The sequence below is a fragment of the Pseudomonas sp. WS 5146 genome (assembly GCF_012985495.1).
GTDB classification, from domain to species: domain Bacteria; phylum Pseudomonadota; class Gammaproteobacteria; order Pseudomonadales; family Pseudomonadaceae; genus Aquipseudomonas; species Aquipseudomonas edaphica.
On sequence record NZ_JAAQWL010000013.1, the window covers coordinates 113,662 to 169,800 of the forward strand.

General features: G+C 61.6%; 52 protein-coding genes (2 of these 52 cut by a window edge). 30 read left to right on the forward strand and 22 right to left on the reverse strand.

The genetic code is table 11. The features are described from left to right. The 3 genes from HBO41_RS26450 to HBO41_RS26460 all read right to left on the reverse strand — a co-directional run. Positions 1–323: the start of a glucose/quinate/shikimate family membrane-bound PQQ-dependent dehydrogenase gene (locus tag HBO41_RS26450; RefSeq protein WP_169988325.1), read on the reverse strand. It extends 2,086 nt beyond the left edge of the window; the window shows 323 of its 2,409 coding nt (coding positions 1–323); its start codon is at positions 321–323; its stop codon lies beyond the left edge, outside the window. A gap of 321 nt (positions 324–644) precedes the next feature. Then, positions 645–1,535: a proline iminopeptidase-family hydrolase gene (locus HBO41_RS26455; RefSeq protein ID WP_169988327.1), complete on the reverse strand. Its 891-nt coding sequence runs from the start codon at positions 1,533–1,535 to the stop codon at positions 645–647. Positions 1,536–1,636: 101 nt separating this feature from the next. Beyond that, a complete protein-coding gene (locus HBO41_RS26460; RefSeq protein ID WP_017136525.1) occupies positions 1,637–2,512 on the reverse strand; it encodes a bestrophin family protein in 876 nt (291 codons plus the stop codon). A gap of 324 nt (positions 2,513–2,836) precedes the next feature. Between HBO41_RS26460 and HBO41_RS26465 the strand changes: the two genes are divergently transcribed. Together HBO41_RS26465 and HBO41_RS26470 are read left to right on the forward strand one after the other, a co-directional pair. Continuing rightward, positions 2,837–3,727: a hypothetical protein gene (locus HBO41_RS26465; RefSeq protein WP_017136524.1), complete on the forward strand. Its 891-nt coding sequence runs from the start codon at positions 2,837–2,839 to the stop codon at positions 3,725–3,727. After that, complete coding sequence (locus tag HBO41_RS26470; RefSeq protein ID WP_169988330.1) at positions 3,717–4,757, forward strand: GGDEF domain-containing protein; 1,041 nt, start codon at positions 3,717–3,719, stop codon at positions 4,755–4,757. Before HBO41_RS26465 ends, HBO41_RS26470 begins: the two co-directional genes overlap by 11 nt. Before the next feature lie 4 nt (positions 4,758–4,761). On the opposite strand, the gene HBO41_RS26475 is transcribed toward HBO41_RS26470, so the two are convergent. The 3 genes from HBO41_RS26475 to HBO41_RS26485 are packed head-to-tail and all read right to left on the reverse strand — an operon-like array spanning position 4,762 to position 7,989. Next, entirely contained in the window at positions 4,762–5,439 is a 678-nt protein-coding gene (locus HBO41_RS26475; RefSeq protein ID WP_017136522.1) for an SOS response-associated peptidase family protein, read from the reverse strand. A 42-nt stretch (positions 5,440–5,481) separates the two neighbouring features. Beyond that, positions 5,482–6,204, reverse strand: a complete 723-nt coding sequence (locus HBO41_RS26480) for a FadR/GntR family transcriptional regulator (protein WP_017136521.1) — start codon at positions 6,202–6,204, stop codon at positions 5,482–5,484. 48 nt (positions 6,205–6,252) lie between these two features. Continuing rightward, entirely contained in the window at positions 6,253–7,989 is a 1,737-nt protein-coding gene (locus tag HBO41_RS26485; protein ID WP_017136520.1) for an IlvD/Edd family dehydratase, read from the reverse strand. A gap of 192 nt (positions 7,990–8,181) precedes the next feature. Between HBO41_RS26485 and HBO41_RS26490 the strand changes: the two genes are divergently transcribed. The 5 genes from HBO41_RS26490 to HBO41_RS26510 are packed head-to-tail and all read left to right on the forward strand — an operon-like array spanning position 8,182 to position 14,020. Beyond that, complete coding sequence (locus HBO41_RS26490) at positions 8,182–9,504, forward strand: MFS transporter (RefSeq protein WP_169988332.1); 1,323 nt, start codon at positions 8,182–8,184, stop codon at positions 9,502–9,504. A 15-nt stretch (positions 9,505–9,519) separates the two neighbouring features. Next, complete coding sequence (araD1, locus tag HBO41_RS26495) at positions 9,520–10,509, forward strand: AraD1 family protein (protein ID WP_099547905.1); 990 nt, start codon at positions 9,520–9,522, stop codon at positions 10,507–10,509. A 10-nt stretch (positions 10,510–10,519) separates the two neighbouring features. Next, positions 10,520–12,100, forward strand: coding sequence for an aldehyde dehydrogenase (NADP(+)) (locus tag HBO41_RS26500; RefSeq protein WP_169988334.1), 1,581 nt, complete (start codon positions 10,520–10,522; stop codon positions 12,098–12,100). A gap of 14 nt (positions 12,101–12,114) precedes the next feature. Beyond that, a complete protein-coding gene (locus HBO41_RS26505) occupies positions 12,115–12,978 on the forward strand; it encodes an SMP-30/gluconolactonase/LRE family protein (RefSeq protein ID WP_099547903.1) in 864 nt (287 codons plus the stop codon). A gap of 37 nt (positions 12,979–13,015) precedes the next feature. After that, positions 13,016–14,020: a substrate-binding domain-containing protein gene (locus HBO41_RS26510; protein WP_017136516.1), complete on the forward strand. Its 1,005-nt coding sequence runs from the start codon at positions 13,016–13,018 to the stop codon at positions 14,018–14,020. Between the two features lie 1,021 nt (positions 14,021–15,041). Here the strand turns inward: HBO41_RS26510 and HBO41_RS26515 are convergent. Beyond that, on the reverse strand, positions 15,042–16,190 hold the full coding sequence (locus HBO41_RS26515) for an aldose epimerase family protein (RefSeq protein ID WP_017134566.1): 1,149 nt from the start codon (positions 16,188–16,190) through the stop codon (positions 15,042–15,044). 138 nt (positions 16,191–16,328) lie between these two features. Between HBO41_RS26515 and HBO41_RS26520 the strand changes: the two genes are divergently transcribed. Then, positions 16,329–17,096: an SDR family NAD(P)-dependent oxidoreductase gene (locus HBO41_RS26520; protein WP_017134567.1), complete on the forward strand. Its 768-nt coding sequence runs from the start codon at positions 16,329–16,331 to the stop codon at positions 17,094–17,096. Between the two features lie 5 nt (positions 17,097–17,101). Here the strand turns inward: HBO41_RS26520 and HBO41_RS26525 are convergent, their stop codons facing one another. From HBO41_RS26525 to HBO41_RS26535, 3 genes are read right to left on the reverse strand one after another with little or no spacing between them, the layout of a single operon-like run. After that, positions 17,102–17,704: a glutathione S-transferase family protein gene (locus HBO41_RS26525; protein ID WP_017134568.1), complete on the reverse strand. Its 603-nt coding sequence runs from the start codon at positions 17,702–17,704 to the stop codon at positions 17,102–17,104. Positions 17,705–17,733: 29 nt separating this feature from the next. Continuing rightward, positions 17,734–18,267, reverse strand: a complete 534-nt coding sequence (mug, locus tag HBO41_RS26530; protein WP_169988336.1) for a G/U mismatch-specific DNA glycosylase — start codon at positions 18,265–18,267, stop codon at positions 17,734–17,736. Then, positions 18,264–19,130, reverse strand: a complete 867-nt coding sequence (locus tag HBO41_RS26535; protein ID WP_099549155.1) for a LysR substrate-binding domain-containing protein — start codon at positions 19,128–19,130, stop codon at positions 18,264–18,266. Before HBO41_RS26535 ends, mug begins: the two co-directional genes overlap by 4 nt. Positions 19,131–19,264: 134 nt before the next feature. Between HBO41_RS26535 and HBO41_RS26540 the strand changes: the two genes are divergently transcribed. From HBO41_RS26540 to HBO41_RS26555, 4 genes are read left to right on the forward strand one after another with little or no spacing between them, the layout of a single operon-like run. Further along, entirely contained in the window at positions 19,265–20,317 is a 1,053-nt protein-coding gene (locus tag HBO41_RS26540) for an agmatine/peptidylarginine deiminase (RefSeq protein ID WP_017134571.1), read from the forward strand. Positions 20,318–20,321: 4 nt separating this feature from the next. Then, a complete protein-coding gene (gene aguB / locus HBO41_RS26545) occupies positions 20,322–21,203 on the forward strand; it encodes an N-carbamoylputrescine amidase (protein ID WP_017134572.1) in 882 nt (293 codons plus the stop codon). Next, positions 21,200–22,282, forward strand: coding sequence for an extracellular solute-binding protein (locus HBO41_RS26550; RefSeq protein WP_026013487.1), 1,083 nt, complete (start codon positions 21,200–21,202; stop codon positions 22,280–22,282). The genes aguB and HBO41_RS26550 overlap by 4 nt, the downstream gene beginning before the upstream one ends. Positions 22,283–22,290: 8 nt before the next feature. Next, entirely contained in the window at positions 22,291–23,391 is a 1,101-nt protein-coding gene (locus tag HBO41_RS26555) for an agmatine/peptidylarginine deiminase (RefSeq protein WP_169988338.1), read from the forward strand. On the opposite strand, the gene HBO41_RS26560 is transcribed toward HBO41_RS26555, so the two are convergent. Then, the gene (locus tag HBO41_RS26560; RefSeq protein WP_178111042.1) at positions 23,388–23,858 is read right to left on the reverse strand and encodes a MarR family winged helix-turn-helix transcriptional regulator; all 471 of its coding nucleotides are present in this window, start codon (positions 23,856–23,858) and stop codon (positions 23,388–23,390) included. The two genes, HBO41_RS26555 and HBO41_RS26560, sit on opposite strands and share 4 nt — an antisense overlap. Before the next feature lie 274 nt (positions 23,859–24,132). Here HBO41_RS26560 and HBO41_RS26565 point away from each other — a divergent pair, with 274 nt between their 5' ends. The 4 genes from HBO41_RS26565 to yghU are packed head-to-tail and all read left to right on the forward strand — an operon-like array spanning position 24,133 to position 30,760. Beyond that, positions 24,133–27,312, forward strand: a complete 3,180-nt coding sequence (locus tag HBO41_RS26565; protein WP_169988340.1) for an efflux RND transporter permease subunit — start codon at positions 24,133–24,135, stop codon at positions 27,310–27,312. A gap of 1 nt (position 27,313) precedes the next feature. After that, entirely contained in the window at positions 27,314–28,483 is a 1,170-nt protein-coding gene (locus HBO41_RS26570) for an efflux RND transporter periplasmic adaptor subunit (protein ID WP_169988342.1), read from the forward strand. After that, positions 28,476–29,921, forward strand: coding sequence for an efflux transporter outer membrane subunit (locus HBO41_RS26575; RefSeq protein WP_169988344.1), 1,446 nt, complete (start codon positions 28,476–28,478; stop codon positions 29,919–29,921). The genes HBO41_RS26570 and HBO41_RS26575 overlap by 8 nt, the downstream gene beginning before the upstream one ends. Before the next feature lie 2 nt (positions 29,922–29,923). Further along, positions 29,924–30,760, forward strand: a complete 837-nt coding sequence (gene yghU, locus HBO41_RS26580; RefSeq protein WP_169988346.1) for a glutathione-dependent disulfide-bond oxidoreductase — start codon at positions 29,924–29,926, stop codon at positions 30,758–30,760. A gap of 323 nt (positions 30,761–31,083) precedes the next feature. Here the strand turns inward: yghU and HBO41_RS26585 are convergent, their stop codons facing one another. Genes HBO41_RS26585 through HBO41_RS26595 form a run of 3 tightly spaced genes read right to left on the reverse strand, consistent with a single transcriptional unit; the run spans position 31,084 to position 33,825 of the window. Next, positions 31,084–32,010 carry a sugar ABC transporter substrate-binding protein gene (locus HBO41_RS26585; RefSeq protein ID WP_169988348.1) on the reverse strand — a complete coding sequence of 309 codons (927 nt, stop codon included), beginning with the start codon at positions 32,008–32,010 and terminating at the stop codon, positions 31,084–31,086. A 19-nt stretch (positions 32,011–32,029) separates the two neighbouring features. Continuing rightward, positions 32,030–32,809: a TIM barrel protein gene (locus tag HBO41_RS26590; protein WP_099549161.1), complete on the reverse strand. Its 780-nt coding sequence runs from the start codon at positions 32,807–32,809 to the stop codon at positions 32,030–32,032. Further along, entirely contained in the window at positions 32,806–33,825 is a 1,020-nt protein-coding gene (locus tag HBO41_RS26595; RefSeq protein ID WP_169988350.1) for a Gfo/Idh/MocA family oxidoreductase, read from the reverse strand. The genes HBO41_RS26590 and HBO41_RS26595 overlap by 4 nt, the downstream gene beginning before the upstream one ends. A 184-nt stretch (positions 33,826–34,009) precedes the next feature. Between HBO41_RS26595 and HBO41_RS26600 the strand changes: the two genes are divergently transcribed. After that, entirely contained in the window at positions 34,010–35,992 is a 1,983-nt protein-coding gene (locus HBO41_RS26600; protein ID WP_169988352.1) for a sigma-54-dependent Fis family transcriptional regulator, read from the forward strand. A gap of 131 nt (positions 35,993–36,123) precedes the next feature. Here HBO41_RS26600 and HBO41_RS26605 read toward each other — a convergent pair whose 3' ends face one another. Continuing rightward, entirely contained in the window at positions 36,124–37,173 is a 1,050-nt protein-coding gene (locus HBO41_RS26605) for a LacI family DNA-binding transcriptional regulator (protein WP_099549164.1), read from the reverse strand. 161 nt (positions 37,174–37,334) lie between these two features. On the opposite strand from HBO41_RS26605, the gene HBO41_RS26610 reads away from it, so the two are divergent. The 5 genes from HBO41_RS26610 to HBO41_RS26630 are packed head-to-tail and all read left to right on the forward strand — an operon-like array spanning position 37,335 to position 41,815. Next, complete coding sequence (locus HBO41_RS26610; protein ID WP_169988354.1) at positions 37,335–38,429, forward strand: fatty acid desaturase family protein; 1,095 nt, start codon at positions 37,335–37,337, stop codon at positions 38,427–38,429. Positions 38,430–38,459: 30 nt separating this feature from the next. Next, positions 38,460–38,780 (forward strand): MocE family 2Fe-2S type ferredoxin, encoded by a 321-nt coding sequence (locus HBO41_RS26615; RefSeq protein ID WP_017134582.1) that lies wholly within the window; start codon positions 38,460–38,462, stop codon positions 38,778–38,780. A 2-nt stretch (positions 38,781–38,782) separates the two neighbouring features. After that, the gene (locus tag HBO41_RS26620) at positions 38,783–39,982 is read left to right on the forward strand and encodes an NAD(P)/FAD-dependent oxidoreductase (RefSeq protein WP_169988356.1); all 1,200 of its coding nucleotides are present in this window, start codon (positions 38,783–38,785) and stop codon (positions 39,980–39,982) included. A gap of 1 nt (position 39,983) precedes the next feature. Next, positions 39,984–40,802, forward strand: a complete 819-nt coding sequence (locus tag HBO41_RS26625; protein WP_169988359.1) for a sugar phosphate isomerase/epimerase — start codon at positions 39,984–39,986, stop codon at positions 40,800–40,802. 50 nt (positions 40,803–40,852) lie between these two features. Further along, positions 40,853–41,815 (forward strand): Dyp-type peroxidase, encoded by a 963-nt coding sequence (locus HBO41_RS26630; RefSeq protein WP_169988361.1) that lies wholly within the window; start codon positions 40,853–40,855, stop codon positions 41,813–41,815. Here the strand turns inward: HBO41_RS26630 and HBO41_RS26635 are convergent. Further along, complete coding sequence (locus HBO41_RS26635) at positions 41,812–42,684, reverse strand: undecaprenyl-diphosphate phosphatase (RefSeq protein WP_099549168.1); 873 nt, start codon at positions 42,682–42,684, stop codon at positions 41,812–41,814. The genes HBO41_RS26630 and HBO41_RS26635 overlap by 4 nt on opposite strands. A gap of 179 nt (positions 42,685–42,863) precedes the next feature. Between HBO41_RS26635 and HBO41_RS26640 the strand changes: the two genes are divergently transcribed. Continuing rightward, on the forward strand, positions 42,864–43,370 hold the full coding sequence (locus HBO41_RS26640; RefSeq protein WP_099549190.1) for a GNAT family N-acetyltransferase: 507 nt from the start codon (positions 42,864–42,866) through the stop codon (positions 43,368–43,370). Here the strand turns inward: HBO41_RS26640 and HBO41_RS26645 are convergent. Further along, entirely contained in the window at positions 43,348–44,292 is a 945-nt protein-coding gene (locus tag HBO41_RS26645) for a GlxA family transcriptional regulator (RefSeq protein ID WP_017134588.1), read from the reverse strand. The two genes, HBO41_RS26640 and HBO41_RS26645, sit on opposite strands and share 23 nt — an antisense overlap. A 186-nt stretch (positions 44,293–44,478) precedes the next feature. On the opposite strand from HBO41_RS26645, the gene HBO41_RS26650 reads away from it, so the two are divergent. From HBO41_RS26650 to HBO41_RS26660, 3 genes are all read left to right on the forward strand, one after another. Further along, a complete protein-coding gene (locus tag HBO41_RS26650) occupies positions 44,479–45,087 on the forward strand; it encodes a TetR/AcrR family transcriptional regulator (protein ID WP_169988363.1) in 609 nt (202 codons plus the stop codon). Continuing rightward, positions 45,084–45,761: a type 1 glutamine amidotransferase domain-containing protein gene (locus HBO41_RS26655; protein WP_169988365.1), complete on the forward strand. Its 678-nt coding sequence runs from the start codon at positions 45,084–45,086 to the stop codon at positions 45,759–45,761. Before HBO41_RS26650 ends, HBO41_RS26655 begins: the two co-directional genes overlap by 4 nt. A gap of 79 nt (positions 45,762–45,840) precedes the next feature. Next, positions 45,841–46,965, forward strand: a complete 1,125-nt coding sequence (locus HBO41_RS26660; RefSeq protein WP_169988367.1) for an alkene reductase — start codon at positions 45,841–45,843, stop codon at positions 46,963–46,965. Between the two features lie 266 nt (positions 46,966–47,231). On the opposite strand, the gene HBO41_RS26665 is transcribed toward HBO41_RS26660, so the two are convergent. After that, positions 47,232–48,230, reverse strand: a complete 999-nt coding sequence (locus HBO41_RS26665) for an NAD(P)H-quinone oxidoreductase (protein WP_169988369.1) — start codon at positions 48,228–48,230, stop codon at positions 47,232–47,234. Positions 48,231–48,416: 186 nt separating this feature from the next. Here HBO41_RS26665 and HBO41_RS26670 point away from each other — a divergent pair, with 186 nt between their 5' ends. Beyond that, complete coding sequence (locus tag HBO41_RS26670; protein ID WP_026013490.1) at positions 48,417–48,797, forward strand: DoxX family protein; 381 nt, start codon at positions 48,417–48,419, stop codon at positions 48,795–48,797. A 55-nt stretch (positions 48,798–48,852) separates the two neighbouring features. Here HBO41_RS26670 and HBO41_RS26675 read toward each other — a convergent pair whose 3' ends face one another. The 4 genes from HBO41_RS26675 to HBO41_RS26690 all read right to left on the reverse strand — a co-directional run bounded on the left by HBO41_RS26675 (position 48,853) and on the right by HBO41_RS26690 (position 52,797). Further along, positions 48,853–49,671 carry an alpha/beta fold hydrolase gene (locus HBO41_RS26675; RefSeq protein ID WP_017134594.1) on the reverse strand — a complete coding sequence of 273 codons (819 nt, stop codon included), beginning with the start codon at positions 49,669–49,671 and terminating at the stop codon, positions 48,853–48,855. Between the two features lie 87 nt (positions 49,672–49,758). Continuing rightward, positions 49,759–51,150, reverse strand: a complete 1,392-nt coding sequence (locus HBO41_RS26680; protein WP_169988371.1) for an alginate export family protein — start codon at positions 51,148–51,150, stop codon at positions 49,759–49,761. Next, complete coding sequence (locus HBO41_RS26685) at positions 51,147–52,040, reverse strand: VOC family protein (protein ID WP_169988373.1); 894 nt, start codon at positions 52,038–52,040, stop codon at positions 51,147–51,149. Before HBO41_RS26685 ends, HBO41_RS26680 begins: the two co-directional genes overlap by 4 nt. A gap of 184 nt (positions 52,041–52,224) precedes the next feature. Further along, positions 52,225–52,797, reverse strand: a complete 573-nt coding sequence (locus HBO41_RS26690; RefSeq protein ID WP_138453870.1) for a LuxR C-terminal-related transcriptional regulator — start codon at positions 52,795–52,797, stop codon at positions 52,225–52,227. Between the two features lie 130 nt (positions 52,798–52,927). On the opposite strand from HBO41_RS26690, the gene HBO41_RS26695 reads away from it, so the two are divergent. The 3 genes in view from HBO41_RS26695 to HBO41_RS26705 are tightly spaced (at most 37 nt apart) and all read left to right on the forward strand, a layout consistent with a single transcriptional unit that may run on beyond the window. After that, entirely contained in the window at positions 52,928–54,106 is a 1,179-nt protein-coding gene (locus tag HBO41_RS26695) for an acetyl-CoA acetyltransferase (protein WP_169988375.1), read from the forward strand. Between the two features lie 3 nt (positions 54,107–54,109). Beyond that, a complete protein-coding gene (locus tag HBO41_RS26700; RefSeq protein WP_169988377.1) occupies positions 54,110–55,645 on the forward strand; it encodes a class I adenylate-forming enzyme family protein in 1,536 nt (511 codons plus the stop codon). Between the two features lie 37 nt (positions 55,646–55,682). Further along, positions 55,683–56,139 carry the start of an MFS transporter gene (locus HBO41_RS26705; protein WP_099549187.1) on the forward strand. Its footprint extends 866 nt past the window's final position, so 457 of the gene's 1,323 nt are visible here — the first part of the coding sequence; its start codon is at positions 55,683–55,685; its stop codon lies beyond the right edge, outside the window.

Below are 56,139 nucleotides of genomic sequence, written 5' to 3' on the forward strand. Positions count from 1 at the left end.
AGCGCCACCACCAGGCCGATCACGGCAAACATGAACAGCCGCGAGAACAGCGGCCAGTACACCAGGCCCACGTCCGCAATCGCCCACACGGCGGTGCCAACCAGGAACGCGGCGAACAGCCAGGCGCCCGCCGGCTTGCGCCGCGCGATCAACATGCCGGAAACGGCCATGGCCACGCCACCGACCAGGAAGTACCAGGAACCGCCCAGGCTGACCAGCTTGGCGCCGCCCACAGCCAGCGCTACGCCGAGCAGGGCGATAACCACGCCCAGGCCCAGCAGGAGAAATCTAGAGGCGCCAGCGGCGCGCGATGCTCTTTTCATGTCGACAGGACTCGAAGGTGAGAGGGCAAAGACGCGATTTTAGCAATATAAGTAACCAGTTAGTACATTGTGCTGCGTAATAGTCTTTTACAAATGTGGGTACAACAGCAAAACCCCGGTTCGCAGGGCGCCGATGCGAACACAGATGTCCCCAGCGACAAAAACCAACTGTGGGAGCTGGCTTGCCTGCGATGCAGACACCTCGGTACATCAGGTACACCCAGTTGATGTCATCGCAGGCAAGCCAGCTCCCACACCAGCCCCATTCCACATTGGCTTTAGTGTAGAGCGTCAGCCACAAAGCTCAATTTGGCTATTTGGCTATTGCTCCACGTGCGCCAGAAACGCCCCCACACACGCCATGCACGCCTCACGTTCTTCGACATGCGGCATATGGCTCGACTGCTCAAAAATCTGCCAGCGCACGTCGCGGATGCCATCGGCAAACGGCTGTACCGTGGCGGGTTTGGCTTCATCAAAGCGCCCGGAGATCAACAACGTCGGCACCTGGATGCGTGGCAGTCGCTCGATGATGCTCCAGTGGCGCAGGCTGCCGATCACGTGGAATTCAGTGGGGCCGTTCATGGTGTGATAAACGGTCGGGTCGTCTTCGATGGCGGCATTGGTGCGCAGCACTTCGGCGGGCTCCGGCTGGAGGCGGCAGACGTGGCGGGCGTAATACACATCCGAGGCTGCGCGGTACTCGGCGCTGTCAGTGGTGCCTGCCGCCTCATGGCGCAGCAGGGTGGCCTGCACTTCGGTGGGCAATGCCTGGCGCAGCTCATTCGCGGCGGCGCACCACAGGTCCATGGAGGCGGGCGAATTGGCGATGATCAATGCCTTTAAGCCGGCGGGTTGGCGTACCGCGTGTTCAGCCCCAAGCATGCCGCCCCAGGACTGGCCCAGCAGCGCGTAGTCGCTGATGTCCAAATGCTCGATCAGGTTGTCCAGTTCCGCCAGGAACAACGCCACGTTCCAGAAGTCAGCAGATGCGTCGCGCAGGTGAGTGGAGCGGCCATTGCCCAACTGGTCGTAGTGCACCACCGCGCGCCCTGTGTCGGCCAGGTCCTTGAAACTGTCGACGTAGTCATGGGTGCAGCCGGGGCCGCCGTGCGCGACGATCAAGGGCAAGCGCCCGGAACTCAAATCGCCAGTGACCCGGAACCATGTCCGGTAGCCACGGAAATCGGCATAACCTTCGCGAACCTGCATGCTGTGTGCCTCCTTGGATAGATGCGCTACAGGCTAGTCAAAACCGCGCGTCAGGGGCACTGGTAAAAATGATAGGTTCTTGAATTAAAAGCACCCTGGGCTTAAGCCAGCGCATCCCGCTGCATCGACTGCAGGTTCTTCTCGATGGTTTCGCAGATGGTTTCCATCTGGATCTGATGTTCGCTGGAATGAAACGGGCTTTGCAGGTCGGTGCCGATGCGTTCGATCGCCAGCAGCATAAACCCCACTACCGTTGACGCCAGCGGGGTGAACCAGCCCAGGGACTCCACCAGGCCCACTGGTACGATCAGGCAAAACAGCGAGATAAACAGCCGAGGGAAATATACGTAAGGGTAGGGCAGCGGCGTATTGGCGATACGTTCCATGCCGCCCTGGGCGTTGGACAGGTCTACCAGGGTCGACTCCAGTCGCGCCAGGCGAATACTGTCCAGGTGCCCGGCCTTGTATTCGCGGGCCAATAACGTCGCTGATCCGGTGAGGATGTCATTGGCAAAGTTGTTGGTGGCGCCATTGCGCGCAAACTCTTCGGCGGGGATAAACGCACGTACTTCATCCGGGCACGGGCGGCCCTTGAGGTGCGCCGCCAGGCAATTCACATAGGCCACATGGCGGCGCAACAGGGTGGCCTTGACCGGGTTTACCTCGCCCTCGGGGTCATCCAGCAGTGTCAGCACCTGGCGGGCGAAACTGCGCGAGTTATTCACCATCGCGCCCCACAACGTGCGTGCTTCCCACCAGCGGTTATAGGCGCTGCTGTTACGAAAGCTGATCAACACCACCAGCGCCGACCCCAGCAGGGTCAGCGGCATCAGCGGCAAGTTGATCTTGGTGGTCAGGAACAACATGAAATCGACCGTGACGGCCACATCCCACAACAACAGCCAGAACAAGGCCCAACCCACATAGCCCATGGTTTTGATAATCAGGCGGTACTTTTTGATGATGGCGGCTTTCAAGCGAGGACCTCACGGCGAGCAATAGGCAATAAATACCCTAGCTCGGACGCCCGGGGGCGGTGAAAGGTTCGCGGTCATATTTCTGGCGCCATTTATTGGCTCTGCTTCACACGCAATCTTTGCACTGCTATTTCAAGCAAGTTCACCGCTTGCGCGTTAGCAAATAGCCCAGGAAGTGCAGTTGGAACAACTTTGGTAATGATGCTGTGCCACGCGGCAATCACTGTACATTGACCCCAAAGGCAAAGCGCCATCAGGGGCCGTTTTACGACGTGATTTGTTTTGGGACCTGACTACGTGAACTTTGTAGTCTAGATCAGTGGGATGAAGTTGGTTGATCAGGGTTCTTTCATGCGTGTCAGTTCGTTAAAGTTGGATATCGGTAATACTGCACAAGCACTTGAACGTCATGAGGACTTTGAATCTTGTATTCGGGCACATTATCAGGTGCTTCTTGGCCCTTACTCGAAACGCCCGTTTTTCTACAAAAGTGCAATGAAATACAGCCGTTTGATGGTCTCATTTGCACTGTTCAGCGAGTACTTTTCCAAACCGACAGCCTTGCTTTGCGAGGTGAAAGCCTTTTGTGTGGCGCGGGGGTATTGCTCAAGAAACAGCCTGGAGTCGATCTTCCTGCTGTTTCGGGCGCTGGGGTTCATGGTGGTCGACGCACACCCGGAGGACAGCCGGTTCAGGGTGTATGCGCCCTCGGATGAAGCCTGCCGGGAAGTGCGGCTGATGCTGACGTCCATTACCGACTCACTGGCGCTGATGTGCCCTGAGAAGGAGCGTTTTCGCACAATGCGCGAGATGGACGACCGCAGTTTTCTAGCCCTTTATTTCAAAGGCTTCGCTCAGATCCTGGCCGACGAAATGACCGTTGATGTGTTGCTGCCCGACTGTTTTTGGCTGGTGAAGAAAGATGCAGGCCATTTGTTGATGCTGGCGATATATAACGATGCCTTTTCACCGGAAAACGAGCGCATGACCTTCAAATCGTCATCTTATCTTGCGCTCGCCCAGCAGCTGTCGGTATCAAAAACCCATATTATTAGAATGGTCCGGGAGGGTGTCGAGAAGGGCTATTTCAAAGTGCATGCGAAAAAACAGCTGGAAGTGCTGCCGGCTTTTGTTTGCCTGGTAAGACGGTTTATGGCGTTTTCATTTGCGGTTGGCCTGCACGCGGTTGAAAGAGGGGAAAGGGATGCCTGCTAATTTGAAGTTAAGGCCACGGATGCGCCGGTTACTGTCGCCAGCGGTCACCCAGGCCGAGTTAATCGGGATTATTGCCTGGCTCGGGGTGTTGTTGATTCATCCGGACATGCAGCTGGATATATATCTGGTGGCGATCAGCCTGTGCCTGATGGCGGTGTGTCGACTGCACCATATGACCCCCCACTTTTACCTGTGGCGTGCGCTCGGGGTTGTGTATGTCGTGCTACTGTCCGTGGGGTTTGCCTATGTCATCAGCGCGCATGGAGAGTTGCGCCTGTTTGGCTTGCCGCTGGCGGTTATCCTGGTGATCAGCAGCGCCATCCTGTTTATCAGTGTGCAGGATTATCTGGTCTGCGCCACGTTGGTCTGGTTGATTTTATGGCCGTGCATCCAGGCGGACATTTACGGCGATGCCCAGGTCTATCTGTATATTTTTTGCGTCGCGTCGGTGGCCATCGGTTTTATCCTGAGTTTTTCCTATTTGAAGAACCTGCGCTCGGTGTTGCTGGTAGAAAGTGAGTTTCGCGAGCTGGCAGAGACGGATTACCTGACCTCCATTCTCAACCGGCGCGCCTTCATGCAGGGCTTTGACGCGTTGATCGCCAGCGGCCACAGCGGCTATTTCATGATGTTGGATATCGACAGTTTCAAACTCAAAAATGACCGGTATGGCCACGATGTGGGCGACAGCATTCTTTGCGCCATGGCCACCTGCCTGAAAACCGCCAAAGGCAGCCACAGTTTCGGCAGGATCGGCGGCGAAGAATTCGGCGTGCTGCTGTTGGGCGACGACCCGGCTGTCGCCTGCGAGTTCGCACGGGATTTGTTGCAGGCTATCCGGCACAGTGTGGCGGCGCCGCACAATTACACGTGCAGCGCGGGAATGGCGCGGTTTTCGGCGGGGGACCAGATGTCGGCAGTGCTTAAGGACGCTGACCGCAACCTGTATGGCGCCAAGCAAAATGGCAAGGACCGGGCCTATGTGGAGGGCAGGCCGATTAATCCGCACGGGTGTGCAGTCGCCCAATGAGTGCTCAGCGCGGCTGGATCAACGCTGGCCCATGGTTGCGTGTGTTGCCCACGGCACTGTCGACCTTGAACCATTCGAACACGTCTGCCGGGTCGCCCTGCAACAGCACCATCTGCTCGGCGCGACTTCGGGAGGTGGCCGGGTCCAGCCACTCACGGGCCAGTTCCGGAGTGAACACCACGGGCCTGCGGTCATGGATGTCGAGCATGCCACCGGCGCTGTCGGCGGTGATGATCACGAAGCCATCGTGCGCGTGCGCGCCCTCATCGGCGTCGGGCAGTTGGCCTATGGCGGCACAGAATACCGGCGCGCCGTCGCGGCGACGAATCAGGTAGGGCTGTTTTTTCGCGCCGCCTTCATCCACCCATTCAAACCAGTTGTCCACCGGCGCAATTGCGCGATGCGGCCAGATCGCGCGAAAGAACGCGCCGTGCGCGACCTTCTCGACACGCGCGTTGATCGCCAGCAGGCGTTCTTTGCTCCAGTGCGGGCGCCAGCCCCAACGCACCGGGTCAGCGTGCAAAAGATCATTGTCCAGGTGCAGTAACGCCACGGGGGTGGTCGGCGCCACGTTGTAGCGCTCAAGCGGCTGGTCGCCCACGCTATTGGCCAGCGCATTGGGCATGCTCAGCGCCGCTACAAAGTCATGAATACCGCGGTACTGCGAAAGTCGTCCGCACATGGCCGGTTCCTCGAACTGACTCCCTGAGCGTAGACGATCAATTTACAGCGGCGTGAGCACGTTCATCACCGTGTCCAGCGCCACCCGCGTGTCATCCAGTTGCACCAGCGAGGCGTGCCGGGCGCCGAGGGCGTCACGGTTCTGGATGGCGGTGAGGATCGCTTTGTGGCGGGGCAGGCTCAGGCCCTGGATGTCAGGACGGCGGTTGGTGATGTTGATCGACTCGCGCAGCGGCAACGACAGCATGTTGCACATGTAGGCGAGCAAGTCGTTGCGGGTCGCGTCGGCGATGGCTCGGTGGAAGTCCAGGTCGGCCTGCAGCAGGTCATCGTGGGTCTTGGCGGTTTCCATGCCCCGGTAGGCGGTTTCGATGGTGGCGATGTCTTCGGCGGTGGCCGTGGTCGCGGCCATGGCGGCGATTTCCGGTTCGAGGATGCGCCGCACGCCGGCCAGGGTGTTGAAGAATTCGCTGTGGGGCGTGGACTGCATCAGCCAGGACAGCACGTCCGGGTCAAGCAAATGCCATTTCACCCGTGGACGCACCACCGCGCCCACCCGTGGTTTGGAGTACACCAGGCCCTTGGCGCTGAGCACGCGGGTCGCTTCACGCAACACCGAGCGGCTGACCTGGTATTCCTCGCACAGCGTGGCTTCCATGGGCAGGCGTTCTTCGGGCTTGAAGCGACCGGAAACGATGTGCATGCCCAAGTCCTGAACGATCTGGGCATGCTGGCTCTTGCGCGGCTTGGGCGGCTGGTGATCCATAACGACGGGGAGGCTCTGGCTTAGGTTCGCGGCATCATAGCATCCCAATTAGTGGGAATGCCGGGGGACTTCAGCGCCACGGCAGCCCACCAGGAAGTCGAAGTCGCAGCCTTGATCGGCCTGCAGCACGTGATCGATATACAGCTGGCGGTAGCCGCCGACGATCAGGTTTTGCGCTGGCGCAAGGTCAGCCATGCGCGCCGCCAGTTCGGCGTCGGGGATATCCAGGTGCAACCGGCCGTTGGCGCAGTCGAGCTCGATCCAGTCACCTTCCTGCACCGTGGCCAGCGGCCCACCGGCGGCAGCTTCCGGTGCCACGTGCAGCACCACCGTGCCGTAGGCGGTGCCGCTCATGCGTGCATCGGAAATGCGCACCATGTCAGTCACGCCCTGGGCCAGCAGCTTGGCGGGCAGGCCCATGTTGCCGACTTCGGCCATGCCGGGGTAACCCTTGGGGCCACAGTTTTTCATGACCAGAATCGAGTTGGCATCCACGTCCAGCGCCGGGTCATTGATGCGTGCCTTGTACATGTCGAAGTTCTCGAACACCACCGCGCGGCCACGGTGCTGCATCAACTCGGGGCTGGCGGCGGAAGGCTTGAGCACGGCGCCCAGCGGCGCCAGGTTGCCGCGCAATACGCAAATACCGCCATCGGCGCGGATCGGGTTATCGAGGGTGCGGATCACCTCATCCTGGCCGTAGATCGGCGAGTCCTGGGTGTTCTCGCCCAACGACTTGCCATTGACCGTCAAGGCATTCGGATGCGGGATCAGGTTGGCTTCGCCCAGGCGACGCAGCACGGCCGGCAGGCCGCCGGCGTAGTAGAACTCTTCCATCAGGAAACGGCCTGACGGCTGCAGGTCGACGATGGTCGGCACGCCACGGCCCATGCGGGTCCAATCGTCGAGGTCGAGCTCGACACCGATACGCCCGGCGATGGCTTTGAGGTGGATCACCGCGTTGGTCGAACCGCCGATGGCCGCATTCACCCGGATCGCGTTTTCAAACGCCTCCTTGGTAAGGATTTTCGACAGTTTCAAATCCTCACGCACCATCTCGACCGCGCGCATGCCAGACATATGCGCCAGCACATAGCGCCGCGCGTCCACCGCCGGAATCGCCGCGTTGTGGGGCAGGGAAGTGCCGAGTGCTTCGGCCATGCAGGCCATGGTCGACGCGGTGCCCATGGTGTTGCAGGTACCCGCCGAGCGCGACATGCCGCCTTCGGCCGCAAGGAAATCGTCAAGGGTGATGGTGCCGGCCTTGACCTGCTCGCTCAGTTGCCACACCACCGTACCCGAGCCGATGTCCTGGCCCTTGTGCTTGCCGTTGAGCATCGGCCCGCCGGTGACCACGATGGCCGGCACGTCACAACTGGCCGCGCCCATCAGCAGCGCCGGGGTGGTTTTGTCGCAGCCGGTCAGCAGCACCACGCCGTCGATGGGGTTGCCGCGAATGGCTTCCTCTACATCCATGCTCGCCAGGTTGCGGGTGAGCATGGCGGTGGGGCGCAGGTTGGATTCGCCATTGGAGAACACCGGGAATTCCACCGGGAAACCACCGGCCTCGATCACACCGCGTTTGACGTGCTCGGCGATCTGGCGGAAATGCGCGTTGCACGGGGTCAGTTCCGACCAGGTGTTGCAAATGCCAATGATCGGTTTGCCATGGAACTGATGGTCGGCAATGCCCTGGTTCTTCATCCAGCTGCGGTACATGAAACCGTTCTTGTCGGCGGTGCCAAACCACTGGGCGGAGCGTAGGGCGGGCTTTTTATCAGGCATGATCGACTCTCTTATTGTATGACTATATGTTCTATATTTGCTTAAACATAAGCGCAAAAACGCAGCTTTGGAAGTGTTGTTTTGTAAATAGTCATACTATATAGTCCGGCTTAATTGAGGTTTGACCCTGGCGGATTTTCGCGAGAGGCAGCCCCCGGGCTTCTATAAAAACAACAATCGGAGATCGACCCCATGAGCCAGGAATTGCGGCTTGTTCGGCGTATCACGCTGAAACTGATTCCCTTCCTGATCCTGCTGTACCTGATCGCCTACGTGGACCGCTCGGCGGTGGGGTTTGCCAAACTGCACATGGGCGCCGACGTCGGCATCGGCGATGCCGCCTATGGTCTGGGGGCGGGGTTGTTTTTTATTGGCTACTTCCTGTTTGAGATCCCCAGCAACCTGATGCTCGACCGCTTCGGCGCGCGGCGCTGGTTTGCACGGATCATGCTCACCTGGGGCGCCATCACCGTCGGCATGGCCTTTGTGCAGGGGCCGCACAGTTTCTATGTGATGCGCTTTCTGCTTGGCGCGGCCGAAGCCGGGTTCTTTCCGGGCGTGCTGTACTACATCACCCAGTGGTTCCCGGTGCGCCATCGCGGCAAGATCCTGGGGCTGTTTATCCTCTCCCAGCCGATTGCCATGATGATCACCGGGCCCGTGTCCGGCGGCCTGCTGGGCATGGACGGCATCCTTGGTCTGCACGGCTGGCAATGGCTGTTTATCGTGATTGGCACGCCGGCGTTGCTGCTGACCTGGCCGGTGTTGCGCTTTCTGCCGGACGGCCCCAAGCAGGTCAACTGGATGAGCGAAGACGAAAAAGCCTGGCTGACCGCTGAGTTGGCCAAGGACCTGCAAGCCTACGGCCAGACCCGCCACGGCAACCCGCTGCATGCCCTCAAGGACAAGCGCGTGTTGTTGCTGGCGCTGTTCTATCTGCCGGTGACCTTGAGCATCTATGGCTTGGGCCTGTGGTTGCCGACCCTGATCAAACAGTTCGGCGGCACTGACTTGGTGACCGGCTTTATCTCGGCGGTACCCTACATTTTCGGCATCATCGGGCTGCTGATCATCCCGCGCAGTTCCGACCGCTTGAACGATCGTTATGGCCACCTTGCCGTGCTCTATGTGCTCGGCGCCATCGGCTTGTTTTGCAGCGCCTGGCTGAGTATGCCGGTGCTGCAAATGGCGGCGCTGTGCCTGGCGGCATTCGCCTTGTTTTCCTGCACGGCGGTGTTCTGGACCTTGCCGGGGCGGTTCTTTGCCGGCGCCAGTGCGGCGGCGGGCATCGCGTTGATTAACTCGGTGGGCAACCTGGGCGGCTATATCGGTCCGTTCGTGATCGGCGCGCTCAAGGAATACACCGGAAACCTGGCTTCGGGCCTGTATTTCTTGGCTGGCGTCATGGTGTTCGGGCTGGTGTTGACCGCTGTGGTGTACCGCGTGCTGGAGCGCAAACATGTGCTGCCCGCCGACCAGTTTGCCGCCAGCGCCCGAGGCGCCACACGTACTTAATCCTGGAGAAGTTTGATGCGTTTAGTTCAGTTCGAATTGCGTAACGGTGAGCGTCGTGTCGGCGTGGTGCAAGGCAACACACTGCGCGAAGTGCACACCGCGCGCAGCGTGCGTGAGTTGGCGCTGGCCGCCATCGATGCCGGTGTGGGCCTGGCGCAACAGGTCGACAGCCTCGGGCTGGGCGACAGTTACGACTACGCCGCGCTGTTGGCAGACCTCAAAGTCCTGCCGCCGCTCGACCATCCCGACCCCGCGCACATGCTGATCAGCGGTACTGGCCTCACGCATCTGGGCAGCGCCTCGGCCCGCGATAAAATGCATCAGGCCGGTGATGACAGTGCCTTGACCGACACCATGCGTATCTTCAAATGGGGCGTGGAGGGCGGCAAACCGCCGGCCGGCCAGGCCGGCGTGCAACCGGAATGGTTCTATAAGGGCGATGGCAATATTGTCGTGCGCCCAGGCCAGGCATTCCCGGTGCCACCCTTTGCTGAAGACGCCGGTGAAGAGCCGGAAATCGGCGGGTTGTACGTGATCGGCCGTGACAGCAAACCCTACCGCCTGGGTTTTGCGGTGGGCAACGAGTTCTCCGACCACGTCATGGAGCGCAAGAATTACCTGTACCTGGCCCATTCCAAGTTGCGCAGTTGCAGCTATGGTCCGGAGTTGCGTGTGGGTGAGTTGCCCGAGCATCTGGCCGGCACCAGCCGCATCCGCCGAGACGGTCAAGTGATATGGGAAAGCGAATTTCTCAGTGGCGAGGCGAACATGTGCCACAGCCTGGAAAACCTCGAGTACCACCATTTCAAATACAGCCAGTTCCTGACCCCGGGTGACGTGCATATACATTTCTTCGGCACCGCCACCTTGTCATTCGCCGACGGTATACGTACCCAGCCGGGGGATGTGTTCGAGATCAGCCAGGCCGAGTTCGGCGCGCCGCTGGTCAATCGGGTCGGCAGCGCCGAGGCGGCGTTCGCACCTGGCACTGTCATCAGCCTTTAAGGAGATCAGCATGAATCCGTTTCTCGGCCACAACTACATCGGCGGCCAGCGCAGTGCCCAGGGCAGCATCACCCTGAAAAGTGTCGACGCCAGCACCGGCGAGGCCTTGCCTCAGGATTTCTATCAGGCCACGCCCGCCGAGGTGGATGCCGCCGCCAAGGCCGCCGCTGCCGCCTATCCCGCGTACCGGGCATTAAGTGCATCGCGGCGGGCGCAGTTCCTGGAGACGGTGGCTGATGAGCTGGATGCGCTGGGGGATGATTTTATCGAGTTGGTGTGCCGCGAAACGGCATTACCTGCTGCGCGCATCAAAGGCGAGCGCGGGCGCACCAGCGGCCAGATGCGCCTGTTCGCTACGGTATTGCGTCGTGGTGATTTTTACGGCGCGCGTATCGACAGAGCCTTGCCCGACCGCCAACCCCTGCCGCGCCCGGACCTGCGCCAATACCGCATCGGCCTCGGCCCGGTGGCGGTGTTTGGTGCGAGCAACTTTCCCCTGGCATTTTCCACCGCCGGCGGCGACACCGCTGCCGCGCTGGCGGCCGGCTGCCCGGTGGTGTTCAAGGCGCACAGTGGGCATATGGCGACGGCTGAGCGGGTGGCCGATGCAATCATTCGGGCGGCCGAGGCTACCGAGATGCCGGCGGGGGTGTTCAACATGATCTTCGGTGGCGGCGTCGGTGAGGCGCTGGTCAAGCACCCGGCGATCCAGGCCGTGGGTTTTACCGGCTCGCTCAAGGGCGGCCGTGCCTTGTGTGATATGGCGGCGGCACGCCCGCAGCCGATCCCGGTGTTTGCCGAAATGTCGAGCATCAACCCGGTGATCGTGCTGCCCCAGGCCTTGCACGCCAGGGCCGCGACCATCGCCCGCGACCTCACTGCCTCGGTGGTGCAAGGCTGTGGCCAGTTCTGCACCAACCCTGGCCTGGTGATCGGTATTGCCTCGCCACAGTTCACCGCGTTTACCCAACAGGTGGCGCAACTGATCGGTGAACAGCCGGCGCAAACCATGCTCAATGCCGGCACCCTGGGCAGTTATGGCAAAGGCTTGGAAAAGCTCTTGGCGCACCCTGGCATCCAACACCTGGCGGGCAGCGCTCAAGTGGGCAGTCAGGCGCAGCCGCAGCTGTTCAAGGCCGACGTGCGCTTGCTGATCGACGGTGATGAGGTGTTGCAGGAAGAGGTGTTCGGCCCTGCCACGGTGTTTGTCGAGGTCGCCGATCAGGCCCAGCTCAGCGCGGCCTTGCACGGTCTGCACGGCCAGCTCACCGCGACGCTTATTGCTGAACCGGCCGACCTGCAGCACTTCACTGAACTGACGCCGCTGCTGGAGCAGAAAGTCGGGCGCATCCTGCTCAACGGCTACCCGACCGGCGTGGAAGTGTGTGATTCGATGGTTCACGGCGGGCCGTACCCGGCCACATCCGATGCCCGTGGCACCTCGGTCGGCACCCTGGCCATCGACCGTTTCCTGCGCCCGGTGTGCTTGCAGAATTACCCTGATAGCCTGCTGCCCGACGCGTTGAAAAACGCCAACCCGTTGCGTATCCAGCGGCTGGTGGATGGCACGCCATCGCGCGACCCGCTGTAACACCAGGAGGTTTTATGTCGTGTACCGCAGTCACTGCGCACCGTGCGCAGCTGGGCGAAGGCCCGTTCTGGGACGTGCCGACCCAGGCGCTGTATTGGGTGAATATCGCCGGCAAGCAGGCGCTGCGCCTGATGGGCGGGCAGTTGCAGATCTGGCAGTTGCCCGAGCACGTCTCGGCCTTCATCCCCTGTGAAAGCGGGGATGCACTGGTGACGCTGAGCAGCGGCGTGTACCGGCTGAACCTGGAAACCGAAGCCCTCACGCTGTTGTGCGTGGCCGACCCGCAACCGGGTAACCGTGGCAATGAAGCGCGCTGCGATGCCCAGGGCCGCCTGTGGTTGGGCACCATGCAGAACAACATTGGCGAGCAGGGTGAAGACCTGCCGATTACGCGGCGTTCCGGCGGCCTGTTTCGGATCGATGCCAACGCGCATGTCACGCCGCTGCTGCAAGGGCTGGGCATTCCCAACACCTTGGTGTGGAGCGATGACGGCGCGCACGTGCATTTTGGCGACAGCCTGGACGGCACTTTGTACCGGCATGCGGTCAAGCCAGAGGGTCAGCTCGAGCCTGCCCGGGTCTGGTTCGGCCCGCATGAGCGTGGTGGCCCGGATGGCTCGGCGATGGACGCGGATGGCTATATCTGGAATGCCCGTTGGGATGGCAGTTGCTTGCTGCGCCTGACGCCTGCCGGCGAGGTCGACCGCATTGTCGAGTTGCCCGTGAGCCGCCCCACCAGTTGCGTGTTCGGTGGCCCCAACCTCACCACCCTCTACATCACCAGCGCCGCCAGCCCACTCGATCACCCGCTGGATGGCGCAGTGCTGGCCATCGAGGTCGATGTGCCGGGCACCCCCTGTCACCGCTTTGCCGGATAAACCCAAGACCTGAAAACAATAACAAGGAGTCACCCGTATGAATCGTCGTCGAGGTATGCGTTCCCTGTGCTGCGCCGCTGTGGCGGTGTCGGCCCTGAGCTTGGGCGGTCTGTTGCAGGCCGCTGAAGCCGTGAAGATTGGTTTTTTGGTCAAGCAGGCTGAAGAGCCGTGGTTCCAGACCGAATGGGCGTTTGCCGAAAAAGCCGGCAAGGAGCATGGCTTTACCGTGATCAAGATCGCCGTGCCGGATGGCGAGAAAACCCTCTCGGCCATCGACAGCCTGGCGGCCAACGGCGCCAAGGGCTTTGTGATCTGCCCGCCGGATGTGTCGCTGGGCCCGGCCATCGTTGCCAAGGCAAAGGCCAACGGCCTGAAAGTGATTGCGGTGGATGACCGTTTTGTCGACGCCAAAGGCAACTTCATGGAGGACGTGCCGTACCTGGGCATGGCCGCGTTTGAAGTGGGCCAGAAGCAGGGCGCGGCGATGGCGGCGGAGGCGAAAAAACGCGGTTGGGATTGGAAGGACACCTATGCGGTGATCAATACCTTTAACGAACTCGACACGGGTAAAAAGCGCACTGACGGTTCGGTTAAATCGCTGGAAGATGCTGGTTTTCCTAAAGACCACATTCTGTTCACCGCGGCCAAGACGCTCGATGTACCGGGCAGTATGGACGCCACCAACTCGGCGCTGGTCAAGCTGCCCAGCGGTGCCAAGAACTTGATTATCGGTGGTATGAACGACAACACGGTACTCGGTGGCGTGCGCGCAACCGAAACGGCCGGTTTTGCTGCGGCCAATGTGATTGGTATCGGCATCAATGGTACGGATGCCATTGGCGAACTGAAAAAGGCTGACAGTGGATTTTTCGGTTCGATGCTGCCTAGCCCGCATATCGAGGGCTACAACACGGCGCTGATGATGTATGAGTGGGTCACCAAGGGGACGGAGCCGCCCAAGTACACGGCCATGGACGAGGTGACGCTGATTACACGGGAGAACTTCAAGCAAGAGCTGACGAAGATTGGGTTGTGGCAGTGAGGTAGGCTTGGCGGGGGGGATCGGACGGAGTACATATCCGTTGCTGCGGTAACGGCTACCTATGGTTCCGCCCTTACGGCGGGTCACTTTTGGCAAACGCCCCAAAAGTAACCAAAAGGTCTTCGCCCCACCACTCGGTGCCTCGCTGGGGCTCGGCATGCCCTCACTCCGGCTTGAATCCGTGGGCCGCCGCGATGGGCCATCCTTGGCCCAGCGCGGCTAACCCGGCGTCCTGCCGGGTTACCCACGGATTCAAGCCTGCGTTCGGCCATCGTGGTTAACGGGGCGCCTCAGATCAAGATCAAGATCTACAGCACGGCGGCCTGAAAGCCGACCTGAGTGGTTAGATCAAAAGCGAAAAGCGGATTTGCATACACTGAAGAGCTGCTTTTCTGTGGGAGCTGGCTTGCCTGCGATGCAGACACCTCGGTACATCAGGCACACCGAGTTGATGCTATCGCAGGCAAGCCAGCTTCCACCTTTGACCGAGTATGGCTCTGCTGTTGCTGTTGCTGTTGCTGTTGCTGTTGCTGTTGCTGTTGCTGTTGCTGTTGCTGTTGCTGTTGCTGTTGCTCCGGCTCTTACATCCTTTTCGATGACGAAGTCAGCGGTCTTTTGATCTGCGCTTTTGATCTTGATCTGAAATCGCCCCGTTAAACACGATGGCCGGAATCTGACAGTGATTTGGGGGGTAAACCGGCAGGGATGCCGGTTTAGCCGCCCCGCGCCATGGATGGCGCGTGGCGGCGGCCCCCCAAATCAGTGTCGGATTGCGGGCATGCCGAGCCACAGCGAGGCACCGAGTGTTGGGGCGAGGACTTTTTGCTTACTTTTTGGTCCTTCAAAAAGTGAGCCGCTGTAAGAGCGGAACCATAGGCCGCCGTTACCGCAGCAACGGATATGTACTCAGCAACCCTGAGCCAGCCCAAGACTTCAAACTGCCCCGGCACTCCCCGGTCACAAGGAAAAACCGGGGTGCCTGTCGCGAGGGCCGGCTCCTGCACCCCGGTTGCACCAACACTCAGTCGGCAGAAAACTTGAGCACAGTGTTCTGGCTATAAGTCTGCCCAGGATTCAACCGAGTCGAAGCAAACTTGGGCTGGTTGGGCGCATCAGGAAAATGCTGGGTTTCGAGGGTAAAAGCACTCCAGTGCTGATACGTCTTGCCTGCTTTGCCCTTCACCGTGCCATCGAGGAAGTTGCTGGTGTAGAACTGCACCCCAGGCTCGCTGGTGTAGAGCTTCAAACGCCGGCCAGACGCAGGGTCGTGTACTTCGGCGGCGAGTTGCTTGATATCGCCCTGGGTGTCGAGCGCCCAGTTGAAGTCAAACCCACCTTGTTTCGGCTCGGCAAATTTGAGCTGCGGATGCTCGTCCTTGATGTGCTGGCCGATCGGCGTGGGTTTGAGAAAGTCCATCGGCGTGCCCTTGACCGGTGCCAGCTCGCCGGTCGGAATCAGGGTGGCATTCACCGGTGTGTAATGGCTGGCATGCAAGGTCGCGACCTGCTTGAGAATGTCGCCATTGCCCGCGCCCGCCAGGTTGAAATAGCTGTGGTTGGTGAGGTTGAGCACGGTGGGTTTGTCGGTGCTGGCTTTGTAGTCGATATGCAGTTCGTTGTTATCGTTGAGGCTGTAGGTGACCTCGGTTTTAAGGTTGCCAGGGAAGCCCATTTCACCGTCCTTGGACAGGTAGCTGAGCTTGACGCCGACCGAGTCCTTGCCCTTGACGGGTTCGGCTTGCCAAACGTGCTTGTCAAACCCCTGGGCGCCGCCGTGCAGCGAATTTGGCCCGTCGTTGAGCGGCACCTGATAGCGCTTGCCATCAAGCTCAAACGCACCGCCCGCCAGGCGGTTGCCGAAGCGCCCGATGGTCGCGCCAAAAAAGGCCGTGCCGCTCTGATAGCCCTGCACGTCATCAAAACCCAGTACCACGTCATCGACCTTGCCGTTTTTATCCGGCACGTGCAGTGACTGCAACACGCCGCCGTAGGTGATCACCGTGGCTTGCATGCCGTGGCTGTTGCGCAAGATGTACTGCTCGACGGCGGTGCCGTCATTGGTTTTACCGAAGGGTTTGTGTTCGCTGGTGAGGCCCGCAGCCTGGGCGCCGCCGCTGGCAATCAGCAGGGACAAGGCGAGGCCGGAAAGCAGGTGACGAGGGTGCTTCATGGTCGAACTTCCTTTTGTTGTTTTCAGTGGAATAGTTCTACTAATGTGCGATATTTTGTCGTTGCAGCAGCAGATTTATAGCCTTTTACGGCCTGTTTGCAAAATAAAATAAGACTAATTAAGTGAGGCAACCTTTATATGACCACTCAGCAGGCTGTTTACCCCGACCTTGAGGGTAAGACCGTTCTGGTTTCCGGTGGTGCCTCAGGCATCGGCGAATTCCTGGTGCGCGCGTTCGCCGCGCAGGGCGCCAAGGTGGGTTTTGTGGACCGGGCGCAAAGCCAGGGTGAGCGGCTGGCCGCGCTGCTGCATTCCCAGGGCTACAAGGTTGAGTTCGTGTGTTGCGACATCACCGATGAAATCGCCTATAAAGCGGCGATCGAACGCTTTGAGCACTCGTTGGGGCCGATCACCGTACTGGTCAATAACGCGGCCAACGATGTGCGTCACACCCTGGAAGAAGTCGATTCGGCGATGTTCGACAGGCTGATCGCGGTCAACCTCAAGCACGCGTTCTTTGCTGCCAAGGCCGTGGTGCCGATGATGAAACGCGCTGGTGGCGGGGCGATCATCAACCTGGGCTCGGTGGGGTGGATGATGGCGTCTGCTGGCTACCCGGTGTACGCCGCCAGCAAGGCGGCGGCCCATGGCATGACCCGCGCCCTGGCACGTGAGCTGGGGCCGAACCATATTCGCGTGAATACCCTGGTGCCCGGTTGGGTCATGACCGAAAAACAATTGGCAATGTGGGTCGATGATGCGGCCAAGGAGCTGATCAGCCGCAGCCAGTGCCTGCCCGGCAGCGTACTGCCGGAACACATCGCCAATATGGCGTTGTTTCTCGCCTCCGATGCCTCGGCGATGTGTTCGGCGCAGAACTTTATTGTGGATGGCGGCTGGGTCTAGGCCTGCTACTCGATGGGGTAGCGCTTGAACGCCGGGTGCTGTTCCAGTTGGTCGGCGTGACGTTGCAGGTTAGGGAATGCCTTGGGGTCGAGCACCGACGGCAGTTTGAGTTGGGTGAACGACCACGCGACTGCCGCGGTCAGCGCCGCCTGGGTCAGTGGCGCGTCGGTGGTTTGGGCAAGGTGCTTTTCCAGCAGCGAATAGGCGGCCAACAGTTGACCGGTCACGCGGTCTATCCACGGTTCATGGCGTTTTTCTGCCGGGCGCAGATTGTCCTCATAGACGATCTGCACGGTTTTCTCGCAGGCCGCCAGGGCCAGCCCGAGCAGGTGCAGTTCGTGGGCGCGGGCGCCCGGCGCTTGTGCCAGCAGCTTCTTGTCGGTGGGGGCCTGGGCTTCGAAATAATCCAGGATCAGGCTGGAGTCCATCAGCAAGGTGCCGTCGTCCAGCACCAGGGTCGGCGCCTTGACCACCGGGTTGATCGCGTGGAACTGCTCGAAGGTGCTGAACACCGACACCGACTGATGTTCAAACGCCACGCCGTACAGGTCCAGGGAAATTGCCACGCGGCGTACGTAAGGCGAGTCAAGCATGCCTATCAGTTTCATGAAGCCTCCGTTGCTTTCAGGTGATGGGATCAGGAGATTAAGGGCACATGATTGTCCTGCGCAATGGCCTTGCGCAGTTGCTGATAGGCATCCACTAACTGCTCCAGGTTGAACGCCAAATTGCGCCCGCTGGGGTTGGGCAACACCCATACCGCTGCGCCGCCCAACAACAGCGGCTGCAACCCCCAGGCAACCTCGCGTTGGCCGGACACGGCGCTATAACCGACCTTGCCCAGAAAGGCCACGAAGCGTGGCTGCCAGCGGCGGATTTTTTGCTCAAACGCAACCGCGGCGTCGTTGAATTCATGCCGCGCCAATTCCCCCGCACTCGCCGTCGGACGCTCCACCAGCGTGGTCAGCCCGCAGTGATAGTCGAGCATGGTGCGCCCCTCCTGCGGGCGGATCTCATGAGGCGTGAAACCGGCCAGGTGCAACGTGCGCCAAAAGCGGTTGCTGCGGTTGGCGAAGTGCAGGCCCAAGGCGGCGGAGCCTTTGCCGGGGTTGATGCCGCAGAACACCACGTTCAAGTGCTCGGTGAGGATGTCTTCAAGTCTGTCGCTCATGTCGGGTCTATCTGCAAACGCATCAGCAGCCATTCGGTAAAGCTGCGGGCCAGTGGGTCGTTTTCACTGTCACGGTGGGTCAACAGCGCCCAACTGGGACCGCGAATGGTGGCTTCGACCAGCGGCGTGAGCAAACCATCGGCCTGGGCCTGGCGGCTCAGCAGTTGGCTGACCAGGCCGATGCCCAGCCCGCTGCACACGGCATCCAGCAGTAAACCTGGATCGGAAAAATTCAGCCCGTGGTCCTGTTGGCCCACATCAATACCGGCCTCCACGGCCCAATGGCTCCAGTCCATCTCTCGCTCGCCGTGCAACGTGGTGCGCTGCGCCGCAGGCACAGACAGCAGCTTGGGATGGCAAGCCGGAAACAGGCGGTCGGCATGCAGCACCTTGAAGCTGCATTCGGCCTGGGAGCTGATGTCGTCACGCACGGCCAGGTCGATGGTCTGGCTGGCCATGTCAGGCACTTCATCGGTGCTGAAGATCCACAGGTCTACCTCCGGGTGCCGCTGACGAAAGTCCGCCAGGCGTGGCAGCAGCCAGTGACGAGCAAAGGTCGGCGTGGTGTTGAGCACCAGTTGATTGGGTTTGCGGTACTGCCCCAGGCGTCGCACGCCCACCGCCAGTTGTTGCAGCAGCGCCTGGGTGGTGCTGAGGAAGTCATAACCTGCGTCGGTGAGGCTCACGCTGCGCCCGCTGCGTAAAAACAGCGGCTGCTCCAGGTAAGCCTCCAGGCTGCGGATCTGCTGGCTGATCGCCGATTGGGTCAGGTGCAGTTCTTCGGCAGCCTTGTGGAAACTGCCTAGCCGGGCGGCGGCTTCAAAGCCGCGCAGGGTGCCGAGGGGCGGCCAGTGGTTGAGCATATCGATAAGCTCCGCTAATCAGTTTTCTACAAAATCCATCGTTTGTTTGGCCTTTTCAGCCTACGTAGCATGTGCGCCAAGACTCCGTGGGCAGTTTTCACTGAACACAATGACTTAACTCAAAGGTGCTTGTCATGCAGCGTAGTGAAATTTTAAGCAGTGGTTGGTGTATGCCCGCGGAGTGGTCCCATCATGTGGCGACCTGGATGGTCTGGCCACATAACCAGGCGCTGTGGGAAAGCACCTGGGGTGTGACTTTGGCATTGGTGCAGCAGGATTTTGCGCGGGTCGCCAATGCCATCGCACGTTTTGAGCCAGTAAAAATGATTGTCGACCCTTCGGCAATCGCCAGTGCCAAAGCCCTGTGTGGCCCTGGCATCGAGTTGATCGCTGAGGCCGTCAATGACAGCTGGTGCCGCGACTCCGGCCCCACCTTCATTTGTCACCCGCAACAGGGTGCGGCAGGTGTGAGCTGGCGCTTCAACGCCTGGGGCGGCAAGTCGGCCCATGACTTGGACGAAAGCCTGGCGCGCCGGGTGCTTAATCACCTGGGGCTGGAATGCTTCGGCACGCCGCTGAGCAATGAAGGCGGCGCGATCCATGTGGACGGCGAGGGCACCTTGATCACCACCGAATCGGTGCTGCTCAACCCCAACCGCAATCCCGGTATGACCAAGGCCGAGATGGAAGAGGTCTTCGCGCGCCTGCTGGGGATCAAAAAGACTATCTGGCTGCCCGGCGACCCGGATTACGTCACTGGCGATATGACCGACGGCCACGTCGACGGCGTGTGTGCCTTCGCCCGCCCTGGCCTGCTGCTGGTGGATGCCACCCACGATCACCACTCGACCTACGCCCAAGTGGTACGCGAAAACCGTCGCGCCCTGGAACTGGCCACCGACGCCCATGGCCGCCGTTTCGAACTGATCGAACTGTATGAGGCCACCGACGCAGTGGACACCGATGCAGAAGTGTTTTGCGCCTCCTACACCAACTTCTACATTGCCAACGGCGCAATCATCATGCCGGCCTACGGCATTGAGGCTGATCAGGTAGCGGCCGAGGTGCTGGCCCAGGCGTTCCCGGGCCGTGAAATCGTGCCGGTGCAGATCAACCACTTGGCCCACGGCGGCGGCGGGGTGCATTGCATCACGCAACAGCAACCGGCCTGGCCGTTAAAGGGGTAATGCCATGACTGTATTGACGATTGCTACTACCCAGATGCCGTGTACCTGGGACTTGCCGGGTAACCTCGACCGCGCCGAGCGGTTGGTGCGCGATGCCGCCGCACAGGGCGCCCAGGTCATCCTGCTGCAGGAGCTGTTCGCCACGCCGTATTTCTGTATCGAGCAGCATCACAAACATTTGGCACTGGCCGAGGAGTATCAGCACAGCCGCGTGCTCAAGCGTTTCGCCGCATTGGCGAAGGAACTGGGCGTGGTGCTGCCGCTGAGCTGGTTCGAAAAGGCCGGTAATGCCTACTTCAATTCCCTGAGTGTGGCCAATGCCGATGGGCAGTTGATGGGCGTGTACCGCAAGACTCATATTCCCAACGCCATCGGCTACCAGGAGAAGGAATATTTCAGCCCCGGCGACACCGGTTTTCGCGTCTGGGACACGGCGTTCGGGCGCCTGGGTGTCGGTATCTGCTGGGACCAGTGGTTCCCCGAAACCGCCCGCTGCCTGGCGTTGCAGGGTGCTGAAGTGTTGTTGTTCCCCACGGCCATCGGCTCGGAACCCGGCTGCGCGGCGCTCGACTCCCGTGACCACTGGCAAATGACCATGCGCGGTCACGCCGCCGCCAACCTGGTGCCGGTAGTGGCGGCCAACCGCGTAGGCCGTGAAGTGGCGACAACGGATGCGAGCCTGCAAATGGATTTCTATGGCTCGTCGTTTATCTGCGACCACAAAGGCAAGCTGCTGGTCGAAGCTGATCGCGAATCCACTGGCGTACTCGTGCACTCCCTGGACCTGTCTGCGATGCGCGAAGAACGCCGGACCTGGGGCATCTTCCGCGACCGCCGCCCGCACATGTATGACGCACTGCTGACCCTGGACGGACGCCCATCATGAGACTGCTTTTGAGCTGTGCCCTGATCCTCACCAGCGCCTGCGCCACGGCCGATGACAAGACGCTGAAACTCTACAATTGGGCGGACTATTTTGCGCCGGACACCTTGTCGGCTTTCACCGCCGAGACCGGCATCAAGGTGATCTACGACGTGATGGACGGCAGCGAAACCCTGGAAGCCAAGTTGATGGCCGGCGGCAGCGGCTACGACCTGATCTTCCCCGGCGACACCGTGGCCGAGCGCCTGATGCGCGCCGGCAGCCTGCAACCGCTGGACCCTGCCAAGCTCACTGCGCTGGATGATATCGAGCCGGGTTTGCAGAAGTTGCGCAGCCACTACGTCAACTCGAACAAAGCCACGGTGCCCTACACCTGGGGGACTATCGGCCTGACCTACAACACCGCACAGATTAAGCAGCGCTTGCCGAACGCGCCGGTCAACAGTCTCGACCTGCTGTTCAAGCCCGAATTTGCCGCCAAGTTCGCCGACTGTGGCATTTCGCTGATCGATTCACCGGATGAAGTGCTGGCCGTGGTGCTCAACTACCTGGGGCGCGACCCGCGCAGCGCCAAACGTGAAGACCTGGCCGCTGCCAGTGACTTGCTGCTCAAGCTGCGCCCGTATATCCGCAAGTTCCAGTCGCAACCGGTGACCGACTTGGTCAACGGTGATTTGTGCCTGTCTCTCGGCTACAGCGGTGACATGACCCAAGCCCAGCGCGCCGCCGATGCGGCCGGCAAATCGGTGACCTTTGGTTATCACATCCCTCGCGAGGGCACCACGGTATGGATGGATACCATGGCCATTCCCGTCGACGCCCAGCACCCGGAATACGCCTATGCTTTTATCAACTTCGTGATGCGCCCGCAGAACATGGCCGCCATCACCAACTTCACCGGCTACCCTACGGCCAACGCCAAGGCCCGCCCGGCGGTGGAGGCAGCCATGCGTGATAACCCGCAAATTTACCCGGATGCAGCCACCTTCGAGCGGTTGATTGCCGGCAAAGACATCCCCCAGGCGGATATGCGTGCGCGCATGCGCATGTGGACTAAATTCAAGACAGCGACCACCAAGTAGAGACCCCCATGCCAACCCGTCGAACCTTCATCAAACAAGCCAGCGTGGTCTGTGCCATGACCTTATTCACCACCCATGTACGTGCCGCTGTCAAAGGCCGTTTCTACATGCCCGACGAAGGCGAAAAACACCGCCAAGCCTTTATCGCCTTTGGCGCCCAGGACGCTATCTGGGAAGACTTTACCGCTGATGTGCAAGCGGCCCTGGGCCGTATCGCCAGGGCGATTGCCAACTATGAGCCGGTCACTGTGTTCTGTCGCGAAGACGAGCGCGCATTGGCGGAAAAACACTGCGGCACGCGCAATATCACCTTTGTCGAAACCGAGTTGGACGATATCTGGATGCGCGACACCGGCGCCAATTTCGTCATCGATGGCACCGGTGGCGAAGGCGCAGTGGATTTCAACTTCAATGGCTGGGGCAACAAACAACAACATGCCGATGACGCGCAGTTGGCGGCGCTGGTGGCCGAAGAAACCGGCGCGCGCCACATTCGCAGTGAGCTGGTGGGCGAGGGTGGGGCAATCGAAGTGGATGGCCTGGGCACCGGCATCATGACCGAAAGCAGTTGGATCAACCGCAACCGCAACCCCGACTGGAGCAAGGCCGACGTGGAGGCCGAACTTAAGGAACGCCTGGGGCTGCGCAAGATCATCTGGCTGCCGGGCATCAAGGGCAAGGACATCACCGACGCCCACGTCGACTTCTACGCCCGGTTTGTGTCGCCCGGCGTGGTGCTGGCCAACCTCGATACCGACCCCGAGTCCTACGACCACAAAGTCACCCTTGCGCACCTGGAAATCCTCAAGAACGCCACTGACGCCGACGGCCGCCCGTTGCAGGTGCACACCGTATCGCCGCCGCTGAACCCGCGCAAAAACAAGTTCAGCAAGGGTAACGAGGACTTCGCCGCCGGCTATATCAATTATTTTGTGATCAACGGCGCGGTAATTGCGCCTGAATTCGGCGACCCGGAGGCGGACCGCAAGGCATTGGACCTGCTGTCACGGCTCTACCCGAGCCGCAAAGTGCTGCAACTCAATATCGATGCGATTGCCGCGGGCGGCGGTGGCATTCACTGCGTCACTAACCACCAGCCGATGGCTTAATCGTCCTTGGCCAGCAGGGTGCGGGCAAATTCGTCGGAGGCGATAAAGTCCAGGGTCTGGCGCAGTTGCGCCGCCGCTTCACGGCCGAATGCCTGATCGAAGCGTTCGGCCATTTGCGTGGAAATACGCTTGGCCGCCAGGTGGGTGCGCTTGCCTTGTTCGGTCAGCAGCACGCGCCGGGTACGCCGGTCGAGTTCGTCCACGCGCAGCTCCACCAGGCCGTCACGTACCAGCGGTTTGAGCGTGTGGCCGAGCGCGGACAAATCCATCACCAGGGTTTGTGCCAGCTCGCCCATTTTCGGCGTGCCGGCCTTGGCGATGCGGTTGAGCAGCGCGTATTGCGTGGCTTTGAGCCCGCAGGGCGCGAACGCTTCGTCATAGATCTGGCCCAGGCGGCGCGAGGTGCGGCGCACGGCACCGTTGACGCAGGCGCTGGGGCTCTCGGAGCAAGGCGGGGCAGATTTCAAGGGCAGATACTCTCTGATACAAAACACGACGCGGCTGATTATGCCTGCGCGACCTGTCAGGACAAGGCCTTTCGGACCGAACTGACGTTCCAGATGAAAACTGAGACAGCTTGAAACAAATTAGTTGCGTATGCCACTAAGTTCGATATCGTGGCATATGCCTCTTTGTGACCGGGATGTCGTTACAAAAACCCCAGGACGTGCATGGGGCGAGGCGGGAAACGGCATGGCGCAGCCTGCTTGACCGACCAATCTCCTGTCTGGATCACCTCCTATGCTCAACCTCGTGCGCATCGCCTTGCTGCGCCCCTATACCTTTTTGGTATTGGCCATTTTCATCCTGATCGTCGGGCCGCTGGCGGCCTGGCGCACGCCGACGGACATCTTCCCGGAAATCCGCATTCCGGTGATTGCGGTGATCTGGCAGTACACCGGTTTGCCGCCGGACCAGATGGCGGGGCGCATCACCTCGCCGTTCGAGCGGGTGCTGACCACCACCGTGAACGACATTCGCCATATCGAAGCGCAGTCGATGAACGGCTACGGGATTGTGAAGATCTTCTTCCAGCCCGGCGTCAACATCAGCACCGCCAACGCCCAGGTGACGTCGGTGTCCCAGGCGATCCTGCGGCAATTGCCGCCCAGCACCGTGCCGCCGCTGGTGCTCAACTACAGCGCCTCCACCGTGCCGATTGTGCAGCTTGCACTCTCTGGGCCGGGCCTGAGCGAACAGCGCCTGGGTGATATCGGCCTGAACCAGGTGCGCCTGATGCTCACCAGCGTGCCCGGCGCGGCCCTGCCATACCCGTTTGGCGGCAAGAGCCGGCAAGTGCAGATCGACCTCGATTCGGCGCGCATGCAAGCCCGTGGCCTGTCGGCACAGGACGTCGCCACTGCCCTGGCCACGCAGAACCTGATCACCCCGGTAGGCACCCAGAAGATCGGCAGCTACGAATTCAACCTGCAACTGAACAACTCACCTTCGGACTTCCATGACCTGGAAAACCTGCCGATCAAGACCGCCGACGGCACCACCGTGCTGATCCGGGACGTGGCCACCGTGCGCGACGGCAACCCGCCGCAAACCAACATCGTGCATGTGAACGGCAACCGCTCGGTGCTGCTGCCGGTGCTCAAGACCGGTTCGGCATCGACCTTGGGCGTGATCGCGGGCATCAAGGAAAAGCTTGCCGACAACAAGGCTGCGTTGCCGCCCAACTTGAATATCGATTTGATCGGCGACCAGTCGCTGTTCGTGCGTTCGGCCATCAGCGGCGTGGCCCGTGAAGGCTTGATCGCGGCGGCGCTGACCAGCCTGATGATTTTGCTGTTCCTCGGCAGTTGGCGTTCGACGGTGATCATTGCCACCTCGATTCCATTGGCGATCCTGGCCTCGATTGCCACGCTTTCGGCGCTGGGCGAAACCCTGAATATCATGACCCTCGGCGGCCTGGCGCTGGCCGTGGGCATTCTGGTGGACGACGCCACGGTAACCATCGAAAACATCAACTGGCACCTGGAGCAGGGCAAGCCGGTGCAGACGGCAATCCTCGACGGTGCGGCGCAGATCGTGACGCCGGCGTTTGTCTCGCTGCTGTGTATCTGCATCGTGTTTGTGCCGATGTTCTTCCTGGAGGGTGTGGCGCGCTTCCTGTTCGTGCCGATGGCAGAAGCGGTGATCTTTGCCATGATCGCCTCGTTCCTGCTGTCGCGGACCCTGGTGCCGACGTTGGCCAACTACCTGCTCAAGCCGCATGTGCATGGCGAGCACGGGCCTGCGCCGTCGCGCAACCCGCTGGTGACTTTCCAGCGCGGTTTCGAGAAGCGTTTTGAAGCCTTTCGCGAGCGTTACCACAGCGTGTTGCACAGCGCCTTGCACCATCGTCGCGCGGTAGTGATCGGCCTGCTGGCGTTTGTCGCCGTGTCGTTTGCACTGGTGCCGTTCCTGGGCCGCAACTTCTTTCCAGAGGTCGATTCCGGGCTGATCCTGTTGCACGTCCGCGCTCCGGTGGGCACACGGGTGGAGAGTAATGCGCACCTGATCGCCGACATCGAAAACGCGATCCGGCGCAAAGTCCCGGCCCAGGAACTCAAGGCCTTGGTCGACAACATCGGCCTGTCCATCAGCGGTATCAACGTGGTGTACAACAACACCGGCACCGTGGGTTCCCAGGACGCCGATATCCAGATCAGCCTCAACGAAGGCCACCGCCCGACCGCCGAGTACATGCGCCAGTTGCGCGAAACCCTGCCACGAGAATTCCCGAGCGCGGTGTTCTCGTTCCCGGCCTCGGACATTGTCGGGCAGATCCTCAACTTCGGTTCTTCGGCACCGATCGACCTGCAAATCACCGGCAATAACCTGGCGGCTAACTTCACCTATGCCAGCGCGCTGCTGCGTGATATTCGCCGGGTGCCGGGGGTGGTGGATGCGCGCATCCAGCAGTCGCGGCAATTGCCGACGTTCAATATCGACGTGGACCGCACCCGTGCGCAGTTGGTCGGCCTCACCGAGCGCGATGTCACCAACAGCCTGGTGGTCAACTTGGCCGGCTCCAGCCAGGTGGCGCCGACGTTCTGGTTGAACCCGGCCAACGGCATTTCCTACCCGATCGTGATGCAAACCCCGCAATACAACCTGGAAAGCCTGGCCGCACTGCACAACTTGCCGCTGAGCGGCAGCAATGGCGCGGCCACCGACCAGACCTTGGGCGGCCTGGCGAATATCCAGCGCAGCCACAGCAGTTCGGTGTTCAGCCAGTCGGATATCCAGCCGGTGGTTGAGGTGCTGACGGCGATTCAGGACCGCGATTTGGGTGGCGTCGCCGCCGATATCCAGAAAATCATCGCGGCCCACGCCGGTGAAGTACCGACCGGCTCCAAGGTGATTTTGCAGGGCCAGGTGCAGACCATGAACGCGGCCTTCAGCGGCTTGCTGTTCGGCCTGTTGGGCGCGGTGGTGCTGATCTACCTGCTGATCGTGGTCAACTTCCAGTCCTGGGCCGACCCGTTTGTGATCATCACCGCCTTGCCGGCGGCATTGGCGGGCATTGTGTGGATGCTGTTTGTCACCCATACGCCGCTGTCGGTGCCCGCCTTGACGGGGGCGATCATGTGCATGGGCGTGGCCACCGCCAACGCCATCCTGGTGGTGAGCTTCTGCCGTGAGCGCCTGGCCGTGCATGGCGATGCCGTGCAGGCCGCGCTGGAGGCCGGTTACACGCGGCTGCGGCCGGTGTTGATGACCGCCATCTCGATGATCATCGGCATGGCGCCTATGGCCCTGGGCCTGGGCGAGGGCGGCGAGCAGAACGCGCCGCTCGGGCGTGCGGTGATCGGCGGGCTGGCGTTTGCCACCATCGCCACGTTGATTCTGGTGCCATTGATTTTCAGTCTGGTCCACGGGCGTCGCCAACACGCCACGCTGGCGACTACCGTTTCCCAAGGGGTTTGACATGTCCGTTTCCATTGCTGAAAAAAAGTCGTCCCGTGGCCTGCTGTGGCTGATCGTGGGCGGGGTGACGGTGGTGGTCATCGTCGGTGTCGGCCTGAGCGTGCGTGCCAGTGAATCCCGGGATCTCAAGACCTGGACCGACGCGCAGGCGCTGCCCAGCGTCAACCTGGTCAAGCCGGTGGTGCAAGCGCAAGGCCCGGTACTCAACTTGCCGGGGCGCATGGAGGCTTATTCGCGTGCGTCGATTTTTGCCCGGGTCAATGGCTACCTGAAATCCTGGAATGTTGACATCGGCACGCGCGTCAAAGCCGGCCAGGTATTGGCCGAAATCGACACCCCGGAACTCGACCAGCAACTGCTGCAAGCCCGCGCCACTTTGGCCTCAGCCCAGGCCGATGAACACCTGGCCGATACCACCGCCAAGCGCTGGCAGGCGATGCTCGCGACCGACTCGGTGTCGCGTCAGGACGTCGACGAGCGCACCGGCGACCTGACCGCCAAGCAGGCCAAAGTGACGGCGGCCAAAGCCAATGTCGAGCAGTTGGTGGCGACCAAGGGCTTCCAGCATCTGGTCGCGCCGTTTGCCGGTGTAGTCACCGCGCGCAGTACCGACGTGGGCGCGTTGATCAGCGCCGGGGGCACCGCCGGCAAAGAGCTGTTTGCGGTGGCCGATGTCAGCCGTCTGCGCGTGTATGTGCAGGTGCCGCAGACCTTCTCTCCACAGATTCGCGAAGGCACTACGGCGCGCCTGAGCGTGCCGGAGTATCGCGGCGAAACCTTCACCGGCAAGGTGATCGCCACCGCCGATGCGGTCAACGCCGCGTCCGGCAGCACCTTGGTGCAACTGCTGGTGGACAACCCCGGCGGCCGCCTGCTGCCCGGTGGCTACACCAGCGTGCAGTTTGATTTGCCGGTGCAGGCCGACGTGCTGCGCGTACCGTCCAGTGCCCTGGTGTTCGATGACAAGGGTATGCGCGTCGCCACCCTCGACAGCCAGGACCATGTGCACTTCAAGACCGTCACCATCGCCCGTGACTTTGGCGACAGTGTGGAGATCGCCAGCGGCCTGCAAGCGGCCGACCGCGTGATCGATACGCCGCCGGATGGCCTGGCCGATGATGATTCGGTGCAATTGGCTGCCGCTTCCGTCGAGGCCAAACCCCATGGCTAAGCGCAACCTGCTGGGCCTGCTCGCCACCTTGAGCCTGGGTGCCTGCTCGTTGGCGCCGCCGCTTGAAGTGCCGCAAACACCTGTCGCCGCGCAGTTTCACACCCAAGGCCCGTGGACGGTCGGCGCGCCCGACGACCAGGCCAACCGAGACGGCTGGTGGCGCATCTACAACGACCCGCAGCTGGATGCGATGCAGCAGCAGTTGCTGAAAAACAACCCGGACCTGAGCGCGGCATTCGCGCATTACCAGCAATCCCAGGGGTTCCTGGCCCAGGACCGTTCGGGGCTGTTCCCCAAGCTCTCGGCCATCGGCAGCGGCCAGCGTATTCGCCAGTCGGACACCAAACCGCTGCGCTCGGCCACCTCGCCGGACGTCTATAACTCCGCGACATTGGGCCTGGAGGTGGATTATGAAGTCGACCTGTGGGGCCGCGTGCGCGACACGGTTGCGGCCGGCATCAGTGACTCGGAGGCGGCCAGCGCCGACCTGGCGTCGGTACGCCTGAGCCTGCAAGCGCAATTGGCTGACAGTTACATCCGCCTGCGCGGTATCGACTGGCAGAACCAACTGCTGGAACAGACCCGCGACGCCTACACCAAAGCCCTTAGCCTGACCGAAGGCTTGCACGGCGGCGGGATCGTGTCCGGGCTGGACGTGGCGCGGGCGCGCACGCAGCTGTCGACGGTCAAGTCGCAATTGAACCAGAGCCTGGTGCAACGGGCGGTGTTGGAGCATTCGATTGCGGCGATGCTGGGGGAGTCCGCCTCAACCTATACCGTCGCCGTGAATGTGGCGCCGATTGCCTTGCCCAACGTGCCCACGGGCGTGCCGTCGAGCCTGCTGCAACGCCGCCCGGATATTGCCGCTGCCGAGCGTCGCATCGCGTCGGCCAATGCGCGGATCGGAGTGGCCAAGGCCGCGTGGTTCCCGCAGATCACCTTGAGCGCCCAGGGCGGTTATCAGAGTGACGAGTTTGCCCGTTTGCTCAGCGCACCCAACCTGTTCTGGGCCATCGGCCCGTCGCTGGTCGGCACAATCTTTGATGGCGGCGCGCGCCAGGCCCAGGTCGATATTGCCAAGGCCGCCACTGACGAAGCCGCGGCCAAATACCGTGGCGTAGTGCTGGGTGCTTTCGAGCAAGTGGAAGACAACCTGTTGCAGATTACGGGCCTGGGCAGCGCCCTGGATGACCAGCGTGACGCTGCCGCTGCCGCACAATACGCCGAAGACCTGTCGACCTCGCGTTATCGCCAGGGCGCCGTGGCTTATCTGGATGTGGTCATCGCCCAAGTGGCTGCGCTGGAAGCCAAGCGCAGTGTGCTGCAACTGCAAACCCAGCAATTAAGCGCTAATGTGGGCCTGATCAAGGCGCTGGGCGGCGGATGGAACGTGGCCCAACTGGCTGCATCGAACAGTACTCAAATCAAGGAGAAGTGAGCATGACCGACTACCTACCCCCGAAGGTGTGGACCTGGGACACCGAAAGTGGCGGCACTTTCGCCAGCATCAACCGGCCCATTGCCGGTGCGACCCATGAGAAAGAGTTGCCGGTCGGCAAACACCCGTTGCAGCTGTATTCCCTGGCCACGCCGAATGGGCAGAAGGTCACCATCCTGCTCGAAGAGCTGCTGGCCCTGGGGCACAGCGGCGCGGAATATGACGCGTGGCTGATCAAGATCGGCGATGGCGACCAGTTCGGCAGCGGCTTTGTGGCAGTCAACCCCAACTCCAAGATCCCGGCGTTGATGGACCACAGTGGTGACACGCCGATTCGCGTATTCGAGTCGGGTGCGATCCTGCACTACCTGGCCGAGAAATTCGGCGCGTTCTTCCCCACCGAGCCTGCTGCGCGGGCTGAGTGTTTGTCGTGGCTGTTCTGGCAGATGGGCAGCGCGCCGTACCTGGGCGGCGGCTTCGGGCATTTTTACGCATATGCGCCGAGCAAGATGGAATACCCGATCAATCGCTTCGCCATGGAAACCAAGCGTCAACTGGACGTGCTCGACCAGCGCCTGGCGGTGAGTGAGTACATTGCCGGCGATGAGTACACCATTGCCGATATTGCGATCTGGCCGTGGTATGGCGGCTTGGTCAAAGGCCGTTTGTACGGCGCGTCAGCGGAGTTTTTGTCGGTGCACGAGTACAAGCACGTGCTGCGCTGGGCCGAGGCGATTGAAGCACGTCCGGCGGTACAGCGTGGGCGGCGGGTGAATCGGGTGTCCGGCGAGCCTGCGGAGCAACTGGCTGAGCGGCACGACGCCACCGATCTGGACTGAAACGCTGTCAAATTGTGGGAGCTGGCTTGCCTGCGATGACGGAGTGTCAGTCGATAAATTTGCAACTGACCCACCGCTATCGCGGGCAAGCCCGCTCCCACCTTTGGACCTCCATATTCTTCCAAACTATTTGTAGCGCTGCTCGAACTGCACCCACACGTTGCGCTGGCCGAGGCGGTTGAAATACACCGATTTTGGACTGAAACTCGATCAAACTGTGGGAGCTGGCTTGCCTGCGATTGCGGTGGGCCAGTTATAAAATGGGTGACTGACACTCCGCTATCGCGGGCAAGCCCGTTCCCACAGTTGAGGGCACCCGACTTTTATTTGTAGCGCTGCTCAAACACCGCCACCTGTTCCAGCTTGATCAACTCAAACGGCACCCACACTTCCGATTCAATTGGCTCGCCCTTGATCATCCGAATCGCTGACTCCACGGCCTGTGTGGCCTGTGCCTTGGGGTCCTGGAACACCGAGGCGGTGAGCATGCCGCGCTTGATCGCCGCCAGGCCATCGGGCAAGCCGTCGATACCGATAATCGCGATTTCACCCTTGGCCTTGCCTGCCTGTTGCAGCGCCATGGCCGCGCCAATCGCCATTTCATCGTTGTTGGCCACAATGGCGTCGAACTGTGTGCCGGCCAGCAGCCAATTGCTGGTCAGGTCCATGCCTTTGCTACGTTGCCATTCGGCGCTTTGCTGCTCGACCACCTTGATTCCCGGAAAGTCTTTTAGCACTTGCCTGGCGCCTTCGGTGCGGTCATGGGTGGCGTTCTGCGCGAGGTCGCCCATGATGATCGCCACATTGCCTTTGCCGCCGAGTTTTTCCGCCAGGTAGCGCATCTGCAATTGCCCGGCTTCGATGTCGTTGGAGGCCACCGTGACCACACCTTTGGGCAGCGTGCGTTCGTCCGGGTGGCGGTTGACGTACACCAGCGGCGTCTTCGCGGCCACGGCGGCGCGGGTCATGTTGGCGGTGGCGGCGGTGTCCACCGGCAGCACGATCACCGCGTCGACTTTCTGGTTCAGAAAGCCTTCGACCTGATTGAGCTGGCGCACCACGTCGCCCTGGGCGTCTTCGAACTGGATCTGTACATCCTGCTGTTTGGCGGCGGCTTCGAGGCCGGTGCGCACGTAGGTCATGAAGTTATCGTCAACCCGGGCGATGCTCACGCCGATGCGGTAGGCGGCGAAGGTCCATTGGCTGAACAGCAGTAAAAAAGCAGCGACGATCAATGCGTAACGAGGCATGAGGCGGTTCCTTTTTTTGTTATAGGGTGAAGGCTTGGCGAAAACGTTGCAGCGCCAACTCACTGTCGCCGCTGGCCCAGCCTTCGAGGCCGACCACGCCGCTGTAGCCGATGGCGTGCAGCGCCTTGGCGATGGCCGGGTAGTGAATCTCGCCGGTGCCGGGCTCCTTGCGTCCTGGCACGTCGGCCACCTGGATTTCACCGATGGCGCTGCCTGCGCGCTGGATCAGTTCGATCAGGTTGCCCTCGCCGATTTGTGCGTGGTACAGGTCCAGGTTCATCTTCAGGTGCGGGCTGCCGACGGCTTCGATCAGTGCCAGAGTGTCGTCGGCACGGGCAAACGGCACGCCGGGGTGGTCGACGTCGGTGTTGAGGTTTTCCAGCAGAAACACGCGGCCGGCGTCTTCGCCCAGACGCGCGATTTTTTCCAGGGTCTTGCACGCGCTCAGCCACATGCGCCCGGTGGTCTGGGCCACCGGCTGCACCGGCAGGCCACCGTCACCCAGGCCGGTGCCGTGCAGGTTGAGGCTGGGGCAGTTCAGGCGTGCGGCGACACCCAGGGACTCGCGGGCACTGTCGAGCAATTGGCGGATGCCGTCGGGGTCGGTGAGGCTGCCGCTGATGTAGCCGGTCATGGAGGTGAAGTCGGCGCCGGTGGCGGCCAGTGCGCCGATGTCCTTGTGGGTCCAGCTCCAGATTTCGGCGCTGAAACCCAGGGCATGAATGCGCTTTACGCGTTCGATAAAGGGCAGGTCGAGAAACACCATCTCGGCGCTGACCGCCAGTTTAAACGGCATCATCGGCCGGCTCCTGGCACGGTTACGGCCTTGCCGGTTTCGAACGACTCGATGCAGGCGCGGGCAATCGCCAGGGCCGCCCGTGCGTCTTCGCCGCTGGCCAGAGGCTTGGCGCCGGTGCGCAGGCACTCGACGAAGTGGTTGAGCTCGGCAATGTAGGCGTCGCGCAGCAGGTCGGTGTCCATGCGCTGAGTGTCGGCCTGGATCCCTTGGGCCAGGTAGCGCACCAAGTCAGATTCGTTGAGGCTGCCCATGCTCAGCATGCCTGCGCTGCCGAACACTTCGCCGCGCACGTCGTAGCCGTAGACCGCCTGGAAGTTGGCTTCGGCGGTGGCGATGGCGCCATTGTCGAAGCGAATCGTGACCACGGCGGTGTCGAGGAAGCCTTTGCTTTTGTATTGCGGTGCAATCAGCGCATCGGCCATCACGTAGACCTGCACCGCCTCGGCGCCCGGGTTGAGGTAGCGCAGGGTGTCGAAGTCGTGGATCAGGGTTTCGAGGAAGATCACCCACTGTGGCGAGTTGGCGGGGTTGTTGAGCGCCGGGTCGCGGGTCAGCGAACGCAGCAATTGTGGCGTACCAATACGCCCGGCCGCCACATCGAGGTGTGCGGTGCGAAAGCTCTTGGCAAAGCGCCGGTTGAAACCGACTTGCAGCGGTACACGGGCATCGGCAGCAGCGGCGATGGCGCGGTCGGCTTCATCGAGGGTGATGGCCATGGGTTTTTCGCAGAAGATGCCCTTGCCTGCGCGGGCAGCGCTGATCACCAGTTCGGCGTGGCTGCGTGCAGGGGCGGCGATAAGAACACCATCGATATCCGGGTCGTCGAGCAATTGCTGTGGGTCGGTGTAGACCTTGTTCACCCCCAGCTCCGTCGCCAGGCGTGCGGCCTGGCCGGGCGTGGGGTCGGCGATGGCGGCAAGGCAGGCGCCGGGGATGTGGCGGGCGGCCGTCAGCCCGTGGAAACTGCCCATGCGACCGGCACCGATCAAACCCAGGCGGATGTTCTGTGTACTCATGCAATGACCCCTTTTTATTGTTGGCCGCAGGACAGTTGTCAGCGGCTATGGGGTAAGAGCAAGCACTGTGCCAATATTTAAGCTGTTGATATTTAAAGGATTATAAAATTCTATAAACAAAAAGTGTTCATTCTGATGACATGCCTATACTGACATGTCAAAAACATGAACATGGACTGCAGCAATGACCTCCGTTCCCATGGCTTTCAGCGTGCAAGACCTCGACTACCTCACGGCCCTGGGGCCGGCTTCGCTGAACGAAGGCCCGATTCCCGCGCTGGAACAGGCATGGCAGGCGTGTCAGGCCGGCGTGGTCGAGCGCCCGGCCGACGTTCGGCAGGTGATTTGGGATTCCTGGCGGCGCAGTGTCGAGGCGGGTATCAGCCCGGATGACAGCCAATACCGTTTTGTCGCCGCCGACGCGCTCGCGGCCACCCTGGCGGCCCACCGCGTGCTGATCGCGGCGGCGGCGCAGGTCATGCGCGGCTTGCTGGCCTACAACCCGCGCGGGCATATCAACCTCACCGACGCTGAAGGCACCACCCTGTATTTTTGCGGGCTGGATATCACGCCCATTGGCAGTCGCCTGCTGGAATCGGTACAGGGCACCAACTGCACCGGCCTGGCCCTGGCCGAAGACCGCCTGGTGTACGTGCTGGCCGAGGAGAATTTTGGCCGTGGCCTGCGTGAACGCCGCATGCATTGTGCCGCCGCGCCGATCAAGAATGCCCAGGGCCAGACCCTGGCCATGCTGACGCTCACTGCCGAGCCCGGCTGGTTTCACTTCCACACCCTGGGCACCGTGCAAGCGGCCGCCGAGGCGGTGGCGCGGCAGATGGCGTTGCAAGCGCTGCTGGAGGAACAGCAGACGGTGCTCGAGGTGCTCAACGAAGGCTTGGTGGTGCTCGATGAGCGCGGCTGCATCAAGGCGCTCAATCGCTACGCCCGGCAATTATTCCGCGTCGGCCTGGAACTGCTCGGCAGCCCGTTCCAGCGCCTGGGCCGCAGTGAGCTGAGCGATGCCATGTTGCTGCGGGCCGGCGAGGGCGTGCGTGACCTTGACTGCACCTTCCACTTGCACGACCGCAGCCAACTGGCGTGCCTGGTGTCGGTATGCCCGCTGGAGCAGGGCGGGGTGATTGTGTCGCTGCGCGAAAGCCGGCGTATTCGCGAAATTACCCGGCGCATTATCGGCACCCAGGCCAGCTATACCTTTGAAACCATCCAGGGTAATTCGCGGGCGATCCAGGACGCGTTGCACTTGGGGCGTATTGCCAGCCGCAGCGATTCCACCACCTTGATCCTCGGCGAAAGCGGCACCGGCAAGGAGCTGTTTGCCCAGGCGATTCACAATGGGAGCGAGCGGCATAAAGGCCCGTTTGTGGCAGTCAATTGCGGTGCGATTCCACGGGACCTGGTGCAAAGCGAACTGTTCGGGCATGTCGAGGGCGCATTCACCGGCTCCACCCGTGGCGGTTCGGCGGGCAAGTTTGAACTGGCCGATGGCGGCACGATTTTCCTCGATGAAATTGGCGACATGGCATTCGACGCCCAGGTCAGTTTGCTGCGGGTATTGCAGGAAGGTGAAGTTACCCGCGTCGGCGCAAAAAACTCCCGCCAAGTGAATGTGCGCATTATCGCCGCCACCCATCGCAACCTCAGCCAGGCGGTGGCGGAGGGCGCGTTTCGTGAAGACCTTTACTACCGCCTCAATGTCTTGAACCTGACCGTACCGCCGTTGCGCATGCGCCGTGACGATATCCCGCTGCTGGCGCGGCATTTCCTCAATCGGTGCGCCCGTTCGATGCGCAAAGCGGTTCAGGGTTTTTCGCCGGATGCATTGGAGTTGCTCTCGGCCTACGGCTGGCCCGGCAACGTGCGTGAGCTGGAAAACAGCATTGAGCGGGCAACCAACCTGGCGATGGGTGAGTTGATCCAGGCTGCCGATCTGCCACTTGAAACCCAGCAGCGTGCCGCCTTGCGCCCTTACGAACCTCAGCCCGCGCAGGACCTGAGCAGCCATGAGCGGCACGCTATCGTCGCCGCGCTTACCGCAGCCGGCGGCAATATCCGTCTGGCTGCGCGGCAGTTGAACGTGTCGCGAGGCGGGCTGTACAACAAGATGAGCCGGTTCGGGTTGAGCGCCGGGGATTTTCGCGTGCCGTAATCCTCAAGCAAAACCCGGTCAAAGGTGGGAGCTGGCTTGCCTGCGATTGCGCAGTGTCAGTTGATAAATGTGTAACTGACCCACCGCTATCGCAGGCAAGCCAGCTCCCACAGTTTTTTGATCGTTGTGTATCAGTTGGACAGGTTCTCCGAGGTCACGATCTGCGGTGGGATATGCACTCTGTGCCGCAGTGGATCGAAGGCCTCGGCGGCCTGCAACTCCACCAGTAATTCGATCAGCGCGGTCGCCGTCTGCCGAGGCTGCGAGTCCATCACCACATCAATCAAACCTCGGCTCAGCGCCTCACGCGACAACGCGGTGGACTCCTGCAAAATGCAGCACAGCGCCGGCCGTTTGGGCAGCTGCGCCAGGGCATTGATCACGCCGTCACCGCCGCCGCCCACCACGCACAGGCCGCGCAGGTCGGTGTGGCGGGTGAGCAGGTCGAGGGTGGCTTCTTCAGTGATGTCGCTGTTGTCCAGGTTGATCAGCGGTTCCAGCGGCTTGAGCCCCGGCGCATGCTCGGCCAGGTAACTGTGCAAGCCTTCAACCCGCGCCTGGTGGCCGAGAAAACGATGGCCGCCCAACAGGATGCCGACGCTGCCTTTGCGTGCGCCGCAGGTGCGCGCCAGCAGCCAGCCCATGGTGCGCCCGACCACGTGGTTATCCTGGCCCACATACGGCTCCAAGGCTTGTTCGTGGATATCCGACAGCAACGCGACCACCGGCACGCCGGCTTCGCGAACCTGCGCCAGTGTGGCGTTGATCAACGGGTGGGCGAAGCTGACGACGGCGAGCGCGTCGCATTGCACCGCCAGTTGCTCGATTTGCGTAGCGATGGCACTGGGCGTGCGGTCGAGAATGTAGTCGAACTGGCAGGTCAGGTTGGCTGTAGCGTGCTGCTGCGCGGCCGTGCTGATCGACTGCGCCAGGTTGGCGTAAAACGCTTGGGCGGTGCCCAGCAGCAGGATGCCGAAACGGTAGGTGGGGCGCCGCTCACGAATGCGTTGGCCGATCAGCCGTGCGGCAAAATAACCCACGGCTTCGGCGGCCTGGAATACTTGCTCGGCGGTCTGCGGATTCACCGGCGCACGGGCATTGAGCACACGGTCGACGGTGGCCACACTCAAGCCTGCCTGGGCGGCGACAGTGGCGATGGTCGGGCGTTTATTATTATTCATGACAGGCCTCTCAAGCGTCTTGATAGAAAACTATCAAGCCTCACTGGGCCTGGATGATAGCTTGATAGGGAATGGATTCAAGGCCTTGAGGCGGATTTATCCGCGCTCTATGGTTTGTTCGCAAAGCACCAGTTACCCACCGCTTGCGGAGAACAATAACAATGCCTGAACACACGCCTCACCGCGCCCGGCGCGACTACAGCCTCACCGGCCCTGAAGCTGCCCGCGCCGCAGAAAAGGGCCTGGTCTCGGCCAGTTGGTATCAATCGCCGATCTCGCGTAAACGCATGAAAGAACTGATGCAGCGCCGCGACGGCCCGGCGTTGCTCGATACGGCCCTGTGGGTGTCGGCGCTGCTGGTCACGGGGTTTGGCGGCTACTGGTTCTGGGGCTCGTGGGCCTGCGTGCCATTCTTTATGGCTTACGGCGTGCTCTACGGCACCGGGTCCAACCCGCGTTGGCATGAGACCGGCCACGGCACCGCTTTCAAGACCCGCTGGATGAATGTTGGGCTGTACCAGGTGGCGAGTTTCATGTGCATTTTCGAGCCGCATGTATGGCGCTGGAGCCATGCGCGGCACCACACCGACACGATCGTGGTCGGGCGTGACCCGGAGATCGTCGAGCCGCGCCCGCCGAGCCTGTTGATGATGGGCCTGAGCCTGTTCAACCTGCCGCTGGCCTGGAAAACCTTCAGCGGCGTGGCGCGCCATGCGATCGGCAAGATGAGCGCCCAGGAACAGGACTTTATCCCCGAGTCCGAATGGCCCAAGGTGTTCCGTGCTGCGCGGATCTGGGTCGGTATTTATGCGCTGGTGATCGGCACCGCGTTGTACCTGCACAGCTGGCTGCCATTGATGCTGGTCGGCCTGCCGAGCCTGTATGGCGCCTGGCTCGGCTACCTGTTCGGCCTCACCCAGCATGTGGGCCTGGCCGAAGATGTGCTGGACCACCGCAGCAACTGCCGCACCATCTACATGAATCGCGTGCTGCGCTTTATCTACATGGACATGAACTACCACCTCGAACACCACATGTACCCGATGGTGCCGTACCACGCGTTGGCGCAACTGCACGAAGAGATCCGCAGCGACTGCCCGCCGCCATACGCGAATATTCTTGAGGCGTACAAGGAAATCCTACCGACGATCTGGAAGCAGCGCAGCGACCCGAGCTATTTCGTGCAGCGCCCCGTGCGCCATCGCACAGAACCCACTGCCCATGCCCCGTTAAATGCCGAAGCCACTGCTGGCTGAGTTTCACCCCATCCAATAAGAGAAAACGCCATGAACGATCAATGGATCGACGTCTGCGCCGTGGGCGAAATTGACGAAGAAGACGTGCTGCGCTTCGACCATGGGCCGCACACTTACGCGGTGTACCGCTCGGCCGAGAATGAGTTTTTTGCCACTGCCGGCCTGTGCACCCACGAGAAAATACACCTGGCCGACGGCCTGGTGATGGACCACGTGATCGAGTGCCCCAAGCACAACGGGCGCTTTGATTACCGCTCCGGCAAGGCCCTCGGCGCGCCGGTGTGCGTCAACCTCAAAACCTACCCGGTGCGGGTCGAAGCGGGGCGGGTTCTGCTCGCCGTGACGGCGTGAGCATGAACGCACCCCTGATTATCGTCGGCGCCGGCCATGCCGGTGGCCGTGCGGCGCTGACCTTGCGCGAAGAAGGCTACACCGGGCGCCTGATCCTGATCGGCGATGAACCGCACTTGCCCTACGAGCGCCCGCCGTTATCCAAGGGCTTGCTGCAAGGCAGTACGGACCTGGCGGGTTGCAGCCTGTGCGACAGCCAGCGCATGGCCGCGCTGGGCATCGAACATATCGCCGGCAACCCGGTTACGCGCCTGGAGCCGCACCAGCACCGGCTGCAACTGGCTGACGGCCAATGGCTGGACTTTGCCGGTGTGCTGCTGGCCACCGGCGGCCGGGCGCGACGCTGGCCTGTGGAGCAGGCGAACGTGCTTTACCTGCGCACCCATGATGAGGCGCTGGCCCTGCGCGACGCCTTGCGCCCCGGCACGCGGCTGGTGGTGGTCGGCGGTGGTTTTATCGGCCTGGAAGTGGCGGCGACCGCGCGCGGCCTGGGCTGCCAGGTGACGGTGCTCGAAGCTGGCCCACGCTTGGCGGGCCGGGTGTTGCCGCCGGTGATCAGCGAAGCGCTGCTGGATTTGCACCGCCAGCAAGGCGTTGAGGTGCGCTTGAATGTGGCACTCGAATCCATCGACGCCGACGCGGTGCAACTGGTCGATGGGCAGCGCTTGCCGTGTGATCGGGTGGTGGTCGGCATTGGCATGCAACCCAATCTCGAACTGGCTGCAGCAGCGGGGCTGGAAGTAGGGCAGGGCATTCGCGTCGATGCGCAACTGCGCACCAGTGCGCCGAACATTTATGCGGCGGGCGATGTGTGTGAGTTTCGCCTGGGAGGCCTGTATCAACGCCAGGAAACCTGGCGCAATGCCGAAGCCCAAGGTCGCCATGCTGCGCTGAATATGTTGGGGCGTGAGTTGCCGTTCGAGGCCATGCCGGGTTTTTGGTCCGACCAGTACGACTGGGGCTTGCAGACCGTTGGCGTGATGACCCCGCTGACGGTCAGCCGCGCACTGCCGGGCGGTGGTTTGCTGTTGTTCCACCAGGATACCGACGGGCATTTGCAAGGCGCTTGCGGCTGGGCGCTCGGCAATGGCGTGGCCAAGGACATCAAGCTGTGCGAACGCTTGATCAGCGCGCGCATTGCACTCAATACGGCCGACCTGGCCAACCCGGACGTTTCCCTTAAACACGTGCTGCGAGGCTGATATGCACCAATTGCTGGTGTTCCAATCCCTCTGGGCCATGCAGACCGAACCGGGGCCGCTGGAAGCTCAGCTCGATCGCATCGCCGCCGCCGGCTTCGACGGCATCACCGATCATTACTGGAAACCCGCCGAGGTCGCGCGCCTGCACGCTGCCGCCAGCGCCAGGGGCTTGCAGATCGAAGGCCAACTGTTCCCGCAATCGGTGGATGACCTGGCCGCCGTGCTGGATGTGATCAGCCGCTACGGCTGCCACCACCTCACCCTGCAGGCCGATGTGCGCCCGCGCACGCTGGCCGAGGCGGCCCGCCTGGTCGAAGGCTGGCAGCGCCTGGCCGAACAGGTGGACTTTCCGATCCTGCTGGAAACCCATCGCTACCGCCTTACCAACGACCTGCTGTTCACCCTCGACCTGCTCGCACAGATGCCCGACCTGAAACTGCTCGCCGACCTGTCCCATTACGTCGTCGGCCGGGAGTTACCGGAACCGGGCGCGTTCGAGGACGACGAGCAGATACGCACGATATTGCGCCACAGCTGGGGCTTTCACGGGCGAGTGGCCAGCAGTGAACAGGTGCAGGTCTCTGTGGGTTTCCCCCAACACCAGGCCTGGGTAGAACGCTTTACCGGTTGGTGGCGCTACGGGATTGAAGACTGGCTGGCCCGGCCCGATGCGCCCAATAGCCTGTCGTTCACCTGTGAGCTGGGCCCGCCGCCCTATGCAATCACGGATGCAAACGGCGGTGAAATCAGCGACCGCTGGGCCGAGGCGCTGAAGCTGAAGACCCTGATTCGCCAGGTGTGGGAGAGCTGCCAGCGATGATCTGCTAATCTGCGCGGGTTAAAACCGCCCTTAGCCTGTGGACTTTCATCATGAAGACTTGCCCTGTTCAGCCACCTCTTGAGCCGCAGTCCGTCTGCCATCCCATCACCAGCAGCGCGATCTTCATGGTTGCAACCGTCGCTCCCGGCAGTGAAGACCAGGTGCGCGCCTGGTGCGGCGATATCGCCGGGCTGGTGCGTTCGGTGGGCAAGCGCGTGCCGGCGGGCAACCTGACCTGCGTCTGCGGGTTCGGCTCGGATGCCTGGAGCCGGCTGTTCGGCGGGCCACGCCCGGCGGCCTTGCACCCGTTTCGCGAGTTCGGCGTGCCAGGGCGCATGGCGCCGTCGACGCCCGGCGATATCCTGCTGCATATCCGCGCCGAGCAGATGGACCTGTGCTTCGAATTGGCCACGCAGTTGATGGTAGCCCTGGGCGACAGCGTCAAGGTGGTGGATGAGGTCCAGGGTTTCCGTTACTTCGATATGCGCAGCATCATCGGTTTTGTCGACGGCACCGAGAACCCGGTGGGGCGCAAGGCCGTCGGCTTTACCATCGTCGGCGATGAAGACGCGGAATTTGAAGGCGGCAGCTACGTGCTGGTGCAGAAGTACCTGCACAACATGAGCGCCTGGAACGAGCTGACGGTGGAAGCCCAGGAGAAAGTGATCGGGCGTACCAAACTGGCCGACATCGAGCTGGATGAAGAGACCAAGCCGAGCAACTCCCACAGCGCCCTGACCGTGATCACCGACGAAAACGGCGAAGAAGTGAAAATCCTGCGCGACAACATGCCCTTTGGCCGCCCAGGCGCCGGCGAGTTCGGCACCTACTTTATCGGCTACGCGCGCTCGCCGCAGCCCCTGGAGTTGATGCTGGAAAACATGTTCGTCGGCCGCCCGGTCGGCAACTACGACCGCTTGCTGGACTTCAGTACCGCCGTGACCGGCGGCCTGTTTTTTGTGCCTTCGGCCGATTTGCTTGAAGAGCTGGCCGACCGTCAACCGGGGGCTTAACTGAGCAACCCGGTGCTGACCGCCACAATCAAGAAGACTCCCAGCAGCGCGCGATAAATCACAAACGGCCAGGTGGAGAACCGCTCCAGGAACTTCATCAGGCCCCAGATCGCGAAGAACGCCGAGATACTTGCCACCACCAGGCCGAAGAGCAAATGCGGCCAGGCGTGGGCGGGCATGTCGGCGTGCAGCAGCACCCACAGCTCTTTCAAACCGGCCAGCGCGATGGCGGGCAGGCCCAGCAGGAATGAAAAGCGCGCCGCTTCCTCACGCTTGAAGTTGAGGAACAGCGCAGCGGTCAGCGTCGAACCCGAGCGCGATACGCCGGGGATCAGCGCGCCAATTTGCGCAACCCCGACAATCAGTGCATCGCGCAGGCGCATCTGGCCCATGTCCCGGGTGTGACGTGCGCGCACTTCGGCCACCGCCAGCAGTACCGCCATCACCACACAGGAAATCCCGATCACCATCAGGCCGCGCAACGGCGAGTTGCAGCTGTTGAGGGTCGAGGACAAGGCCAGGCCGGCAATGCCGATGGGGATGGTCGCCAGCACAATCGCCACCGCCAGCTTGAACCACGGGTCGTTGTAGTCGCCCCGGCGTACCGCACCGATGCTGCCCGTGGTGACCTGGCGCACATCGCGCCAGAAATAACTGACCACCGCCGCCAGCGCCGCCAACTGCATCGCCGCCGAAAACGCCGAGCCGGGGTCTTGCCAGCCGAGCAGGGCGGGCACCACACGCATGTGGGCGGTGGACGACACCGGCAGCAGCTCGGTAATGCCCTGGATCACACCCAGGATGAAAATCTGCAGGTAATCCAGGGAGGCAAAGCCCACATCCAGGCCGGCGGAACAGACGTTGGTCAAAATAGAGGTCCTTGAGGAAAAGGTCGAAGCTGACGAAGTTTATTCTAAATGTTTCAGGAATTTCGGTTGGACGGGGCAAATCCGCAATCGGTTCAGCAAACAGAAAGGTTATGCAATGTATTGGCCTGCGCGCGTGTTTTGTGAACAATGGCGCCCTGCGTTTTGTCACCGAGAGCCCCATGCCTGAAACCACCGTTGAACTGATCCAGACTGGCCCCGAAGCGTCCGAGCTGATCCGCAACCTTTACCAGTATTACGCCTATGAGTCCTCGGACTGGGAACAGGAAGATGTCGAGGCGGATGGCCGCTTCTACATCCACGATGAGCACCTGACCCGTTACTGGCACGACCCGCAATGGAGCGCCAACCTGCTGCTGGTGGACGGTTATATCGCCGGCTTCTTGCTGATCGAAGGCAGCGAACTGCCAGGCATCGACGCCCTGGAACTGGCCGACCTGTTCATTCTCAAGCGCTACCGCCGCAAAGGCATTGGCCGTGCCATTGCCACCCAGGTGTTGAGCAGCGGCCAGGCCGATTGGCTGGTGCGTTTCTATGACCAGGATGAAGTGTCCCAGGCGTTCTGGCGTGCGGTGCTGGATGATTTGCCGCGCCCGGTGCAGACCCTGGAGCTGGAGGATGACCCGCAGTTGGTGAGTTACCTGATTACGCGAGCGGTCCTGCATTAAAGGCCTGTTGCATGGCCTGTGGCGGCTGCCCGAAGGCACGCAGAAACGCCTGGCGCATGCGTTCGCGGTCACCAAAGCCGGTTTCACGGGCCACCACTTCGACCGGGTGACGGCTGGTTTCCATCATTGCCCGGGCCGCTTCCACGCGCAGTGATTCGATGGCCTTGGCCGGCGTTTGCCCGGTTTCTTCGCGAAACACCCGACTGAACTGGCGCGGGCTCAGGCGGGCAACCTCGGCCAGGGCTTCGACCGACAGGTCGTGGGTCAGGTTTTCGCGGGCATAGGCCAGGGCCAGCTGCACGCGGTCGGATTTGGGGTCCAGTTCCAGCAGGGCTGACAATTGCGACTGCTCACTGCCGCGGCGTTGGGCGATCACCAGTTTGCGGGCGATGCGCCGGGCCAGGTCGCTGCCCAGGTCAGCCTCGACCATGGCCAGTGCCAGGTCGACGCCGGCACTCATGCCGGCGCCGGTCCAGATCTGGCCGTCGACCACGAACAGTTTGTCTTCCTCAAGCTGGATGTGCGGGTAGCGCTTGCGAAAGGCGGGCGCGTGGATCCAGTGGGTGGTGGTGCGCTTGCCCTCGAGCAAGCCGGCTTCGGCCAACACGAAGATGCCCATGCACAATGAGGCCACACGCCGTGATTGGGCGGAGGCGGCCTTGACCAGCTCGAGCAGGTTGGCTTCCGGCAAGCGAAATTCCAGATAGCCGCTGACGATCAGCGTGTCATAACCCTGCGCGCGGATCGGCGTGGTGTTCACCGAAAAGCCTTGGGAGGTCATCACGGCACCGCCGCTTTCGGACACCAGGTGAAACTCATAGGCCGGTTCGCCGCGCAGCAGGTTCGCGCATTCAAATACCGAGCCCAGGCTGAGGCTCAGGGATTGAAAGTTCGGGTAAACCATCAGCGCAACGCTGTGCATCATTGTTCTCCAAAAAACGCGGGCCAAGGGCTCGGGAGGGGTGATTGTCGGCGCGTGCCAGGTAAACGGCAACCGACTTTGTGGCATGTCCGGAATCCTTGCGCATCTGACATTGTTGAAGGTTTGCGTGGCGCCTAACATCCCCTCAACGAACTAGACGACTGGTCTAATCGGGCGGGAAGCGTGATGAACAACGTAGCTAAAAGTACTCGGCAGGTCATTCTGGACACGGCGCAAGTGATTGTCGGCCGTAAAGGATTTTCTGCGGTGGGCTTGAACGAAATACTGCAAGCCGCCGAAGTACCCAAAGGCTCGTTCTATCACTACTTCAACTCCAAGGATGCCTTCGGCGTGGTGTTGCTCGACAGTTACTTCGACCACTACGTCAACGGCATGCAGCAGTTGTTCAATCAGCCTGAGCTGTCAGGTTTTGCCAAGTTGATGCGCTATTGGCAATCCTGGGTCGACAACCAGACCGGCTGCACCGACACGGGCAAATGCCTTGCCGTCAAACTCGGTGCCGAGGTGTCAGACCTTTCAGAGCCGATGCGTCTGGCCCTGCAGCGCGGCACTGCACGCACCATTGAATTGCTTGCCCAGGCCTTGCAGCACGGCATTGAAGACGGCTCGCTGCAGGCACAGCCACACCCCGAAAGCCTGGCCCGGCGCCTGTATGCGTTGTGGTTGGGGACCAGCGTCATGAGCAAGATCACCCGAACATCCGCGCCGTTTGATGAGGCGCTGCTACTCACACAACATCTACTGCAACCCATCGATCGAGGCACTGGAAAATGAAAGTATTAATGGTACTGACCTCTCACGACCAGCTGGGCAATACCGGTCGTAAAACCGGCTTCTGGCTCGAAGAGTTTGCCGCTCCGTATTACACCTTCAAGGACGCCGGTGCCGAACTGGTGCTGGCATCCCCGGCCGGTGGCCAGCCACCGCTGGACCCGGTCAGTGACCAGCCGGATGCGCAAACCGACGATACCCGCCGCTTTGCCGCCGATTCGGCCGCGCAGCAGGCCCTGGCCAACACGGTCAAGCTGGACTCGGTGAATGCTGCCGACTTCGACACGGTGTTTTACCCAGGTGGTCATGGGCCATTGTGGGACCTGGCCGAATCGCAAGCGTCGATCGCGCTGATCGAAGCCTTTGAGCGCGCCGGCAAGCCGATCGGGTTTGTCTGCCATGCGCCGGGCGCGCTGCGTCACGTCAAGGCGGTCAACGGCGAGCCGTTGGTGAAGGGCCGTCGTGTGACGGGCTTCTCCAATTCCGAAGAAGCCGCCGTGGGCCTGACCGATGTGGTGCCGTTTTTGATTGAAGATGATTTCAAGGCGCTCGGTGGCCTGTATGAGAAGGGCGCCGACTGGCAATCCTTTGTGCTTGAAGATGGTTTGCTGGTGACCGGGCAGAACCCTGCCAGCTCCAGCGATGTGGCCAAGGCCCTGCTGAAACTCACCGCTTAAATTAACTAACCGTTGTAGGCATTGGCGGCTCTCAAGAGCCGCCAATGCTTTTGTTCGCCCTGAATTTGGACTTTTACTCATGACCATGCGTGTTTTAAATACCCCGGTAAAGCTGGGGCATCACAGCCTCAATAACCGGGTTGTGCTGCCGCCCTTGACCCGTCAACGCAGTGCGCAACCGGGTGATATCGCCACCGATCTGATGGCCGAGTATTACCGCCAGCGCGCCAGCGCCGGGTTCATGGTCAGTGAAGGCACGCAGATCGAACCTCGCGGCCAGGGCTATGCGTGGACGCCGGGTATCTACACGCCCGCGCAGATCGACGGCTGGCGCAAAGTCACCGAGGCGGTGCATGCCGATGGCGGGGTGATTTTCGCCCAGCTCTGGCATGTTGGCCGTGTGTCCCATAACGCCCTGCAGCCAGAAGGGTTGGCACCGGTCGCGCCCTCGGCGTTGCCGGCTGAGCAGGCAAAAGCTTTCATCGAAACCGGCCCTGGCGTCGGTGAATTGAAACAGCCGCCCGTGCCGCGCGCATTGAGCGTGCTGGAGATTGAGGAGTTGGTTGGGCATTACGCACAGGCTGCGCGCAATGCCTTGGACGCCGGTTTTGACGGCGTGGAAATCCATGCTGCCAATGGTTACCTGGTCAACCAGTTCATCTCTGCCCATGCCAACCAGCGCGACGACGAATACGGCGGCTCGTTGCACAATCGCCTGCGCTTTTTGCGCGAGATCGTTGAAGCAGTGACGGCCGTGGTTGGGCCGGAGCGTCTTGGCGTGCGTTTTTCGCCGTTGTTCAGCGGCACTGATCAGGACCGCGTGTATATCGGCCTGGTGGAGGAAGACCCACATCACACCTATATCGAGGCGATCAAGGTGCTGGAGGCGTCCGGCATTGCCTATGTGTCCATCGCCGAAGCCGACTGGGACAACGCGCCTGACCTGCCGGAAACCTTCCGCCAGGCGGTGCGCAACACCTTCAGCGGGCGCATCATCTACGCCGGACGCTACACCGCTGAGCGCGGTGCAAAGCTGTTGGAGTCGGGGCTGGCGGACTTGATCGCGTTCGGTCGCCCATTCATTGCCAACCCGGACCTGCCACAGCGACTGTTCAACGGCTGGCCATTGAACCCGCTGCGGGCTGAGGGCATGTATGGCGGCTCTGAGCTGGGCTATACCGATTACCCGGTGTACGCCGGGTAAGTGCGCCAAGCCGCTGCGATGGCGGTGGTTCAGGTGGTTTATGTTTCGCCAGTGCCGCCGTCTTCGCAGCCTCGCTGGGGCTCGACAGCTCCCACATTTGAGCTTTGTCGCTGGGTGAATCTGCGTTCGATGCGATGGCCCTGCAAACCGAACCCCCAGCAACACAGCCGATTCCCTGTGGGAGCTGTCGAGCTTTAGCGAGGCTGCGAAAGCGGTGGGTCAGGCAACTTGTATGTCGCCTGTGCCGCCGCCTCGCCGGGGCTCGATTACTTCACTTGCAACACGATCTTGCCAATATGATCCCCGCCTTCCATCCGCGCATGGGCCTGGGCGGCGTCGGTGTATGCGTACACCTTGTCGATGATCGGCAGGCAGCGCCCGGCGGACAGCACCGGCCATATGTATTCGCGCAGCTGCTCAGCGATTGCGGCTTTCTCGTCCTTGGTGCGAGCGCGCAACAAGGAACCGGTGATGACTGCGCGTTTGCCGAGGATCGTCAGCAGGTCGACGTCATTGGCTTTGCCGCCGCCGAGGAAGCCCAGCATCACCAAGTGCCCGTCCATGCCCAGGGCCTTGAGGTTGTTGTTCAGGTAGGAGGCTCCCATGATGTCGAGGATCACGTCGACGCCCTGGTCGCCGGTCTTCTTGGCGATGACCTCGGCAAAGTCCTGCTCGCGGTAATTGATCGGCTCGGCGCCCAGTTTGGCAATTGCCGCGCATTTGTCGGCGCTGCCGGCGGTGGCGAACGCCTGGATGCCGAACTCCTGGCAGAGCATCAGCGCGGTGGTGCCGATGCCACTGGTGCCGCCGTGGATCAAGGCGCGTTGGCCTGTGTGCGCGCCACCCAGGCCGAACAGGTTGGCCCAGACAGTGAAAAAGGTTTCTGGCACGGCAGCGGCTTGAATCCAATCCATGCCTTCAGGAATCGGCAGGGCCTGGCTGGCGGGTACGGCGCAGAACTGTGCATAGCCGCCGCCATTGGTCAGGGCACAGACCTTGTCGCCCAGGCTGTATTCACTGACGCCGTCGCCCAGCGCAACCACTTCGCCGGCCACTTCCAGGCCCGGTATCGGGCTCATGCCGGGCTTCATCGGGTACTTGCCGGCGCGTTGCAGGGCATCGGGACGGTTCACCCCGGCGGCATGCACGCGGATCAGAATTTCGCCGGGGCCGGGTGAGGGCACTGCAACCTGACGGGGCTGGAGAACCTCAGGGCCGCCGAAGGTGGTGATTTCAATCTGGGTCATGTCGTGGGGCAGAGTCATGTTTACGATTCCTGTAGCGATGAGCGTATGAAGTGGGACCGTAGCCTGGGGTGGTTGATTCAACCGGGGTAGTTTGTGTGGCGCCCAGCATAGCCGGCTCTTTGCCATAAGGTCAGCACAGGCTTGCAAGCTCGGGCGCGGCTCTGCGGACACAATCGACGTCGGTTTCTTTTATGGACGTTGCAGATGAATGAATCAAAAAGTCAGGCGCTTGGGCTGCTGTTTCTGCGAGTGAGTGCATCGCTGTTCTTGCTGTGGGTACATGGGCTGCCCAAACTGCTCCACTACAGCCAACAATTGACGCTGATCGAAGACCCGTTCCACCTGGGTGCCAATGTCACGTTATGCCTGGCGATTGGCGCTGAAGTCGTCTGCCCGTTGTTGATTATCGCCGGGGTCTGGGTGCGCCTGGCCTGTTTGCCGATCCTTGCAGTGCTGCTGGTGGCTTTGCTGGTAGTGCACCCGCAGTGGTCGCTGTTTGAAGGGCAGTTTGGATGGCTGCTGTTGATCCTGTTTTCCAGCATTCTGATCGCAGGGCCCGGTCGCCTGGCACTTGATCACGCCTGAACAAAAAAAGGCCGGGCAAGCCCGGCCAAAGAAAGGAGAGGGTGACGCCGTTGCTTCAGCGGTTGAGGAAGGCCAACAGGTCTTCGTTCAACTGCTGGGTGTGAGTGGCGGCAAAACCATGCGGCGCGTCCTTGTACACCTTCAATTGCGCGCCTTTAATCATCTGCGCCGCCACCTTGCCGGTGGTCTCGAACGGCACGATCTGGTCGCCATCACCGTGGATCACCAGGGTCGGCACATCGACCTTGGCCATGTCCGGGCGAAAGTCGGTTTCGGAGAATGCCGTGACGCAATCAACCGTCGATTTGAGCGATGCCAGCAAGGCAATCTGCAAGGTCTGGGTGAGCACGCCCGGCGAGACCTTCTGCCCCTGGTTGATACCAAAGAACGGGGTATTGAAATCGCTGATAAATTGCGCGCGGTCCTTCAGCAGCCCGGCCTTGATACCGTCGAATACATCGGTGGGTACACCTTGCGGGTAGTCCGCTTTCTGACCGAAGATCGGCGTCACGGCACCCAGCAATACCAGGCCGGCTACACGTGCGTTGCCATGGCGAGCGATGTAGCGAGCGACGTCGCCGCCGCCCATGGAGAAGCCCACCAGGGTCACGTCGGTGAGGTCCAGGTGTTCAATCAACTGGGCAATATCGTCGGCGAAGGTGTCGTAGTCATTGCCGGTCCAGGGTTGGTCGGACCGCCCAAAACCACGGCGGTCGAAAGCGATGGTGCGAAAGCCGCGGCTGCTCAGGTATTCCATCTGGTATTCCCACATATCCGCATCCAGCGGCCAGCCGTGGCTGAACAATACAGGTTTACCGCTGCCCCAGTCCTTGAAGTAGATCTGGGTACCATCTTTGGCAACGAATGTGCTCATGCATAACTCCTTGATTGAGGGGGATGACTGCGCGTTACTATTGCCCTGCACGTGTCGAAGGGCTTGTACACGTGTGCTTGCTTGGGTTTACCAACTGAATTTGAGCTCGACTCCCAGGTAATTGCTGTCGTCACCACCGGCCTCGCGCAGGGTGCGGCCCACCGCGTAATGCACGGCTTCCACCGCGCCGGTAAGGTTCGGTGTGAAGTCATAGTCGGTGCGCAGCTGAGTGTAGGCGCCGGTCCAGCGTTCACCTTTGCCTGCAGTGCCGGCCACGGGCAAGTTCGGTTGGGTATAGACCGCGTCTTCGGTGGTCTGTCGCCAGAGCAGGCCGATGGCAGTCTGTACGCTCAGTTTGGCAATGGGCTTGACGGTGATCGACGGTTTGACGTGGATCAGGTTGCTGTAGCCCGTATAGCCGGCCAGTGAAAAATAGTAGCCGTTGGGAAACAGCGGGTTGAACGTGCCGACGGTAGCGTCACCCGCTTTGCGGTCGCCGGAGGCGATATCCAGTTGCACGCCGAGCCGTGGTTGCCATGCCAGGCCCTCAAGCGTATAGCCCGTGCGGCTGCCAGCGGCCCACGCCCGAATCGACTTGCTCCCCACCGACCCCCTTTGCAGCATCGCCTCGATGTCCCAATCGAAGCCCTGGGCTGCGCCGCCCAGGCGGGCGTCGACAAACTGGCGGGTTTCCTCGCCGTCGGCGTCCAGATAATGCGCAGCGCTGCGTTCATACACGCCGTAGTAGGCCGACAATTCATTGCTGCCGCCCACCAGTCGCTCGACCCGCAGCAGGTGAAAGCGAGCGTCGCTGTTGGAGCGGTCGTCAAAGTGTCTCTCGTCCTGATACTGCACCGGCTGGCTGGCGATCGCGATAAAACGCCAATGGGTGGTTTCCCAGTCGGCCCAGAGCGCGTCGAACGACTGGCGCACATTCGGCCCATCCCGCGACGAGATAAAACGCTGCAAGTCGAAGGCGAAGTCCTGGCGGCCGATACGGCCCTTGAACGTCCCGCTGCTGGAGGTGTTCACGTACTCGGCAAAGGCCAGCCGCAAGTCGACACGGTTTTGATCGGCACCACCCACTGTGGTTTTGTCGTACGCCCGAGCATCTTCGAGTTGGGTGAACACCCGCCAGTTTTCGTCCAGGTGCAGGTCCGCGTGGATCTCAAAGCGCTGGATCAGGTAGCGATCACGCTTCACATCGCGCACGCCGAAGCCACTGGCATCGTTCATCTCGAAGCGTTCGCGCAAGCTCGCGCCCAACGACAGGTACGTCAACGGGTTGGTGCTTGACAGCGGGATGTACTTCAAGTTGTCCAGCGGTTGCGTGCGCAGCACCGGGTCTTGCAGCACCGACCAGTTTTCCTGCCAGCGGTTGGTTTTGAGCACCGGTCGGGTGGCTTGCTCCTCTGCGTGGGCGCTGGCGGTGAGCAGCGGCCACAGCACGGCCAAGCCCCAGGGGGTATGGCGATTCATTTTGTCGCGCTGAGCTGGTGAATTTCCGCGACGTATCCACCGGGAAATTCGACCATTGCGCTGCGCCGCCCTTTGCTCGCGAACGCCGGTACCAGCACAGTGGCGCCAGAGCCTGTGGCTTTGGCCAGGGTAGCCGTCAGGTCGTCGACTTGGTAACCGGTGGTCTCATGGCCGAACGGGTAGGGCAGTTGGCCATTGGTCACCAGTACGGCCATGCGTCCGAACGGCGATTGCAGGTCGACACGCCGGTAGAGGCCGCCCTGGCCGATATCGATACCCGGCGCGTGTTTGTCGTCAGCCAGGACCTTGCCATGGGAAAAACCGAGGAAAGCGTTGATAAACGCCTCGGCCCGCTCGGCTGGCAGGTATACGCGGTTTTCCGGCACCGTCTGGAACCCTGCGTAGTTCGGCGCCTGGGTGTGCCAGTAGAGCTGCATGTTCACACCGCCTGGCCACTGCACCACGGCATCGCGGCCGATGGGGTCGGGAAAGTCACTGACAATTACGGCTGCACCATTTTCCCGTGCGGCCTTGAGTGCCACGTCCATGTCTTTGACCAGATAACCGTTGCGCTCTTGGCCAAACGGATGCGGGATAGGTGTGCTGAAGCCGAACAGTGACACCGTACCGACTGGCGTCTGCAGCAATTGCGAGGTGGTACTGCTTGGCACTGGCAGTACGTTCACCACCACTTGTGGGGTACTTTTGCCACCGAAGGTCGCGAGGAAGCTCGTGGCAAAGCGGTCCACATCAGCGGGTGCCACGTAGACGTGGCTGGTGTCGTATTGCGGTGCCACTGCCACGCTCGGCGTTGCCGCAAACGCGCTGTTCATCATGGCCCCGACCAACAGCGTCAATGCCAGGCTTACCGTATTCGCGTTTCTACCCATGCCTGCTCTCCAGCCGTTTTGGAAAGTCAGGAGCTTAGGCGGCCGGCACGGATGCGAATTGTACGGGCGTGCTTGATGGAACACTTGAGGCCGGAAAGTCACAGGGCATGACAGGTGCGGTTTTCAGCGCGGGATACTGCTGTAGCTTCGAGTGATTTCGCAACCCGACAAAAATCCACCTCTGTCACGCCACCATAATAATTTTCGACACCAATTCCACCACCGTCTTGGCCTGCAACTTTCTCATCAAGCGCGCCCGGTGCACCTCCACCGTGCGGTGGGAGATCGCCAGGCGTAGGGCTATTTCCTTGGACTTGAGGCCATTGACGATGTGCATGGCGATTTCCCGCTCCCGTGGCGTGAGGTCGCCGGTGCCCTGGTGGGTGCGGTCCAGGCGTTCGAAGTGCCAGATCATCAGCTTGAACGGGTCTTTGGGCGTAAGGGTGTAGCCGTGGGACCTGGCCCAGAACACTTCGCCGTTGTGGTGCTGCATGAAACGTTCGTCGGAGTAAAAGCCGTTTTCGCTTTCCAGCAGCCATTCATGGCTGCGCTTGCCAATGGCGTGGTAGTCAGCCTGGGAAGGGTAGATCAGCAGCGTCAGCTGGTTGACCAATGCGTCGCGCGAATAGCCGAACAACTGCAGGAAAGCCTCATTACAGTCGACCATTACGCGGTTGCGGGTGACCAGTTGCGGCGCGGGGGAGAGCTGGAACGCCAGGCGTTCTATGTCGTGGAACTGCTGTGCAAACGCGTTCATTGGGCATCCTGCCTCGTCGCTTTTCTCAACTGGGGCTACTTAGCCATGTAAGTAGTTGCACGAATTGGCGCGCGCCCAACGGTGGGTCATTGTAGGTAAATGTCCGCGCCAAAAATAGAAGAAATTGATTATGCCAGCTGATTGCGTCTCCATTGTTGCTGCCGGTCATTCACGTTTTGGTCGCCTTGAAGGCACCAGCCTGGAGGATCTGATCGTACAGGTCACCCGCGAAGCCGTGAAGGACGCGGCGATTGACGCGAGCGAGATCGACGCGTTGTTCCTTGGCCACTTCAACTCCGGGTTGGTGCCCGACGGGTTCCCGGCCTCGCTGCTGCTGCAGGCCGACCCTGGGCTGCGCTTCAAACCGGCGACCCGCTGTGAAAACGCCTGCGCGTCCGGCTCGGCGGCAATCCTGGCCGGGGTCCAGGCGATCCTGTCCGGCAGCGCCGAGCTGGTACTGGTGGTGGGCGCGGAAAAGATGACCCACACCACCACCGCCGAGGTGACCCAGGCCTTGGCCGGCGCCGGCTATCAGAACGACCCGGCCGAAGCGGGCTTGAGTTTCCCGCAGCTGTTCGGCCGTGCGGCGCGCCAGTATGCCGAGCGCTACCACTGCCCGTTGGGCTCGATGGCGGCCATCGCCACCAAGAACCACTCCAACGCCATGGCCAACCCGCTGGCACAGATGCACCGGGTGATGGATTTCGAGCACTGCAACAACGTGTCCAAGAGCAACCCGTTTGTGGCCGATTCGCTGCGCCTTACCGACTGCTCGCTGATCAGCGACGGCGCCGCCGCGATCATCCTGGCCTCGCCCAAGCGCGCGCGGGCGTTCCGCCGTGATGTGCAGATTCGTACACTGACCCAGGTCAACGATTGCCTGCCGATTGCCCAGCGCGACATCCTCGCGTTTGAAGGCCCGCAACGCGCGATTCATGCGGCGTTGCGCGGGGCGAATATCACCCTGGCCGACCTGAGTTTCGCCGAGGTGCATGACTGCTTCACCATCGCTGAGCTGCTGATCTACGAGGCCATGGGCCTGGCGCCCAAAGGTGAGGGGCACCGTGTGCTCGACAGCGGTGTGGTGCGCGCGGGCGGGCGGTTGCCGGTGAACCTGTCCGGCGGGCTCAAGGCCAAGGGGCATCCGGTGGGCGCCACCGGTGTGTCGATGCATGCCCTAGCGTTTCGCCAGTTGACCGGCGAGCCGATCGGCCTGGCGGTACCCAACCCCGAATTCGGCCTGGTGTTCAATATGGGCGGGATGGCCGTGGCCAACTATGCCTCGGTGCTGCACGCGCGTCGGAGCTGAACCATGAACATTGCCAACTGGCTGCACGACACCCAGCGCCGCGATCCGCTACGCCCGGCGTTGTTTGAGGGCACGCGGCAAGTCGCCGACTACGCGACCTTCACCGCCCATGTCCGTCAACGCGCTGCGCAACTGGTCGATCAATATGGCCTGGTGCCGGGCGATGCGGTAGCGCTGCTGATGAAGAACAGCTGCGACTACCTGGAAGTGCTCTACGCCGTCTGGTGGCTGGGTGGCGTGGTGGTGCCGATCAACGCCAAACTGCACCCGGCAGAGGCTGCATGGATTGCCACCCATGCCGAGGCCCGCTTGATCTTTACCGACGGCGGCCGGGTCTTCGCGTCATCCCGGGACTTGCCTGCGCGCTGCAAGGAGCTGGACGCTCACACGCTGCCGCCGACCCGTGGCTGGCCGACGCTGGAGCAGCCGGTGCCGCGCCTGGACGAGGACCTGGCCTGGCTGTTCTACACCTCCGGCACCACCGGGCGCTCCAAGGGCGTGATGTTGTCCCACGGCAACCTCATTGCGATGTCGCTGTGTTACCCCACGGATGTCGACGCGGTCAGTGCCGACGATGCAGCCGTGTATGCCGCGCCGATGTCCCACGGTGCGGGGCTGTACAACTTCATCCATGTGCGCTGCGGCGCCCGGCATGTGGTGCCGGCTTCCGGCGGTTTTGATGCCGGCGAGCTGTTTGGCCTGGCTGCGCAGCTGGGCAATGTATCGCTGTTCGCCGCGCCGACCATGGTCAAGCGCATGGTCGAACAGGCGCGGCGCCAGGGTTATGGCGGCGACGGCATCAAGACCATCGTCTACGGAGGCGGGCCGATGTACCTGGCCGACCTGTGCGAGGCGCTCGACACCTTCGGCGCGCGCTTGGTGCAGATCTACGGCCAGGGTGAAAGCCCGATGACCATCAGCGTATTGCCACGCGCTCTGATCGCGGACCGCCAGCGCCCAGGCTGGTCAACCTTGGCGGCGTCTGTTGGCCATGCGCAAGCCTGTGTCGAAATCCGTATTCTGGATGCCCGGCACCAACCGCTGCCGACCGGCGAGCGCGGTGAGATCGCCGTGCGCGGTGCCACGGTGATGCAAGGTTATTGGCGCAACCCGCAGGCCACCGCGCAAACCCTGGTGGATGGCTGGTTACTCACCGGCGACATCGGCTTTCTCGACCTGGCCGGCTTCTTGACCCTCACCGATCGCTCCAAAGACGTAATCATCACTGGCGGCAGCAATGTGTACCCGCGTGAAGTCGAGGAAGTGCTGGTGCAGCATCCCGACGTGTCCGAGGTGTGTGTGGTGGGTGAGCCGGACGCGCAATGGGGCGAGTCAGTGGTGGCCTTCGTGGTTACACGCAGCGGGCAGGCGTTGGATGAGGCCGAACTCACCGCGTGGTTTCTGCAGCGCATGGCGTCATTCAAGAAACCCAAAAAGTATGTGTTCAGGGCCGATTTGCCGAAGAACAGCTACGGCAAAACCCTCAAGACCGACTTGCGGCAGTGGTTGAAAGCAGCGAGTATCGCCGCGCTTTCCTAGTTTTCATGGACAGAACAACCGACAAGGAGTCCCTTCGATGGGCAATACAGCGCAAGACACGCAGCGCAAGCGCCGCCGTGCATTCCTCGGTGCCACCTCCGGCCACTTGATCGAGTGGTACGACTATGGCGTCTACGGCTTTCTCGCCGTGTACATCGGCCAGGCGTTTTTCGTCTCCGACGACCCCACCACCAGCCTGCTCGCCAGTTTCGCGGCGTTTGCCCTGAGCTTCTTTATCCGGCCGTTGGGCGGGCTGTTCTTCGGCCCGCTGGCGGACAAGATCGGCCGGCGCAAAACCCTGATCATGGCGCTGGTGATGATGACCGGCTCCACTGTAATGCTGGGCCTGTTGCCCACTTATGCGACCCTTGGTATCGCCGCGCCGATCCTGCTGATTCTGGTGCGCTGCGTGCAGGGCTTTTCGGCGGGCGGCGAGATCGGCACCGTCACCAGCTTTATCTCCGAATACGCCGGCCCCGGCCGCCGCGGTTTTG

Bases quoted from the DNA above. Each gene is read 5' to 3' on its own strand.
- HBO41_RS26455 (WP_169988327.1), bottom strand. From the start codon at position 1,535: ATGCAGGTTCGCGAAGGTTATGCCGATTTCCGTGGCTACCGGACATGG.
- HBO41_RS26465 (WP_017136524.1), top strand. From the start codon at position 2,837: ATGAAGTTGGTTGATCAGGGTTCTTTCATGCGTGTCAGTTCGTTAAAG.
- HBO41_RS26470 (WP_169988330.1), top strand. From the start codon at position 3,717: ATGCCTGCTAATTTGAAGTTAAGGCCACGGATGCGCCGGTTACTGTCG.
- HBO41_RS26475 (WP_017136522.1), bottom strand. From the start codon at position 5,439: ATGTGCGGACGACTTTCGCAGTACCGCGGTATTCATGACTTTGTAGCG.
- HBO41_RS26480 (WP_017136521.1), bottom strand. From the start codon at position 6,204: ATGGATCACCAGCCGCCCAAGCCGCGCAAGAGCCAGCATGCCCAGATC.
- HBO41_RS26485 (WP_017136520.1), bottom strand. From the start codon at position 7,989: ATGCCTGATAAAAAGCCCGCCCTACGCTCCGCCCAGTGGTTTGGCACC.
- HBO41_RS26490 (WP_169988332.1), top strand. From the start codon at position 8,182: ATGAGCCAGGAATTGCGGCTTGTTCGGCGTATCACGCTGAAACTGATT.
- araD1 (WP_099547905.1), top strand. From the start codon at position 9,520: ATGCGTTTAGTTCAGTTCGAATTGCGTAACGGTGAGCGTCGTGTCGGC.
- HBO41_RS26500 (WP_169988334.1), top strand. From the start codon at position 10,520: ATGAATCCGTTTCTCGGCCACAACTACATCGGCGGCCAGCGCAGTGCC.
- HBO41_RS26505 (WP_099547903.1), top strand. From the start codon at position 12,115: ATGTCGTGTACCGCAGTCACTGCGCACCGTGCGCAGCTGGGCGAAGGC.
- HBO41_RS26510 (WP_017136516.1), top strand. From the start codon at position 13,016: ATGAATCGTCGTCGAGGTATGCGTTCCCTGTGCTGCGCCGCTGTGGCG.
- HBO41_RS26515 (WP_017134566.1), bottom strand. From the start codon at position 16,190: ATGAAGCACCCTCGTCACCTGCTTTCCGGCCTCGCCTTGTCCCTGCTG.
- HBO41_RS26520 (WP_017134567.1), top strand. From the start codon at position 16,329: ATGACCACTCAGCAGGCTGTTTACCCCGACCTTGAGGGTAAGACCGTT.
- HBO41_RS26525 (WP_017134568.1), bottom strand. From the start codon at position 17,704: ATGAAACTGATAGGCATGCTTGACTCGCCTTACGTACGCCGCGTGGCA.
- mug (WP_169988336.1), bottom strand. From the start codon at position 18,267: ATGAGCGACAGACTTGAAGACATCCTCACCGAGCACTTGAACGTGGTG.
- HBO41_RS26535 (WP_099549155.1), bottom strand. From the start codon at position 19,130: ATGCTCAACCACTGGCCGCCCCTCGGCACCCTGCGCGGCTTTGAAGCC.
- HBO41_RS26540 (WP_017134571.1), top strand. From the start codon at position 19,265: ATGCAGCGTAGTGAAATTTTAAGCAGTGGTTGGTGTATGCCCGCGGAG.
- aguB (WP_017134572.1), top strand. From the start codon at position 20,322: ATGACTGTATTGACGATTGCTACTACCCAGATGCCGTGTACCTGGGAC.
- HBO41_RS26550 (WP_026013487.1), top strand. From the start codon at position 21,200: ATGAGACTGCTTTTGAGCTGTGCCCTGATCCTCACCAGCGCCTGCGCC.
- HBO41_RS26555 (WP_169988338.1), top strand. From the start codon at position 22,291: ATGCCAACCCGTCGAACCTTCATCAAACAAGCCAGCGTGGTCTGTGCC.
- HBO41_RS26565 (WP_169988340.1), top strand. From the start codon at position 24,133: ATGCTCAACCTCGTGCGCATCGCCTTGCTGCGCCCCTATACCTTTTTG.
- HBO41_RS26570 (WP_169988342.1), top strand. From the start codon at position 27,314: ATGTCCGTTTCCATTGCTGAAAAAAAGTCGTCCCGTGGCCTGCTGTGG.
- HBO41_RS26575 (WP_169988344.1), top strand. From the start codon at position 28,476: ATGGCTAAGCGCAACCTGCTGGGCCTGCTCGCCACCTTGAGCCTGGGT.
- yghU (WP_169988346.1), top strand. From the start codon at position 29,924: ATGACCGACTACCTACCCCCGAAGGTGTGGACCTGGGACACCGAAAGT.
- HBO41_RS26585 (WP_169988348.1), bottom strand. From the start codon at position 32,010: ATGCCTCGTTACGCATTGATCGTCGCTGCTTTTTTACTGCTGTTCAGC.
- HBO41_RS26590 (WP_099549161.1), bottom strand. From the start codon at position 32,809: ATGATGCCGTTTAAACTGGCGGTCAGCGCCGAGATGGTGTTTCTCGAC.
- HBO41_RS26595 (WP_169988350.1), bottom strand. From the start codon at position 33,825: ATGAGTACACAGAACATCCGCCTGGGTTTGATCGGTGCCGGTCGCATG.
- HBO41_RS26600 (WP_169988352.1), top strand. From the start codon at position 34,010: ATGACCTCCGTTCCCATGGCTTTCAGCGTGCAAGACCTCGACTACCTC.
- HBO41_RS26605 (WP_099549164.1), bottom strand. From the start codon at position 37,173: ATGAATAATAATAAACGCCCGACCATCGCCACTGTCGCCGCCCAGGCA.
- HBO41_RS26610 (WP_169988354.1), top strand. From the start codon at position 37,335: ATGCCTGAACACACGCCTCACCGCGCCCGGCGCGACTACAGCCTCACC.
- HBO41_RS26615 (WP_017134582.1), top strand. From the start codon at position 38,460: ATGAACGATCAATGGATCGACGTCTGCGCCGTGGGCGAAATTGACGAA.
- HBO41_RS26620 (WP_169988356.1), top strand. From the start codon at position 38,783: ATGAACGCACCCCTGATTATCGTCGGCGCCGGCCATGCCGGTGGCCGT.
- HBO41_RS26625 (WP_169988359.1), top strand. From the start codon at position 39,984: ATGCACCAATTGCTGGTGTTCCAATCCCTCTGGGCCATGCAGACCGAA.
- HBO41_RS26630 (WP_169988361.1), top strand. From the start codon at position 40,853: ATGAAGACTTGCCCTGTTCAGCCACCTCTTGAGCCGCAGTCCGTCTGC.
- HBO41_RS26640 (WP_099549190.1), top strand. From the start codon at position 42,864: ATGCCTGAAACCACCGTTGAACTGATCCAGACTGGCCCCGAAGCGTCC.
- HBO41_RS26645 (WP_017134588.1), bottom strand. From the start codon at position 44,292: ATGCACAGCGTTGCGCTGATGGTTTACCCGAACTTTCAATCCCTGAGC.
- HBO41_RS26650 (WP_169988363.1), top strand. From the start codon at position 44,479: ATGAACAACGTAGCTAAAAGTACTCGGCAGGTCATTCTGGACACGGCG.
- HBO41_RS26655 (WP_169988365.1), top strand. From the start codon at position 45,084: ATGAAAGTATTAATGGTACTGACCTCTCACGACCAGCTGGGCAATACC.
- HBO41_RS26660 (WP_169988367.1), top strand. From the start codon at position 45,841: ATGACCATGCGTGTTTTAAATACCCCGGTAAAGCTGGGGCATCACAGC.
- HBO41_RS26665 (WP_169988369.1), bottom strand. From the start codon at position 48,230: ATGACTCTGCCCCACGACATGACCCAGATTGAAATCACCACCTTCGGC.
- HBO41_RS26670 (WP_026013490.1), top strand. From the start codon at position 48,417: ATGAATGAATCAAAAAGTCAGGCGCTTGGGCTGCTGTTTCTGCGAGTG.
- HBO41_RS26675 (WP_017134594.1), bottom strand. From the start codon at position 49,671: ATGAGCACATTCGTTGCCAAAGATGGTACCCAGATCTACTTCAAGGAC.
- HBO41_RS26680 (WP_169988371.1), bottom strand. From the start codon at position 51,150: ATGAATCGCCATACCCCCTGGGGCTTGGCCGTGCTGTGGCCGCTGCTC.
- HBO41_RS26685 (WP_169988373.1), bottom strand. From the start codon at position 52,040: ATGGGTAGAAACGCGAATACGGTAAGCCTGGCATTGACGCTGTTGGTC.
- HBO41_RS26690 (WP_138453870.1), bottom strand. From the start codon at position 52,797: ATGAACGCGTTTGCACAGCAGTTCCACGACATAGAACGCCTGGCGTTC.
- HBO41_RS26695 (WP_169988375.1), top strand. From the start codon at position 52,928: ATGCCAGCTGATTGCGTCTCCATTGTTGCTGCCGGTCATTCACGTTTT.
- HBO41_RS26700 (WP_169988377.1), top strand. From the start codon at position 54,110: ATGAACATTGCCAACTGGCTGCACGACACCCAGCGCCGCGATCCGCTA.